Origin of the sequence: Paenibacillus sp. An7, from assembly GCF_009870785.1 — a bacterium.
Lineage (GTDB): Bacteria > Bacillota > Bacilli > Paenibacillales > Paenibacillaceae > Paenibacillus.
Genome location: NZ_WTWX01000022.1, coordinates 1 through 57,671, shown reverse-complemented (window position 1 = coordinate 57,671; position 57,671 = coordinate 1). Strand labels below are relative to the sequence as shown.

General features: G+C 42.3%; 57 protein-coding genes and 1 riboswitch (1 of these 58 running past the window's edge). Of the genes, 55 read left to right on the top strand and 2 right to left on the bottom strand.

Translation table 11 applies throughout. The annotated features are described in order from the left end of the window. The 5 genes from holB to rsmI all read left to right on the top strand — a co-directional run. Window positions 1–482 carry the final stretch of a DNA polymerase III subunit delta' gene (gene holB, locus GQY27_RS18295; protein ID WP_160036693.1) on the top strand. The gene continues 493 nt to the left of window position 1, outside the view, so the window shows 482 of its 975 coding nt (coding positions 494–975); the start codon falls outside the window, past its left edge; it ends in the stop codon at window positions 480–482. Between the two features lie 142 nt (window positions 483–624). Continuing rightward, window positions 625–1,425 (top strand): PSP1 domain-containing protein, encoded by an 801-nt coding sequence (locus GQY27_RS18290; protein ID WP_160036692.1) that lies wholly within the window; start codon window positions 625–627, stop codon window positions 1,423–1,425. A gap of 29 nt (window positions 1,426–1,454) precedes the next feature. Further along, entirely contained in the window at window positions 1,455–1,823 is a 369-nt protein-coding gene (gene yabA / locus GQY27_RS18285; RefSeq protein ID WP_160036691.1) for a DNA replication initiation control protein YabA, read from the top strand. Between the two features lie 77 nt (window positions 1,824–1,900). Next, window positions 1,901–2,671 carry a tRNA1(Val) (adenine(37)-N6)-methyltransferase gene (locus GQY27_RS18280; protein WP_160036690.1) on the top strand — a complete coding sequence of 257 codons (771 nt, stop codon included), beginning with the start codon at window positions 1,901–1,903 and terminating at the stop codon, window positions 2,669–2,671. Beyond that, window positions 2,668–3,555 carry a 16S rRNA (cytidine(1402)-2'-O)-methyltransferase gene (gene rsmI, locus GQY27_RS18275; protein ID WP_160036689.1) on the top strand — a complete coding sequence of 296 codons (888 nt, stop codon included), beginning with the start codon at window positions 2,668–2,670 and terminating at the stop codon, window positions 3,553–3,555. The genes GQY27_RS18280 and rsmI overlap by 4 nt, the downstream gene beginning before the upstream one ends. Window positions 3,556–3,754: 199 nt before the next feature. On the opposite strand, the gene GQY27_RS18270 is transcribed toward rsmI, so the two are convergent. Continuing rightward, on the bottom strand, window positions 3,755–4,009 hold the full coding sequence (locus GQY27_RS18270) for an AbrB/MazE/SpoVT family DNA-binding domain-containing protein (protein ID WP_047914173.1): 255 nt from the start codon (window positions 4,007–4,009) through the stop codon (window positions 3,755–3,757). 349 nt (window positions 4,010–4,358) lie between these two features. Between GQY27_RS18270 and GQY27_RS18265 the strand changes: the two genes are divergently transcribed. The 13 genes from GQY27_RS18265 to GQY27_RS18205 all read left to right on the top strand — a co-directional run bounded on the left by GQY27_RS18265 (window position 4,359) and on the right by GQY27_RS18205 (window position 17,026). After that, on the top strand, window positions 4,359–5,639 hold the full coding sequence (locus GQY27_RS18265; RefSeq protein WP_160036688.1) for an HD domain-containing protein: 1,281 nt from the start codon (window positions 4,359–4,361) through the stop codon (window positions 5,637–5,639). Between the two features lie 61 nt (window positions 5,640–5,700). Continuing rightward, window positions 5,701–6,465 (top strand): TatD family hydrolase, encoded by a 765-nt coding sequence (locus GQY27_RS18260; protein WP_160036687.1) that lies wholly within the window; start codon window positions 5,701–5,703, stop codon window positions 6,463–6,465. Between the two features lie 189 nt (window positions 6,466–6,654). After that, window positions 6,655–6,870: riboswitch (cyclic di-AMP (ydaO/yuaA leader) on the top strand. Between the two features lie 271 nt (window positions 6,871–7,141). Further along, entirely contained in the window at window positions 7,142–8,338 is a 1,197-nt protein-coding gene (locus GQY27_RS18255) for a resuscitation-promoting factor (protein ID WP_160036686.1), read from the top strand. A gap of 166 nt (window positions 8,339–8,504) precedes the next feature. Next, on the top strand, window positions 8,505–9,050 hold the full coding sequence (gene rnmV / locus GQY27_RS18250; protein WP_160036685.1) for a ribonuclease M5: 546 nt from the start codon (window positions 8,505–8,507) through the stop codon (window positions 9,048–9,050). A 13-nt stretch (window positions 9,051–9,063) separates the two neighbouring features. Continuing rightward, window positions 9,064–9,945, top strand: a complete 882-nt coding sequence (gene rsmA / locus GQY27_RS18245) for a 16S rRNA (adenine(1518)-N(6)/adenine(1519)-N(6))-dimethyltransferase RsmA (protein ID WP_201450757.1) — start codon at window positions 9,064–9,066, stop codon at window positions 9,943–9,945. A gap of 101 nt (window positions 9,946–10,046) precedes the next feature. After that, entirely contained in the window at window positions 10,047–10,955 is a 909-nt protein-coding gene (gene yabG, locus GQY27_RS18240; RefSeq protein WP_160036683.1) for a sporulation peptidase YabG, read from the top strand. A 253-nt stretch (window positions 10,956–11,208) separates the two neighbouring features. Continuing rightward, on the top strand, window positions 11,209–11,487 hold the full coding sequence (gene veg, locus GQY27_RS18235) for a biofilm formation stimulator Veg (RefSeq protein ID WP_160036682.1): 279 nt from the start codon (window positions 11,209–11,211) through the stop codon (window positions 11,485–11,487). 254 nt (window positions 11,488–11,741) lie between these two features. Further along, a complete protein-coding gene (locus tag GQY27_RS18230) occupies window positions 11,742–11,918 on the top strand; it encodes a small, acid-soluble spore protein, alpha/beta type (protein ID WP_105406382.1) in 177 nt (58 codons plus the stop codon). 175 nt (window positions 11,919–12,093) lie between these two features. Next, window positions 12,094–12,948: a 4-(cytidine 5'-diphospho)-2-C-methyl-D-erythritol kinase gene (gene ispE, locus GQY27_RS18225; protein WP_160036681.1), complete on the top strand. Its 855-nt coding sequence runs from the start codon at window positions 12,094–12,096 to the stop codon at window positions 12,946–12,948. A gap of 115 nt (window positions 12,949–13,063) precedes the next feature. After that, on the top strand, window positions 13,064–13,897 hold the full coding sequence (gene purR / locus GQY27_RS18220; RefSeq protein ID WP_160036680.1) for a pur operon repressor: 834 nt from the start codon (window positions 13,064–13,066) through the stop codon (window positions 13,895–13,897). A gap of 172 nt (window positions 13,898–14,069) precedes the next feature. Further along, complete coding sequence (gene spoVG, locus GQY27_RS18215) at window positions 14,070–14,354, top strand: septation regulator SpoVG (RefSeq protein WP_047914164.1); 285 nt, start codon at window positions 14,070–14,072, stop codon at window positions 14,352–14,354. A 232-nt stretch (window positions 14,355–14,586) separates the two neighbouring features. Then, window positions 14,587–15,984: a bifunctional UDP-N-acetylglucosamine diphosphorylase/glucosamine-1-phosphate N-acetyltransferase GlmU gene (gene glmU, locus GQY27_RS18210; protein ID WP_160036679.1), complete on the top strand. Its 1,398-nt coding sequence runs from the start codon at window positions 14,587–14,589 to the stop codon at window positions 15,982–15,984. Between the two features lie 88 nt (window positions 15,985–16,072). After that, window positions 16,073–17,026 (top strand): ribose-phosphate diphosphokinase, encoded by a 954-nt coding sequence (locus GQY27_RS18205; RefSeq protein ID WP_160036678.1) that lies wholly within the window; start codon window positions 16,073–16,075, stop codon window positions 17,024–17,026. Window positions 17,027–17,105: 79 nt separating this feature from the next. On the opposite strand, the gene GQY27_RS18200 is transcribed toward GQY27_RS18205, so the two are convergent. Next, window positions 17,106–17,306: a hypothetical protein gene (locus GQY27_RS18200; protein WP_160036677.1), complete on the bottom strand. Its 201-nt coding sequence runs from the start codon at window positions 17,304–17,306 to the stop codon at window positions 17,106–17,108. Between the two features lie 162 nt (window positions 17,307–17,468). Between GQY27_RS18200 and pth the strand changes: the two genes are divergently transcribed. From pth to GQY27_RS18015, 37 genes are all read left to right on the top strand, one after another. Beyond that, window positions 17,469–18,029, top strand: a complete 561-nt coding sequence (gene pth, locus GQY27_RS18195; RefSeq protein WP_160036676.1) for an aminoacyl-tRNA hydrolase — start codon at window positions 17,469–17,471, stop codon at window positions 18,027–18,029. Window positions 18,030–18,114: 85 nt separating this feature from the next. After that, a complete protein-coding gene (locus tag GQY27_RS18190; RefSeq protein ID WP_160036675.1) occupies window positions 18,115–18,345 on the top strand; it encodes an anti-sigma-F factor Fin in 231 nt (76 codons plus the stop codon). 258 nt (window positions 18,346–18,603) lie between these two features. Further along, on the top strand, window positions 18,604–22,128 hold the full coding sequence (mfd, locus tag GQY27_RS18185; RefSeq protein ID WP_160036674.1) for a transcription-repair coupling factor: 3,525 nt from the start codon (window positions 18,604–18,606) through the stop codon (window positions 22,126–22,128). Beyond that, on the top strand, window positions 22,115–23,278 hold the full coding sequence (locus GQY27_RS18180) for a peptidylprolyl isomerase (protein WP_160036673.1): 1,164 nt from the start codon (window positions 22,115–22,117) through the stop codon (window positions 23,276–23,278). The genes mfd and GQY27_RS18180 overlap by 14 nt, the downstream gene beginning before the upstream one ends. A 277-nt stretch (window positions 23,279–23,555) precedes the next feature. Beyond that, window positions 23,556–24,098 (top strand): stage V sporulation protein T, encoded by a 543-nt coding sequence (gene spoVT / locus GQY27_RS18175; protein ID WP_160036672.1) that lies wholly within the window; start codon window positions 23,556–23,558, stop codon window positions 24,096–24,098. A 123-nt stretch (window positions 24,099–24,221) separates the two neighbouring features. Further along, window positions 24,222–25,886, top strand: coding sequence for a putative polysaccharide biosynthesis protein (locus GQY27_RS18170; protein WP_160036671.1), 1,665 nt, complete (start codon window positions 24,222–24,224; stop codon window positions 25,884–25,886). 98 nt (window positions 25,887–25,984) lie between these two features. After that, the gene (yabN, locus tag GQY27_RS18165) at window positions 25,985–27,481 is read left to right on the top strand and encodes a bifunctional methyltransferase/pyrophosphohydrolase YabN (RefSeq protein ID WP_160036670.1); all 1,497 of its coding nucleotides are present in this window, start codon (window positions 25,985–25,987) and stop codon (window positions 27,479–27,481) included. 283 nt (window positions 27,482–27,764) lie between these two features. Further along, entirely contained in the window at window positions 27,765–28,037 is a 273-nt protein-coding gene (gene hbs, locus GQY27_RS18160; RefSeq protein ID WP_160036669.1) for a non-specific DNA-binding protein Hbs, read from the top strand. Next, a complete protein-coding gene (locus GQY27_RS18155) occupies window positions 28,037–28,321 on the top strand; it encodes an RNA-binding S4 domain-containing protein (RefSeq protein ID WP_160036668.1) in 285 nt (94 codons plus the stop codon). Before hbs ends, GQY27_RS18155 begins: the two co-directional genes overlap by 1 nt. Window positions 28,322–28,456: 135 nt before the next feature. Continuing rightward, the gene (gene yabP / locus GQY27_RS18150; protein ID WP_160036667.1) at window positions 28,457–28,741 is read left to right on the top strand and encodes a sporulation protein YabP; all 285 of its coding nucleotides are present in this window, start codon (window positions 28,457–28,459) and stop codon (window positions 28,739–28,741) included. Beyond that, window positions 28,738–29,307 (top strand): spore cortex biosynthesis protein YabQ, encoded by a 570-nt coding sequence (gene yabQ / locus GQY27_RS18145; protein ID WP_160036666.1) that lies wholly within the window; start codon window positions 28,738–28,740, stop codon window positions 29,305–29,307. Before yabP ends, yabQ begins: the two co-directional genes overlap by 4 nt. A 61-nt stretch (window positions 29,308–29,368) precedes the next feature. Next, complete coding sequence (locus GQY27_RS18140) at window positions 29,369–29,713, top strand: FtsB family cell division protein (protein WP_160036665.1); 345 nt, start codon at window positions 29,369–29,371, stop codon at window positions 29,711–29,713. Between the two features lie 180 nt (window positions 29,714–29,893). Further along, on the top strand, window positions 29,894–30,424 hold the full coding sequence (locus tag GQY27_RS18135; protein WP_160036664.1) for a S1 domain-containing RNA-binding protein: 531 nt from the start codon (window positions 29,894–29,896) through the stop codon (window positions 30,422–30,424). 444 nt (window positions 30,425–30,868) lie between these two features. Then, on the top strand, window positions 30,869–33,295 hold the full coding sequence (gene spoIIE / locus GQY27_RS18130; RefSeq protein ID WP_442950920.1) for a stage II sporulation protein E: 2,427 nt from the start codon (window positions 30,869–30,871) through the stop codon (window positions 33,293–33,295). Window positions 33,296–33,391: 96 nt separating this feature from the next. After that, on the top strand, window positions 33,392–34,144 hold the full coding sequence (locus GQY27_RS18125) for a vWA domain-containing protein (RefSeq protein WP_160036662.1): 753 nt from the start codon (window positions 33,392–33,394) through the stop codon (window positions 34,142–34,144). Next, window positions 34,122–35,063, top strand: a complete 942-nt coding sequence (locus tag GQY27_RS18120) for a serine/threonine protein kinase (protein ID WP_201450756.1) — start codon at window positions 34,122–34,124, stop codon at window positions 35,061–35,063. Before GQY27_RS18125 ends, GQY27_RS18120 begins: the two co-directional genes overlap by 23 nt. A gap of 50 nt (window positions 35,064–35,113) precedes the next feature. After that, window positions 35,114–36,526, top strand: a complete 1,413-nt coding sequence (gene tilS, locus GQY27_RS18115; RefSeq protein WP_160036661.1) for a tRNA lysidine(34) synthetase TilS — start codon at window positions 35,114–35,116, stop codon at window positions 36,524–36,526. 75 nt (window positions 36,527–36,601) lie between these two features. Next, window positions 36,602–37,141, top strand: coding sequence for a hypoxanthine phosphoribosyltransferase (gene hpt, locus GQY27_RS18110; protein WP_160036660.1), 540 nt, complete (start codon window positions 36,602–36,604; stop codon window positions 37,139–37,141). 100 nt (window positions 37,142–37,241) lie between these two features. Beyond that, window positions 37,242–39,278 carry an ATP-dependent zinc metalloprotease FtsH gene (ftsH, locus tag GQY27_RS18105; RefSeq protein ID WP_160036659.1) on the top strand — a complete coding sequence of 679 codons (2,037 nt, stop codon included), beginning with the start codon at window positions 37,242–37,244 and terminating at the stop codon, window positions 39,276–39,278. Between the two features lie 238 nt (window positions 39,279–39,516). Next, entirely contained in the window at window positions 39,517–40,455 is a 939-nt protein-coding gene (gene nadA, locus GQY27_RS18100) for a quinolinate synthase NadA (RefSeq protein ID WP_160036658.1), read from the top strand. Between the two features lie 94 nt (window positions 40,456–40,549). Further along, window positions 40,550–42,169, top strand: a complete 1,620-nt coding sequence (gene nadB, locus GQY27_RS18095; RefSeq protein ID WP_160036657.1) for an L-aspartate oxidase — start codon at window positions 40,550–40,552, stop codon at window positions 42,167–42,169. Beyond that, a complete protein-coding gene (gene nadC / locus GQY27_RS18090) occupies window positions 42,159–43,025 on the top strand; it encodes a carboxylating nicotinate-nucleotide diphosphorylase (protein WP_160036656.1) in 867 nt (288 codons plus the stop codon). The genes nadB and nadC overlap by 11 nt, the downstream gene beginning before the upstream one ends. Before the next feature lie 6 nt (window positions 43,026–43,031). Next, window positions 43,032–43,799, top strand: coding sequence for a type III pantothenate kinase (locus GQY27_RS18085; protein WP_160036655.1), 768 nt, complete (start codon window positions 43,032–43,034; stop codon window positions 43,797–43,799). Between the two features lie 184 nt (window positions 43,800–43,983). After that, window positions 43,984–44,868, top strand: a complete 885-nt coding sequence (hslO, locus tag GQY27_RS18080) for an Hsp33 family molecular chaperone HslO (protein ID WP_160036654.1) — start codon at window positions 43,984–43,986, stop codon at window positions 44,866–44,868. A gap of 26 nt (window positions 44,869–44,894) precedes the next feature. Next, window positions 44,895–45,839, top strand: a complete 945-nt coding sequence (locus tag GQY27_RS18075; protein WP_160036653.1) for a peptidyl-prolyl cis-trans isomerase — start codon at window positions 44,895–44,897, stop codon at window positions 45,837–45,839. 293 nt (window positions 45,840–46,132) lie between these two features. Continuing rightward, window positions 46,133–47,071, top strand: coding sequence for a cysteine synthase A (gene cysK, locus GQY27_RS18070; protein ID WP_160036652.1), 939 nt, complete (start codon window positions 46,133–46,135; stop codon window positions 47,069–47,071). Window positions 47,072–47,251: 180 nt separating this feature from the next. After that, window positions 47,252–48,850 (top strand): anthranilate synthase component I family protein, encoded by a 1,599-nt coding sequence (locus GQY27_RS18065; protein WP_160036651.1) that lies wholly within the window; start codon window positions 47,252–47,254, stop codon window positions 48,848–48,850. 14 nt (window positions 48,851–48,864) lie between these two features. Next, entirely contained in the window at window positions 48,865–49,440 is a 576-nt protein-coding gene (gene pabA / locus GQY27_RS18060) for an aminodeoxychorismate/anthranilate synthase component II (RefSeq protein ID WP_160036650.1), read from the top strand. Between the two features lies 1 nt (window position 49,441). Beyond that, entirely contained in the window at window positions 49,442–50,341 is a 900-nt protein-coding gene (locus GQY27_RS18055; RefSeq protein ID WP_160036649.1) for an aminotransferase class IV, read from the top strand. Further along, complete coding sequence (folP, locus tag GQY27_RS18050) at window positions 50,325–51,182, top strand: dihydropteroate synthase (protein WP_442950919.1); 858 nt, start codon at window positions 50,325–50,327, stop codon at window positions 51,180–51,182. Before GQY27_RS18055 ends, folP begins: the two co-directional genes overlap by 17 nt. Window positions 51,183–51,184: 2 nt before the next feature. Then, window positions 51,185–51,553 carry a dihydroneopterin aldolase gene (folB, locus tag GQY27_RS18045; RefSeq protein WP_160036648.1) on the top strand — a complete coding sequence of 123 codons (369 nt, stop codon included), beginning with the start codon at window positions 51,185–51,187 and terminating at the stop codon, window positions 51,551–51,553. Window positions 51,554–51,559: 6 nt separating this feature from the next. Next, complete coding sequence (gene folK / locus GQY27_RS18040; protein ID WP_160036647.1) at window positions 51,560–52,105, top strand: 2-amino-4-hydroxy-6-hydroxymethyldihydropteridine diphosphokinase; 546 nt, start codon at window positions 51,560–51,562, stop codon at window positions 52,103–52,105. Continuing rightward, entirely contained in the window at window positions 52,057–52,254 is a 198-nt protein-coding gene (locus GQY27_RS18035) for a helix-turn-helix domain-containing protein (protein ID WP_160036646.1), read from the top strand. The genes folK and GQY27_RS18035 overlap by 49 nt, the downstream gene beginning before the upstream one ends. Window positions 52,255–52,362: 108 nt before the next feature. Next, window positions 52,363–53,406, top strand: coding sequence for a tRNA dihydrouridine synthase DusB (gene dusB, locus GQY27_RS18030; RefSeq protein ID WP_160036645.1), 1,044 nt, complete (start codon window positions 52,363–52,365; stop codon window positions 53,404–53,406). Window positions 53,407–53,600: 194 nt separating this feature from the next. Further along, window positions 53,601–54,077 carry a transcription elongation factor GreA gene (gene greA, locus GQY27_RS18025; RefSeq protein WP_160036644.1) on the top strand — a complete coding sequence of 159 codons (477 nt, stop codon included), beginning with the start codon at window positions 53,601–53,603 and terminating at the stop codon, window positions 54,075–54,077. A gap of 196 nt (window positions 54,078–54,273) precedes the next feature. Next, window positions 54,274–55,785, top strand: coding sequence for a lysine--tRNA ligase (gene lysS / locus GQY27_RS18020; protein ID WP_160036643.1), 1,512 nt, complete (start codon window positions 54,274–54,276; stop codon window positions 55,783–55,785). Window positions 55,786–55,924: 139 nt separating this feature from the next. Continuing rightward, a complete protein-coding gene (locus GQY27_RS18015; RefSeq protein ID WP_160036642.1) occupies window positions 55,925–57,268 on the top strand; it encodes a TrkH family potassium uptake protein in 1,344 nt (447 codons plus the stop codon). Window positions 57,269–57,671 lie beyond the last annotated feature (403 nt).

Sequence of the window (57,671 nt, the reverse complement as noted above, 5' to 3'; positions counted from 1 at the left end):
CGCTTAGTCCCGAGCGAATCGAAGAGGTCTTTGTGAAAGAAGGATATTCACCTGCACTTGTAAGAACTGCCGCATTTTTAACCTCTGGGTTAGAGTCATGCAAGAGTCTGCTTGACCAGAATTGGTTTGCAGAAATTAGAAATGTAATGTTACAATTAGGAGGAGAGTCACTGACGAGAGGCAGTATGTCGCTAGTTTCTGCACAACAGAAACTTTTTAAGACAGGACTTTCTGAACATCTTGAACTGATGTTTGATATGTTCCATTTGTGGTTCAAGGACATGCTTTATGTAACTTACGGCAAGCAAGAGAACGTTATTTTTATAGATCAACTTAGTTCCATTTCTACGATAGCAAGAAGTCGTTCGACAGAGCAGTGGGTTTCTTATATGGATTTGGCTGCAGAATGTAGGAAAAAATTGCGTTCGAATATGAATGGACAACTATGTGTGGAGCAATTTTTGATTGGACTTGCATCGTAACTCTTTAGGAGGGTCTAGTCAGCAATAAATATATTGTTTTTTTATTCTTTACCCTAGCAACGTCTTAACATATTACGCTTTGATTGCGGTCTTTTTTAAAGGCTTCAATAGAGGTTTTATTGTATACAAGGGGGTTAATTTTTTGTACAGTGTAGTCGGTGTCCGTTTCAAAAAAGCGGGCAAAATTTATTACTTTGATCCCCTCGATCTTCCTATTGAAAAGGATTCTAGCGTTATTGTAGAGACCGCTCGCGGGATTGAGTACGGCAAAGTAGTTATAGGTAAGAAGGAAGTCGGGGAATCTGACGTCGTATTGCCTCTCAAAAAGGTCATTCGTATCGCAGGTGAAGCGGATGCCAAAGTAGTGGAAGAGAATAAGCTCGCAGCAAAGGACGCATTTGGAACCTGTTTAAATAAAATCAGAGACCATGGCCTCAAAATGAAGCTGGTTGATGTCGAATTTACCTTTGATCGCAATAAAATCATATTTTACTTTACGGCAGAAGGTCGTGTAGATTTTAGAGAACTGGTAAAAGATTTGGCAAGTATTTTCCGTACTCGCATTGAACTGCGCCAGATTGGTGTGCGTGATGAGGCGAAAATGCTTGGAGGAATAGGTCCTTGTGGACGAGTACTATGTTGTTCTTCTTGGCTCGGGGATTTTGAACCCGTATCCATCAAAATGGCGAAGGATCAGAGCCTCTCGCTCAATCCAACCAAAATTTCAGGGCTTTGTGGAAGACTTATGTGTTGCTTGAAATTTGAGCATGATAACTATGAGAGTGTTAAAGAAGAGATGCCAGCTGTAGGAAAACTTGTGGTTACCTCACTTGGTGAAGGTAAGGTTGTTGGAATACATGCAGGTAATCGAACCATTCATGTTCAGTTGTTTGAGATAAATAAAGTGAAAGAACTTTCAATGGATGACGTTGTCATCAAGTAAACCATTATGTTTGCTTTCGGGGTGGGATTTTGGAGAAGAAAACAGTTTTTGCACACATTCTTGAAATGGAAACACAAATGGGACAAATGAGCAGTGATCTGGGAGAGCTGAAAATGATCGTAAAGGAATTGCTCGAAGAAAATCAGCGTATCACACTAGAGAACGAGCAACTTCGTAAGGTGTTAAAACGTGGGGCTTCTGCCGAAAAGGCAGCTCCTACACCCAAGACTCCACTACCTCAGACTCATGTCCTTGAGCCAGAAGAAGATGTCGTTGGTGAAGGTCATGACAACTTGGCTCGACTGTATTATGAAGGGTTTCATATTTGTAATGTCTATTATGGTCATTTACGAACGGAAGGCGATTGTCTGTTCTGTCTATCATTTTTGAATAAGTAATGAGCCGTAGGGGTTCCCTACGGTTTTTTTTTAGGGATTAGGAACGATATTAAGGGTAAGGCAGGGAAGAGATAATAATGAAAAGAAACGAAGTTGTTCTACATCCCTCTGAACGATTAGATGATCTACTTACACATGATCTACAGATCATTCAGAGCGATGAAGTTTTTAGTTTTTCTATGGATGCCGTCCTCTTAGCAAGGTTTGCAGGAATTCCGAAGAGAGGAAAAATTTTAGATATATGCACGGGTAACGGAGTGATCCCCATTCTATTAACCACTCGAACAAAAGCTTCTATTGATGCAGTAGAAATTCAGCCCAGATTAGCAGAGATGGCAAGACGAAGTGTGCGATTAAATCAGCTGGATGAGCAGATTCAAATTTACGAGGGGGATGTGCGGAATTTCGCGGATGAGATCGGATATGGAAAGTATGATGCAATCACAGTGAATCCGCCTTATATGCCGCTCAATGGAAGTGACATTAAGCTGAGTATACACCAAGCTACAGCGCGGCATGAACTGAATGGAACACTAGAAGATATCATAAAAGCTTGCATGCACCTTGTGCGCACAGGCGGCAAAGTTTCTATGGTTCATAAACCACAGCGTATCGGTGAAATTATTACGCTTATGCGAAAATACCGTTTGGAGCCCAAACGTATTCGTATGGTTCACCCTAGGATGGATAAAGAGGCGAATATGGTGCTAATCGAAGCTTTACGTGATGGAAAACCGGATGTAAGAATGCTCCCACCTCTAATTGTCTATAACGAAGAGGGACAATACTGTGAGGAGATTATGAACATCTATTATGGTGAGCACAATCTAGAGGAGGAGAATAAATGAAATTTCAGGTACAAAAAAGCTTTGATAGTCAGATACAGACAGGCACACTCTATTTAGTTGCTACACCCATAGGTAATTTAAATGATATGACTTATCGTGCAGTACAGACGTTGAAAGACTGCGACATTATTGCTGCAGAGGACACAAGGATGACAAGAAAATTACTTAGTCATTTTGAGATAAGTCCGGAGCTTTTATTTAGCTATCATGAACATAATAAGGCTGCAAGTGGTCCTGAGCTGATACGTTATATAATAGAAGGTAAAAATTTGGCGCTCGTTAGTGATGCCGGAATGCCGGCTATTTCGGACCCTGGTTCTGATCTCGTTGCGCTGGCGATTGAAGCAGGTATTCCCGTTGTTACTGTACCAGGTGCTAATGCAGCTTTATCCGCTCTTATTGCATCAGGTTTACCTACAGAGAGGTTTACGTTCATTGGTTTCTTACCGCGTGATAAAAAAGATATGCAAAAGGTTCTAGAAACAGTAGGCTACTCCCAAGGGACATTAATCTTCTATGAATCTCCGCACCGCGTACTGAAAACATTAACCATATTACTTGAGAGTTATGGCGATCGAAACGTCGTTCTTGCTAGAGAATTGACTAAGCGACATGAGGAATATGTAAGGGGAAGCATTCAGGAATGTATAGAATGGCTTGAGGAAAATCCACCGATAGGAGAGTACTGTGTCATTGTGGAAGGAATGAGTGCTGAGGAAGAACATACGCTGCAAAATGAATGGTGGCAAAACCTAAGATTAGATCAGCATGTAGAGCATTATGAAAACGAAGGTTTATCTCGGAAGGATGCAATGAAAAAGACAGCATCTGATCGTGGACTATCAAAAAGAGATATCTACAATGCTTTATTAAAAGAAGAATAAATGAACTTTTAGATATCAAAAAATGCCTTCACCGGTTACATAGTGACCGAGGAAGGCATTAAGAATTATAAAAAGGTTAGAGATAACCGTAGTTAAGACTAAAATCAAAAAAAGAAAAGCACTATATATAAAATAGAGATATCTATAATTTAATTTAAAATGATAGCTTTTCTATAGCATCTTTTATAACCAATATTCTTTAATTTGTCACAGGTGCTGGGATTTCAGAAATACATTCGTGACAAACAATTTTTCCTTTGAAGTAAGTTACGTTCTCAGCATTACCACAGAAGATACAAGCAGGCTCATATTTCTTAAGCATGATGCGCTCTCCGTCAACATAGATTTCCAGAGCGTCTTTTTCTCCGATGCCTAGTGTACGACGCAGCTCGATAGGAATAACCACCCGTCCTAGTTCATCAACTTTTCTTACAATACCTGTAGATTTCATCATCAATTTGTTGCTCCTCTCGCCATCACTTATAATTGCATTATTCGACATTATTTTATCTTTTATGCTAATCATCATACCAACCATTCCCAAATCAGTCAACATTAAAAATGACTTATTAGTTTAATATTTAATGAGCATGTATGAAAAGGACTGGTTTATCTATGATTTTCACTGTCGCTTTTACTATTATAACGCTTGTCGATTTGGAAATCAAAACTACAGCCTAATTCGACACAAATTGTCGTAAAATGTCGAAAAAAATAATAAATAGTTGACTATAAGTCGAAATTATTGTAAGTATTGCGCGCAATTGAATTTTAATTCATTATCTTGAGGAGGATTGAGACATATGCAATTAAAACTAACGGAAGAAAAAGTGTTTAAAGATCCAGTTCATAATTATGTGCATGTTAAAGATCCAATTATCTGGCAGCTAATCAACACCCCTGAATTTCAACGTCTTCGTCGAATTAGACAGCTGGGGACTTCCTATCTGACTTTTCATGGAGCTGAACATAGCCGTTTCTCCCATTCGCTAGGTGTTTATGAAATTACGAGGAAAATTATTTCACAATTTGAGCGAAGTGGTTATAAAGATTGGCCTACAGAAGAGAAACTAATCGCACTTTGTGCGGCTTTGCTGCATGATGTGGGTCATGGCCCTTTTTCACATTCGATAGAAGAAGCATTTAATATGAACCATGAAGAGTGGACATGTAAAATTATTATGGGAGATACGGAGATCGGAGCGATCCTAAGAACGGTTGCACCTGATTTTCCAGAGAAGATAGCCTCAGTTATTGAAAAGACCTACGATAAACCAATTGTAGTAAACCTTGTGTCGAGTCCACTTGATGCAGATCGTATGGATTATTTATTACGAGATGCTTATTACACGGGGGTAAACTATGGCACGATTGACCTTGATCGAATCTTAAGAATGTTGCGTCCATACCATGGCAGGGTTGTCGTAAAGGATTCAGGAATGCATGCTGTAGAAGATTATCTTATGGCGCGATATCAAATGTATTGGCAAGTATATTTTCATCCTGTAACCCGCAGTTCAGAAATTATTCTTCGTCAAATTTTTAGAAGAGCAAAAGAGCTGGTTCAAAGCGAGTATTCATTCGGTTTTATGTTACCCTCACTCCTTTCCCTCATTAAAGGGGATATTACGGTACAAGAATATCTTCGTATTGATGAGTCCATTATACAAACCGCATTTAACCAGTGGACTGAAGAGAAGGATGAATTACTACGAGATTTATGTACGCGATTTTTAGATCGGAAACTGTATAAATATGTAGAAGTGGATCTTATGTCAGCTGACGAAATTACGGAAATCACACAGGCTTTTGAAGACGTGGGCCTTAATCCAGGATATGACCTGGAAATTGATTTTCCATCTGATCTGCCTTATGATGTGTTTCGTCCGGATGATGAGGATAGCCAAAAGCAAATTATTATCATAGACAAACAGGAACGGCTGCGCGATATCTCAGAAGTATCGGAAATTGTTCGTTCCATCAGCGGCATTCAGCGTGGCAAGTATCATTTATACTTTCCAGAAGAAAAAGTGAGGAAAGTTCTTGGTCAACTTCCACCTCAGATCGCAAAAATATTTTCCTGAACATGAATGTTTTTTTTAGAATAGATACTTTTTATTATGAGCAAGAGAGGAGCACAAAACGATGTTATTTGACACACATACACATTTAGATGCAGCAGAGTTTGACAATGATCGAGAAGAAGTGATCCAGCGTGCTCTCGATGCAGGAGTAACTCGGATGGTGAATATCGGTTTTAACCGCGAAACGATACCAACAACCATGGAACTTGTCGAAAAGTACGATTTCATCTATGGAGCTGTTGGCTGGCATCCGGTTGATGCCATTACAATGAAGGATGGAGACCTAGAGTGGATCGCTTCTTTGTGTGAGCATGAGAAAGTGGTAGCAATCGGGGAGATTGGACTAGACTACCACTGGGATACATCTCCAAAAGAAGTTCAGCATACGGTTTTACGGCGTCAAATTGGACTTGCTAGAGAAATTAAGATGCCGATTATCATTCACAATCGAGATGCTCATGAGGATATCGTAAAAATTCTGCGAGAAGAAAAAGCCCATGAGATCGGCGGGATTATGCATTCTTTTTCAGGAAGCTGGGAAACGGCACAAATGTGTCTTGATATGGGATTCCATCTTTCATTTGGGGGACCTATCACTTTCAAGAATGCCAAACAGCCGAAAGAGGTACTTGCCAAAGTTCCTATGGATCGATTATTAATTGAGACAGACTCTCCCTACCTGACTCCGCATCCATATCGCGGAAAGCGAAATGAAACGGGACATGTGGCGCTTGTGGCAGAAGCAGCAGCAGCTTTAAAAGGGGTATCTGTAGAGGAAATCGGGGAGATTACGACCCGAAATGCACTGGAACTATTTGGAATATAGTTCATATTTGGAGAAAAACAGATGAAATAGTGAGTAAACAAGAGCGATTCACCTTTTTGGAAGGCTTTTTACGTGTTTATTACAAAGTTTTAACCATTTATTTAGAAAAACGCACTTGAATACCGCTTTACAACATGCATACAAACAGGATATCATCGTTTCAGTGAAATGTTGAAGTATTCACTTCGTGTGTTATTCTCGCTGAATTCTTCAAAACGGAAGAACGGGGGAACCAATAAGATGGTCTTACAAGCGTTTAGCTTTATAATTTAGACCATCCTATTTGATTTCATTTTGAGTCTTGGGGTGAAGGAAAAGGCACTAGCCATGAGCTAATGACCTGATCCAGGGCGACTCTTACGTCCTAATCCGACAGCTAACTCCGTAAGCGTATAAAGAGGTAAACTCGCGTATGATGTTTCCGGTTATTCTTATGATCTTATCCGGGAGCCATGAGAGAGCTCCTCATAAACTCTCTACTGGCTTTTTGTTTTAGGAGAATAAAAGTTACAACCTCGTCATACTGTTGGTTAACAGGAGGAAACATCATGCCGCGAAGAGTGGCACATGGTGCAGAAACAGAAGCAATCTGATTCTGTATACAAATGTTATAGTCGCGTCAAAATACAATCATGCATTACTCTTGACGGCGGGACTACGAAGGAGGACGGAGTAAGTGGGAAATTTCCAACCAGAGGAGACCCATGAGTCACCATCATCCAGCAAGTCTTACGCGTTGCGATGGAAGCATGAGAATCTGCGTCAAATGATATTAGTCGCAATCTTCTCAATCGCACTGTTAGTTATGATCTCTCTTATTGTTTACAGTCAGGGAGGTAAGGAAATTTCACTAGTCGTGGATGGTAAGGTCCAAACGCTGGAAACTCGTGAGGGTATGCTTAATGAAGTGCTGGATGAGCATGCAATAACGGTAGGCCCCCATGATGAGATTTCGATGCCGCTGAATGGAGCAATCCAAGATGGAGATCGAGTTACTATTAAACGAGCTGTTGCCCTGAACGTAACAGCAGATGGAAAAACGGAACAAATTTATACGACAAAGGATACAGTCCAGGAAGCGCTTCAAAATGAGGGCGTGAAGGTATCAGAAGATGATAAAGTATATCCTTCTGTGGACACCGCGGTGAAAACAGATCTTAATATTAAAATTGTCCGGGTAACGAAACAAACGGCAAAACAAGAAGTTGCGATTCCTTATAAAGTAATCAAAACTGCTGACCCTAGCTTGTACAAAGGGGATAATCGCGTAATACAAAATGGCCAAGAAGGTGTGATGGTTCAAACCATCGAGAAAGTGTTCCAGGATGGGGAGCTTGTATCCAAGAAAATGACAGGTAAGACCGTTTCGAAGAATCGTGTCGATAAGGTCATTGCAGTCGGGTCCAAGAAGAAGCCAGAGCCGAAACCTAAGCCTGAGACACTTGTGGCAGCAGCTAGTACAACAAATATGAGTAACAAGTCTTTATCAGATAAAGTGAAGAAGGTATCTTCCTCTTCTTCAAGCAGTGATACAATAACGAAAGACGGCGTTTCTTTCAAAGCGAAAAAAGTACTTAATAATGTTTCTATGACTGCTTATTCTTCAGAAGAAGAAGGCATAGGAACTAAGACAGCATCCGGTACTCGTGTACAAGAAGGCCGCACAATTGCGGTTGATCCCAATGTGATACCACTTGGATGGTGGGTCTATATTGAAGGCGTTGGCTTCCGCCGTGCTGAAGATACGGGCGGTGCTATTAAAGGAAATAAAATAGATGTCTATTATGACAGTCTGGATCAAGCCTTAACTTTTGGCCGTAAAAAGGGAAAAACCGTGTATGTCATCGGTCCTGTGAAGCCGGAACTGAACTAAAATATAATTTACAATGCATCACTAATGCTATAGTATTAACAACATGATTCGGTGATGCTATATAAGGTGAACGGAAGTTTAGACCACAGGTCTATCGTTTGCCTCTTACATGCAGAAGAGGAAATTTTCCTCTTCTCTTTTTGTTTAGAAAGGAAGACAAGCGGTCATGATTAAAGAAATTATTGTCGTTGAAGGCAGAGATGATACTGTAGCAATTAAACGGGCTGTAGATGCAGATACCATTGAAACGGGAGGCTCTGCTATTAATGCTCAAATTTTAAGAAAAATCGAACTTGCCCAGCAGAGAAGGGGTGTAATTGTACTTACAGATCCTGATCATGCTGGAGAACGCATTCGTAAAATAATAGCGAATAAAATCCCCGGGGTAAGTCATGCTTTCATAAAAGAAAAAGATGCAACTCGTAAAGGCGATATTGGCGTTGAGAATGCTTCACCGGAAGCGATTCGTGAGGCATTATCCCGAGCTCATACAGCGTATGAAGCAGCTAAGCCGCTTATTGACTGGCAGGACTTGATCGAAGCAGGGCTTATAGTACATCCAGATGCTGCCGCTCGGCGTATGGAGCTTGGTAACATTTTAGGAATTGGTTATTGTAATGGAAAACAACTATATAAAAGATTGACGATGTTTCAGATAAGTCGTGAAGAGTTTGTAAATGCACTTGAGCAAATTGAACAAAAAGGATTGTGAGAATGTGAAGAGTATGGATGAAATTGCAACACCAAGGCGGACAAAAGAGATTATTGCAAGACACGGATTTTCTTTCAAGAAAAGCTTGGGACAAAATTTTCTTATTGATCAGAACATCCTCCACAAAATTGTAGATGCTGCAAATCTGGATGAAAACAAAGGTGCGCTGGAGATTGGACCAGGTATCGGGGCACTGACTGAAAAACTGGCGCAGGCAGCTAAGAAAGTAACCGCAGTGGAAATTGATCAGCGCCTGATTCCGATTTTGCGAGAAGTACTTGAACCTTATCCTAATATATATTTACATCACGGTGATGTTCTTAAAACAGATTTACCTGCTTTATTTAAAGAAAATTTTAGTGACGTCGATCAAGTCAGCGTCGTGGCTAACCTTCCATATTACGTGACAACTCCTATTCTGATGAAGCTGCTCGAAGAGAAGCTACCCATCGACAATATTGTGGTTATGATTCAGAAAGAGGTAGCAGAGAGAATGGCTGCATCTCCAGGAACAAAAGATTACGGTACTCTGAGTATTGCTGTGCAATATTACAGTGAGCCTGAGCTAGTGTGCATCGTACCGCATACCGTCTTTATACCTCAGCCTAATGTAGAGTCTGCCGTTATTCGATTGAAGGTAAGGGAGAAGCCTCCTGTTGAGGTAATAAGCGAAAAACACTTCTTCGAAGTGGTCCATGCCTCATTTGCTCAGCGGCGGAAGACGATAGCAAACAACTTGAAAAGTCGTTTCTTTACAAAAGAAAACAAAGATGAATTAGAACCGCTTCTGCTTAAGGCAGGTATTGAACCGACTAGACGCGGGGAAACACTCAGTATTGAGGAGTATGCTCGTTTGAGTGCTGTTTTACTGGAAGCAGGCATAGGTACGGAGTAAACTGAAATTTTGGTCCAACAATCTAAGAATCCATATTTTTTATCACCTACGAACCAAAGTAGGGGGATGCCCATACCATAGGGTTAGAGGTGATAATGTTGATGAATTTAGGAGACTTGGTCATTCGGAAGTCGTACGGTGGTGACGTTACTTTCCGGGTAGAGGGCCTCCAGGAGGATAAAGCGGTGATTAAAGGAACCGAGTTTAGGCTTCTTGCCGATTCCCCCCTGGATGATCTGGTGAAAGTGCCATACGAACCAGAGACGAAAAAAACAAGGTTGGCTCATATAAAAGCCAATGAATCGTATTCGCTGCTTCAGCAGCATCGCAAGGAACAGGCGCAGCGTAATCAGGCAGGACTTATTGATGATTGGAACCATACAGCAGTAAAGGCGGAAACTCCCTCTTATTTTGAGATGCCAGGTAAGGTGCTACATTTGGATGGAGACCCTAATTACTTAAAGAAAAGCATGGCGCTTTACGAAAAGCTGCGTGTACCGGCTGAAGGACATTTTGTACAGGAAGCCTCTATGGCAGATACTCTTTACCGCTTACTGCCGCGTTCCCGTCCAGATATTGTTGTTATCACAGGACATGATGGTGTTTTGAAGAGTAGACAGCCGTACGATCTATATAACATCAATCATTATAAAAACTCAGCTAATTTCATTGCTGCTATACAAGTAGCAAGACAATATGAGTGGCATCTTGATGCACTCACTATTGTCGCGGGGGCATGTCAGTCTCATTTTGAGGCGCTGATCCGTGCTGGTGCTAATTTTGCTAGTTCACCTAGCCGAGTGCTAATTCATGCTCTTGATCCGGTGTACGTGGCGGCTAAGGCTGCTTTTACTTCTGTTAAAGATACAATGAATATGAATGACATCGTCCATCATACCATTACAGGAAGTGAAGGAATTGGCGGTCTTGAATCCAAAGGAAGTTACCGAATCGGGCTGCCTCCATTACAAGATTTATCGACTTTAAAGGTTACACCGGCTGCAATCTAAAGATCTGCGAGTGAACCATTTGAAGCTTTCTTGAGAACAGATTCCTTTAAAGGGATCTGTTTTTTTATTTCGTATAACAACATACTAACAAAACGAAAAGTGATGTTTCATAAAAATGATTGGAATAAACTTAGATTCCGCTAAAAAATTCGTTGACAACATATTTTTGATACTGATATAATTATTTATTTGATTTGACATTACATATGAAACGTTGTATAATGGACAAGAGGAAAGAGGTGGTCGTTACACGATGGCTAAAAATACGCTATTGGATATTAAACGAAGTCTCGACGCTCACGTTGGTCAGAAGATCTTGCTTCGTGCGAACGGCGGACGCCGTAAGACAATTGAGCGGACCGGTGTACTCGAAGAAACGTACCCTTCTGTTTTTATTGTCAAGCTAGATCAAGAACAACAAACGTTTAAACGAGTGTCTTACAGTTACGCCGATATCTTAACTGAATCTGTACAAGTTTCTATTTTTGATCCTGAGCAGGTTGCAAGTGAAATATCGTATACCGAAGTGTAGGCATGATTTTTGTAAGGTGGTCTTATCCTGTTTAAGCAGGGTGAGGCCATTTTTTTGTATGAGGAGAGGTTTTACGAGAAGGTCGTGTCTTTATAGCCCGTTATTTTATCTTACTAAGCAGTATAACCCTACTATTGGCTTAGACCTTATTAAGCAGCAGTGAATGGTCATAAGTGTTAATGCATATTGTTTCTGTACTACAGAGATACTAATGGTGCAGGAAATTATCAGTCCCCTTATAAGGAGGAACCTTCATGAGCCGCAGAAGACGCAGTGTAATGTCAGAGGAACTTAAGAATGAGCTTGCAAAAGACTTGGGGTTTTATGATACCGTTCAGCAGGAAGGCTGGGGAGGTATCAAGGCTAAGGACGCAGGGAATATGGTGAAGCGAGCCATTCAGCTTGCTGAACAGGCTGCGAGAAAGTCCTAGAAGGAATAATAGCATTAGACTCCCTGAAACATGGGGGTCTTTTCTATATACTTCATTCCTAACGTTTACTGAGCAGGTAGAAGTTAGTCTAAGATCGACAGAATGACTTGACAGCGTCATTTTGATATAATATGTTAAGTTGTCTTGAGGGAAAAGCTAAGGGTGGGTGAACGCCTTGAAAATTTACGAAAAAGCTCCTGCAAAAATTAATTTAATGCTGGATGTATTACATAAAAGAAACGATGGGTATCATGAAGTTGAGATGATTATGACAATGGTCGATCTTGCTGACCGAATCGAGATGGCGGAAATGCCTCGTGATACCATCATGATTTCAAGCCAGGCGGGATATATCCCTCTTGATGAGAAGAATTTAGCCTTTCAGGCTGCCAGACTAGTAAAAGAGCGATATAACGTCAAGAAAGGCGTCTATATTCATTTAGATAAAAAAATCCCAGTTGCTGCAGGACTAGCAGGGGGAAGCAGTGATGCTGCTGCAACACTGCGAGGACTAAATAAACTTTGGGGTCTCGGCATTTCTGATGAAGAGCTTAGACTTCTAGGCGCAGAGCTTGGGTCTGATGTCCCTTTCTGTATAACAGGAGGAACCGCTCTTGCTACAGGAAGAGGAGAAAAACTCTCGATGATGCCAAATCCTCCTCAGTGCTGGGTTATCCTCGCGAAACCGCCGATCAATGTATCGACGGCTGAGGTCTATGGACGTGTACGAAGCGACCGCATTACACATCATCCTTCGGCCAAAAGAATGGAAGAGGCTATTCGCAATCAGTCCTTTTCAGGGGTTTGCCAGGAACTTGGTAATGTTTTAGAAGATGTTACTTTAAAACTTCATCCTGAAGTAGGTCAATTGAAGGAGGCCATGCTGCGTCTTGGCGCGGATGGTGTATTGATGTCAGGCAGCGGACCGACTGTATTTGGACTAGTCTCCAAAGAATCGAAAGTACCGAGGATTTACAACGGGCTGCGTGGCTTCTGTAAAGAAGTTTATGCAATAAGATTACTAACTTAGAATAATTTTTCCAAATATAGCGCTATTTTTATTTGTTGCATTGTACAAATACGTACAAAATGATATATTTATTAGCAAATATTCGGATTTGGAAGTAGATCGTGAGGAATCGTCTGTGAAGAAATTGAAACGTAGTGCACGTTTGGTTGAAATGACACAATACTTGCTCTCTAGACCGCATACCTTAATTCCGCTTACTACTTTTGCGGAACGATATGGAGCTGCGAAGTCGTCTATAAGCGAAGATTTAGCTATCATTAAGGAAGTATTTGAAGAAGAGGGCATGGGAGATTTGCAGACTCTTGCAGGTGCTGCAGGAGGCGTGAAATTCATGCCGAAAATGTCTCAAGAACGGGCTTTCTCTTTTATTAAGCAGCTTTGCGGTAAGTTAGAACAGCCTGACCGGATTTTACCGGGCGGATATCTATACATGTCCGATTTGCTGGGACAACCGTCTGTGGTCAATGAAATTGGTAAGATTCTTGCCACTGCTTTCTCAGGTCTTGAGATTGATGCAGTTATGACGGTAGAAACAAAGGGAATCCCTTTAGCTTATGCGGTAGGCTCTCAGTTGAATCTTCCTGTTGTTCTTGTTAGACGAGACCATCAGGTGACTGAAGGCTCAGCTGTAAGCATTAACTATGTATCAGGTTCTCATAAAAGCCTTCATACGATGTCTCTTTCGAGAAGAGCACTGCCTGAGAAATCTCGTGTGCTTATTGTAGATGATTTTATGAAAGCAGGAGGAACGGTCCAAGGGATGATTGATCTCCTTGGGGAGTTTAATGCCGAAGTCGCAGGTGTAGGTGTATTGGTTGAATCAGGAACGGTAGATTCGGAGGAACGCCTGCTCCATGATTATATTTCCCTAGCGACGTTAACTGCTGTTGATGCGAAAACAAAGCAGATTACAGTGAAGCCTGGAAATTACTTTAATACTCTTCAATAATTTGCTGTTTTTTGGTGAGTTTACACTATTTTTGTCGAAAATGTACTAAATCGGCTCATCCGCAAAAAAATTCCTAAAATTAGGACATTTTGTAGCAGTAAAAAGAAGGAAATCTTGCATGTTGTGTGGAATTATTACACCAAGTTCCGATGGAAAAAGGTGGTGAACACACATGCAGATCACAGATGTCAGACTCCGCCGCGTTAATTCTGAGGGGAGAATGAAGGCAATAGCTTCGATTACTATTGATAATGAGTTTGTCGTTCATGACATTCGAGTTATTGACGGTAACAATGGAATGTTCGTTGCTATGCCAAGTAAGCGGACTCCAGATGGAGAATTCCGTGACATCGCCCATCCGATTTCTTCAGGGACTCGCGAGAAGATTCAGGCTGCTGTATTGGCTGAATATGAGCGCGCCGCAACTGAAGAAGAGGTTATCGAAGAAGGCGCATAATAACATTATTGGGGTTCGAAAGAAAAGAGAGTCATTCTATGGCTCTCTTTTCTTTTTTTCAATAATGAAGTATATTCTTTAATGAGTAAGATTGAGCGAAGTTGCATCCCTTCCTGAAGATAAGGATTAGGGTATAATTGTTTGCGCCCAATTCACTGTTGAATAGTCCTGAGATCCTTTTTTGGAATTAGAGTGGATAACATTACAATTACAGCGTAGGAGGTCGGGATTGTTGAAAAGAATGGCTATAATTCTTGCTGCAGGGCAAGGAAAACGTATGAAGTCGAAGCTATATAAAGTACTCCATCCTGTATGTGGCAAACCGATGGTTGGTCATGTTTTGGATACAGTAGGAAAAGCTGGGGTAACACGTAATATTGTTGTTGTAGGTCACGGTGCTGAAGCTGTAAAATCATATCTTGGTTCAGCAGCTGACTATGTACTACAGGAACAACAGCTCGGTACAGGACATGCGGTTAAGATGGCTAAGGATATGCTTGGCAAAGAAGAAGGAACCACAATTGTGATCTGTGGAGATACTCCTTTGGTAACAAAAGAAACACTAGAAGGTTTGATGGAGCTCCATGAGTCTCGCGGAGCAGCGGCGACGGTGCTGACAGCACATATGGATCATCCAGCTGGCTACGGCCGTGTGATTCGCAGCAACGAAGGATCTGTAACTAAAATTGTAGAACAAAAAGATTGCAGTCCGGAAGAAGATGCTGTACAAGAAATCAATACAGGTACGTATTGTTTCGATAATGCTAAGCTGTTTGCAGCTTTGGATAAAGTAACAAATAATAATGCACAACAAGAATATTACCTTACTGATGTGATTGGTATTTTCCGTGAAGCGGGAGAAACCATTGAAGCATACATGACACATGATGCTGCAGAATCCATTGGTGTAAATGATCGTGTAGCTCTATCTGAGGCAGAAGGTTTCATGAGACAACGTCTTGTGCGCAAACATATGCTGAATGGAGTAACCATTATTGATCCTTCATCTACGTATATTGGCGCTGATGTTACGATTGGTTCGGATACTGTTCTTTATCCGGGTACCATGCTTAAAGGCAACACAGTAATTGGTGAGGGTTCCATCATTGGTCCAAATACCGATATTGAAGACAGTACAATCGGCGATAACGTCACCGTTAAACATTCTGTACTCAGTAAAGCAGAAGTGGGGAACGGTTCTTCCGTGGGTCCATTCGCATATTTACGCCCAGCATCCAAACTTGGTGAAAATGTTAAGATCGGTGATTTTGTAGAGATCAAAAACGCGACCATTGATAATGGCTCAAAAGTATCACATTTGAGTTATATTGGAGATGCTACCGTCGGCAAGAATGTAAATATCGGCTGCGGAGCAATAACTGTGAACTACGATGGTTATAATAAGTCTGTTACAGAAATTGAAGATGACGCTTTTGTAGGAAGTAATGTGAATTTAATTGCACCTGTTAAAGTAGGCAAAGGCGCTTATGTCGTTGCAGGGTCAACGATTACGCACTCTGTATCAGATAATGACCTTGCTATTGCAAGAGTCCGTCAAGAAAATAAGCCGGGATACGCAGATAAGATACGTGCCCGTGCCAAAGCTAAGAAAAACAACAAAAATTCATAATGAAATGCTGTTCTATACGAACAGCGCCGACTTTTATGAGCAGAACTAAAATCGATTCCAATGAACCAGCACGGAGGTTTTCTATTTTATGACTTATTTTGATTCCAAACTAAAAATATTTACTTGTAACTCAAACCCGAAACTCGCACATCAAATTGCCGACTACATCGGAATTCCAATGGGTGAGTCTCATACAACAAGCTTTAGCGATGGCGAGATTCAAGTAAAACTTTCAGAGAGTGTACGTGGCAGCCATGTGTATATCGTACAATCCACTTGCTTGCCAGTTAACGACAACTTGATGGAAATGCTTGTTATGATTGATGCACTAAAGCGTGCTTCTGCTAAAACAATTAACGTAGTTATTCCGTATTATGGATATGCAAGACAAGACCGTAAAGCACGTTCTAGAGATCCAATTACGGCTAAACTCGTAGCAAACTTGATTGAAAAAGCAGGAGCAACACGTGTTATTGCTATGGACCTGCATGCAATGCAGATTCAAGGATTTTTTGATATCCCTGTAGATCATATGCTTGCAGTTCCAATTATTGCACAATACTTCCGCTCCAAGCAGATTGAGAATCCGGTTGTTGTATCTCCGGACCATGGCGGCGTTGTACGCGCAAGAAAATTGGCTGATTTCCTGAATGCGCCACTTGCTATTATTGACAAGCGCAGACCTGAACCGAATGTAAGTGAAGTGATGAATATCATCGGTAACATTGAAGGTAAAACAGCAATTCTGATTGATGATATTATCGATACAGCAGGTACGATTGTTCTTGGTGCGAATGCATTGATGGAAGGCGGAGCGAAAGAAGTATACGCTTGCTGTACTCATCCCGTTCTTTCCGGACCTGCTATGGAACGACTGGAGAACTCACCGCTTAAGGAAGTTGTAGTGACGGATACCATTCCGATTACTCATCCAAATCCAACGAATAAGCTGAATGTGCTTTCTGTAGCACCGCTACTGGGCGAAGCTATTATCCGGGTTCATGAGGAATTGTCGATTAGTAAATTGTTCGAAATTGAATAGTTCTGCATAGTTAACATGAAAGAGGGGTTACAATGTCTTGGATAAGACATTGTAACCCCTGTCGGCGTATGAACTGATTTTAGTACCCTGGCCTTGAAATAAAGTAGTGGCAGGCACGGTTAAATAAAACACTGCCAACCTCCACAAAATGTTCATCGTAATGAGTGATGTAACCAATATCAATGTGTCTGTCTCGGTCATACACTTGTACCGGTATGGCCTGTTCCATATGATGCTGAAACTGGGACAGCTGCGTTAAACGTTCTATATCGTGGCGCATAACCGGGTCACCCTTTCATCGGTCGCTATTACTCGCTTCCCGCTGTATACAATTGTTTTTATTGTAAAGTGAAAAAGAGCGTAAGTCCACATCAGCGGATCTAGTGATGTCTTTTTTGATATTTTGTTCGTTACTCATCTAAAGAGGAAGGAGGAGCATAATATGAAATGGATTGTAGGACTTGGGAATCCAGGTTCTGAATATGCTAAGACAAGACATAATGTTGGATTTATGGCACTGGATGCCTTAGCAGAACGCCATCATATATCTATTAATCAGAGCAAGTGTAAGGCGCTTATTGGAGAAGGAATGATCCAAGGAGAAAAAGCAGTTCTGATTAAGCCTATGACCTATATGAATCTCTCCGGAGAAACAGTCCGAGCTTATATGGATTATTATAAGGTTGTGCTGGAAGATTTAATTGTGGTCTACGATGACATGGATACAGAGGTTGGAAAAATACGACTTCGGTATCAAGGAAGCGCGGGCGGACATAATGGTATTAAATCCATCATTCAGCATACAGGTACTCAGCAGTTCAACCGAATACGCATGGGTGTGTCAAGACCGGAACCAGGGCATGCAATTGTTGATTACGTCCTTTCCAACTTTCCAAAGAAGGAAAAAGAGGCACTGACTTCAATGATTGAATCTACGTGTGATGCTTTGGAGTATGCAATGAAGGAAACATTTGAGAGAACGATGGCTAAATTCAACGGCTAATTTTTAATTCTATTCTGATCAATGGGCTAAACTGGCAGTCTCCTGGAAAGACTAAAGATATTAATCTTTTTCAGGAGGCATATCTATGCAAATTCATTATGTTTGTCGTCACTGCCGCTCATCTATAGGAAGTATCGAGGCGGATCTTACGACAGAGGTTCGATTAGGCCTTCATTTCTTGACCCCTTCAGAGCGGCAAGATATAATTGCCTATAATTCAAAAGGCGAGCAGATTGTTAGTATTACCTGCAGCTATTGTACGGAAGCAATTATGGACCATCCAGAGCTTAGCCTAATTGCAAGTCCTTTGCAGTAAGCTACGTTTATGAACATAAAATTCATTGAGCTTTATGGGAAGACTCATTCCATTCCCTCTAGCCTTGGCTGTAAGTGCTGAGGCTTTTTTTTCAGTTACAGCGCAGTAAATAAGCCGTATGTTCTGACTTTACCTATGGTAAGGCCAGATAAAAAGGATTATGATGAGATAATTAACAACCAAAAGTTTACATTTAAAATACAGACTATCTTTTACAAATAGCAGATAGATTAGAAAGTGATAAGAGAGGTGCCCCTTTTGCTACAAGCACTTATTGATGCCTATTCCAAAGATTCTGATTTTGAATCGATTGCTTCCGGCGTTACAACGGGAATGAAGGAGCAGTTGATCTCCGGTTTGACTGGGTCGGCTCGTCAAATCATGATAGCTGCCTTACACAAGCAACTAGATCGACCAATGCTCGTTGTAACCCATAATATGTTTGCAGCACAGAAAGTGGCAGATGATTTGCAGGAAGCGCTTTCTGATGATCAAGTCCTTTTATACCCTGCAAACGAGTTAATTGCTGCTGAGGCAGCTATATCAAGTCCAGAAACCCTTGCACAGCGTATTGATGTTCTCCTTAAGTGTGCCAAAGGATTTCGCGGTATTGTCGTTATTCCTTTATCGGGAGCTCGTCGTTATTTACCTTCTCCTGAGATTATTGCAAATGCGGAAATTACATTACAGCAAGGCGGCACGCTTGAGCTGGATTCCTTCCTTCGCGGTATGGTGGAGCTGGGATATGAACGAGTTGAACGCGTAGAAACACAAGGAGAGATGAGCATCCGTGGAGGTATCATTGACTTCTTTCCTGTGACTTCTGGGCTTGCTTATCGTGTGGAGTTATTTGATGATGAGATTGATTCGATTCGTACCTTTGATCCGATAGATCAGCGTTCTATCGATAAGATTAATCAGGTTGTCATTACACCCTGCAAGGAATTAATTTCAAACGAAGCTAAAATGAAGCAAGCCGCTGATCGAGCGGCCATTTTGCTTGAAGAACAATTAGAAAAGACGACCGATCGGCAAGCGAAACTTCGTCTACGCGATGAAATTCATCGTGAGATTGAGCTGCTGCGCGAACATGTGTATTTTCCTGAAATATATAAATATGTAACAGAGTTATACCCTGAGAAACAAACGATCTATGACTTTATGCCCCAGGATACAGTCCTGATTTTTGACGAACCGGCTAGGCTACTGGAAACGGGAAAACAACTTGAGCGGGATGAGTCCGAGTGGAGTATGCATTTGCTCCAAAATGGCAAGACGTTGCCACAGCTTACTCTTTCCCTTGATCATGAAGAAGTTTTATATAAACGTCCATTCCAGACGTTATTTATTTCTGTGTTCCTAAGACAGGTTCCACATACATTACCTCAGAACATTCTGAACATGGTCAGCCGCAGTATGCAGGACTTCCATGGTCAAATGAATGTGCTTAAAGCGGAAATGGAGCGCTGGCAAAAAGCAGGCGTGCAGGTCTTTATGCTGGCAAGCAGCGAAGAACGGCTGGATCGGATGCGCCGCGTATTACAGGATTACGATATACATGAACCGACCATGATGATTGGTGGTTTACAGAGTGGTTTTGAGATGCCTTCGATTCATTTAGCCGTCATTACGGAAGGCGAGATGTTCTCTCAAAAACAACGTAAAGTTCGCAAACCTATTCGTAATGTAGATAATGCAGAACGTATTAAGAGTTACAGTGAACTTAAGGTTGGGGATTATGTTGTCCATCAGAACCACGGTATTGGTAAGTATATGGGGATCGGCACATTAGAAGTAGGTGGAATCCATAAGGATTACATGCATATTCTGTATGCTGGCGGAGATAAGCTGTCTGTTCCTATTGAACAGATTGACCTCATCCAGAAGTATGTAGGATCAGAAGAGAAAGAACCGAAAATCTATAAACTTGGCGGCAATGACTGGACACGTGTTAAAAATAAGGTTCGGAGTTCTGTTCAGGATATAGCGGATGATTTGATCAAACTGTATGCAGCTCGTCAATCTTCACCAGGTTATGCTTTTGAAAAAGATACGGCAGAACAGCAGGAATTTGAAGATTTATTCCCTTATGATGAAACACGGGATCAGGAAAGAGCAATTGAAGAAATTAAGAAAGACATGGAACAAAGTCGCCCTATGGATCGTTTATTATGCGGGGATGTAGGATACGGCAAAACCGAAGTAGCCATCCGAGCTGCATTCAAAGCAGCAATCGAAGGGAAACAGGTCGCAGTGCTTGTTCCTACAACGATTCTTGCACAGCAACATTATGAAACATTCCGTGAGCGCTTTTCTGGATATCCATTTAATGTGAGCGTTCTGAGTCGGTTCCGTACTCGTAAGGAACAGAATGAGACGACGAAGGGAATCAAGGATGGAACTATTGATATTGTAATCGGTACGCATCGTTTATTATCTCAAGATCTTGTCTTTAAAGATCTGGGGCTGCTGATTGTAGATGAGGAACAACGTTTTGGGGTGACTCATAAAGAAAAACTCAAGAAGCTGAAGACAAATGTGGACGTATTAACACTAACTGCAACACCAATTCCTCGAACCCTTCATATGTCTATGCTGGGTGTACGTGATTTATCGGTTATCGAAACGCCTCCAGAGAACCGTTTCCCTGTGCAGACCTATGTTGTTGAGCACAGTCAGACTTTGGTTCGGGAAGCTATAGAGCGGGAACTGGCAAGAGGCGGGCAAGTGTACTACCTATATAACCGTGTTCAAGGAATTCAGGAGATGGCTGCGGAAATTTCAGATCTTGTCCCTGGCGCAAGAGTCGGTGTTGGGCATGGGCAGATGACAGAGTCCGAACTTGAGAAGACGATTCTTGATTTTCTGGATGGGGAGTTTGACGTGCTTGTCAGCACCAGCATTATTGAAACAGGGGTTGATATCCCGAACGTCAATACATTGATCGTACATGATGCTGATAAGATGGGACTTTCTCAGTTGTATCAGCTGCGCGGACGAGTTGGACGTTCCAACCGAATAGCGTATGCCTATTTTACGTATCAAAGGGATAAAGTCCTGACAGAAGTAGCAGAAAAAAGGCTTCAATCCATCAAGGAGTTTACAGAGCTTGGCTCCGGTTTCAAAATTGCTATGCGGGATCTAACGATTCGGGGGGCTGGTAACTTGCTTGGAGCAGAGCAGCACGGGTTTATCGCCTCAGTCGGTTTTGATCTCTACTCACAGATGCTCGCTGAAGAAATTAATAAACGTAAAGTTACAATGCTGGGTGAGGAAGCTCCACAACAATCCAGTTGGACAACAGCCATTGATCTATCGATCGATGCTTACTTACCATCAGATTACATCTATGACAGCATTCAAAAAATTGAAATCTATAAAAAAGTGGCTGTTCTTGCTTCCTTTGATGATACGATGGAATTAGAAGATGAACTGGTGGATCGTTTTGGAGATTTACCAGAGGCAGTTACGAACTTGCTCACTGTGGCGAGACTTAAAATCTATGGTAAAGCCTATGGTATTGAGTCGATTGTACAGCGTGGTGATGACATAACTTTGAAATTCTATGAGGGTCAAGAAAATACTGTAAATGGAGCAAAACTTATTCAGATTGGAAATCAGTTTGAAAGACGTGTACAATTTGAACAAGGACAAAGTATGTCTATTCATGTAAAAGGTAAAGGACTCAGCGATTTGGAGCTTCTTCAATTGCTAGAGAAATTCCTTGCAGCCATGAAGGATGCTTTTAAATCAAAGGGGGAACTTCAAGATGTTGCGAAGTAATAAAAAATCCTGGAAGACGATCGCGGTGACAATGGTCGGCGTATTATCGATATCTCTTCTGGCTGCTTGTGGAAATGGCGATGATCAGAATTCGGCAAGCGACGATAATAGTGCGATCATCGTTAAATATGATGGCGGCGAAATTACAGAGAATGAATTTAACACTGAGATGAAAATCATGAAATTTATGAGTCCTCAGTACGCACAGCTCATGGAAATGGATGAGTTCCGTGAATATCTAGTTGAGCAGCAAGTGACTTATGAGTATTTGAGTAATCAAGCTTCTGACGAATCCAAGAAACAAGGAGAAGAAGAAGCAGACAATCAGCTTGCTCAGATGAAAGAACAAGTTGGAGATGAGCAGTGGAAAGCAATGCTCGAAAATTATGAACTTACAGAAGCAGATATCAAAAATTATATGGCTCGTGTTTTGACCATTGTTAAGGATAAATCACCAAAAGTAACAGAAGAAGAACTCAAAGCACAATACGACGCTAGCCCAGAACAATTTATTACAGCTACCGTCCGTCATGTCCTGATTAGCTTCCAAGATCCTGAAACACAAGAAGAGCGTGCAGAAGGTGAAGCACTGAAAATCGCAAAAGAAGTAAAGGCAAAACTGGATAAAGGTGAGGATTTTGCTGCTGTAGCGAAAGAATACTCCGAGGATCCAGGGTCTGCTGAAAATGGCGGTTTGTACGAAGATACCCCTATTGTATCTTGGGTAGAAGCTTTCAAAGAGGCAGCTAAAACTTTAGAAATTAACAAAATCAGTGATCCTGTTGAAACAGATTATGGATATCACATTATCAAGGTAGAGAAACGTACAGAACCAACCTTCGAAGAATTAACACAAGAACAAAAAGATACCCTTGCGAATACTATCGTAAATACACAAATCCAGACCTTCATGGAAAAAGAGCTTGATGGAATTATGAAAGGTGAAATCAAGCTTCCTGCAAATCCTGCAGCAGAAAAAGAAGGAACGGATACAGAGGGAACAGGTACTGAGGGTACAGAATCGGAAACTCCAGAAGGTTCCGATACAGGAACTGAAGGGACTGACAAAGGTACGGATAAAGGAACAACAGGTACCGAAGGAACCGATGCAGGTAAAGAAAGTACAGATAAAACAACCGACGGCAAATAACCAGATCGGACAAGCAGGACAGCATAGGACGTAATCCATTAGACGCGGGAAACCGCGTCTTTTTGGTATACCGAAACCTTTTAGGAAGGGTAATTCTTTATAATGGAAAATTTTTAAAATCACTTTATCGAACGATATTAAAAGGTCTATGTATAAGGAAATGGGAACAGATGAATACTATGGTTTAGATATCACACTAAACTAACTACCTTAATCCCTCCGTTATAAAAAGGACAGTAGTTGAAAAATCTTCTCGAGAAAGTGAGGCAACATGTAAATGAAAGCTACTGGTATCGTCCGCCGTATTGATGACCTCGGTCGTGTTGTAATTCCCAAAGAAATTCGTCGTACTTTACGCATTCGTGAAGGTGATCCGCTTGAAATTTTTGTGGATCGAGATGGCGAGGTTATTCTGAAAAAGTATTCACCTATTGGTGAATTGGGTGATTTTGCAAAGGAATATGCAGAATCCTTGTTTGAAGGTACAGGCCATGTAACACTCATTACTGACCGTGATACGATTATTACGGTAGCTGGCGGATCTAAAAAAGAATACCTGGAGAAGCAAATCGGAAATTTGGTTGAGCACTCCATGGATAACCGTAAAACTTTGCTTGAGAACAGCAGTGGATCTTATGAAATTGCTAAAGATCATAACGAAAATTTATCATCCTTTGTTGTAGCACCGATTATATCTGGAGGAGATCCTATTGGTGCCGTGATACTGTACAGCAAAGATGAATCAACAAAAATGTCTCAACTTGAAGTGAAAATGTCTGAAACCGCAGCTGCGTTTCTTGGCAAGCAAATGGAGCAGTAAAGAACATTAAACTCCCGCCTGTAAGAGGGCAGGAGTTTTTTGCTTTTACATAAAGAGGTATAATAGGTTTCGTATTGTAAAGGAACATAGCGTCTACCCTAAAGAAGAAGTAGGTAAGCCTATATGAAATCAATAGAAACCAGTACAAAAATGCTTCAAGGAGCATTTATACTCAGCGTTGCTGCACTATTATCAAAACTGATTGGAACACTGCAGAAGATCCCTCTGCAAAATATAGCGGGTGACAGTGTATTTGGTATTTATAATACGGTCTACCCTTTTTACATGATGTTCATTACACTCGCGACAGCTGGTTTCCCTATCGCAGTATCCAAGCTGGTTGCTGAAGCCAACGCTAGGGGAGACCAAGCTGAAGGTGAGCGTGTTCTTAAAGTTACTTCTGTGCTCTTAGCAGTACTTGGAGGTCTGCTCAGCCTGCTCATGTATCAATTCGCTCCGCAGATTAGCCGTTTTATTGATAATGAAGAGATAGTTCTCTCCATTCGTACTGCTTCTTTGGCATTTTTATTTGTTCCTGTCATGACAGGTCTTAGGGGATACTTCCAAGGCTTGCAGGATATGATGCCTACGGCTGTTTCTCAGATCACAGAGCAGACCGTCCGAGTAACCGTCATGCTTGTATTATTATTTATACTGATTGAACGGGGAGCATCAGCAGAAACAATTGCAGCAGGGGCCATGTTAGGCTCTGCCGCGGGTGGAGCCGCCGCACTGCTCTTGATGTGGTTTTTCTGGTTAAGAAGAGGAAAGAGGAGAGCTAACCATTTAGAACAGCTGCGTTCCGATGAAAATGTGCTTTCTAGGGAAAAGGGTCTGAAATCAGATCGAAAGTCAACATCTACTCTTCTGATTAGTGTGCTCCGTTATGCGATCCCCGTTGCACTTGGTTCGGTAGTCGTCCCATTAATGAATATGGTTGATACCTTTACTGTTCCACGTCTGCTTAAGCAGGAAGGGATGGCTGATATAGAAACAATGAGATTTTTTGGAATCTATAATCGGGGGATTCCGCTTGTGCAACTCGTAACTATGCTGGCAACGACATTGTCGGTATTGTTTATCCCTGCTATTGCGGAAGCGAAGGTGCGAAATGATCATAATACAATCCGTAGGCAAAGCGGTCTTGCCCTCAAGTGGTTTTGGCTCATTGGTCTGGCTGCCGCCGCGGGTATGGCGGTGCTGGCTGAGCCCATCAACCAGATGCTTTATATCACGGCCGAAGGAACAAGTACGATGCGTATATTGGCACTCACTGCTGCCGGAAGCGCAGTCAGCGTCATTGCTGCAGCCTTACTTCAAGGGTATGGGGCAGTGAAAGCGCCGGCCTTTATTATGCTGACTGCCGCAGGTGTCAAAACACTGCTAAATGAGCTGTTAGTACCGTATCTAGGTATCAATGGTGCAGCATGGTCCTCGGCAGCAGCTTATGCGCTGGCTGCTTTGTTAAATGTATTACTGCTTGCTCAAATACTGAGGCTGCGGGTATCCTTTACTGCTGGTTTATTCAAACCATTTCTCATTATCGCCGCGATGTCACTAACGGCAGCCGGAGTAGCATGGGGTACAGAGGTTATGATTGGGGCTTTAGGAATTAGTTTAGGCAACCGAATGACTGCCCTTGTGCAAAGTCTGCTCGGTATTACAGCGGGCGTTATCATATTCATGATTGGTACGATCCGTACAAAATGGATAACAGCAGAAGAGATCGCTATGCTTCCTAAGGGAGAGAAGCTGATGAAGCTGTTTCACAAATTACGATTAGTATAAGTAGAAACAAGGATGCTCTATTTTTGGCTTGATGCAAAAGCATGATATAGTTACAGTTAGCAAGGTTTATTTAGAAGCCATTTATTTGGAGGGGTCACATGAGCACAGCAATCACAGTGGTTGGTCTAGGTTCAGGCGGGGAAGATCAACTGACTTTAGGTATTATGAAAAGGTTACAAAAGGCAAGCAGGATCTATGTTCGGACGCTTGACCATCCGGTATGCAAAGATTTAGAAAATCTTCATTTATCTTTGAATTCGTTCGATTATATATATGAAGCAAAGAATTCTTTTCCAGAGGTCTATGATAGTATAGCAAACGAGCTTATTCAGCTTGCGAAGCAAGGCACTGCGGGCGAGATCATATATGCTGTACCCGGACATCCTATGGTAGCAGAGGCAACGGTAGGACTGCTAAAAGAGCGCTGCGCTGATCAAGGAATTCCTCTCTCTATACTCGGGGGAGAAAGCTTCCTGGATGAGGCATTTATAAGACTTGGATTTGATCCTATCGAAGGATTTCAATTACTTGATGCGGGTGTTATTGACCGCGAATTGCTGCAGCCTAAGTTACATACGGTAATTGGACAAGTGTATGATGTATTCACTGCCTCTGACGTTAAGCTAAGTCTGATGGAGGTGTATCCAGATGACACTAAAATCATTGTTGGACATGCACTCGGTATTGAAGGTCAAGAAGTCATTCAGGAAGTTGAGCTATATGAGCTGGATCGTGTAGAAGGATACGGCAATTTATCACTGATTTATGTACCAAAAAGTGACAATGAGCAGCTCACTAGACGTACGTTTGGCCGTCTTCATGAAATTGTAGAAATTCTGCGAAGCCCGGAAGGATGTCCTTGGGACCGCGAACAAACTCATGCTTCCATCCGCAAGAATCTGATTGAGGAAACGTATGAAGTCTTGGAGACAATCGATGATGATGATCCAGATCATATGAAAGAAGAACTTGGCGATTTACTGCTCCAAATCATGCTGCACGCTCAGATGGAAGAAGAGCTGGGTACATTTGATGTCTATGATGTCATTCAAGGTCTGAATGACAAGCTCATTTTTAGACACCCGCATGTATTTGGAGACAACAAGGCAGAAGATGCTGGAGAAGCGCTAGCCAACTGGGAAGCGATGAAAGCAGAAGAGAAGAAGCTTAAAGGACAAGCGAAAGAGAAAATTTCTATACTTGATGGAGTTCCTAGAGATCTTCCAGCCTTAATGAAAGCTTACAAACTTCAAAAGAAAGCATCAAAAGTCGGTTTTGACTGGGATCAAGTAGAAGACGTGTTTGTTAAGGTTGAGGAAGAGCTTGGCGAGCTAAAAGAGGCAATTAAGCTGAACTATGCTGCAGAAGAGCAGATGTTGGAACTTGGTGATGTTTTATTCACTACTGCTAACATCTCGAGGTTTATTGGAGCCGATCCCGAGGAAGCGCTAGCTGCTACGAACCGTAAATTTACTCGTAGATTTAAGTACATTGAATCTCGTCTTGCGGAGCAAGGAAAGACCATAGAAGACAGTACGCTTGAAGAGATGGAAGCCTGCTGGCAAGAAGCTAAACAGGAACTGAAAGATTACTAACGCTCAAAATCGGGATTGAAATTCATAAATATCGGGTATTTGAATTATAGGAGAACCACTGTCATGAATTAAAATGGGCATGGTTTGACAACGATACCTAAAATGTCGTATTCTTTACCAAACTTGAACCCACTGCGTGTGTCACATTAAAAAAAGGCGCATTGCAGCAGGATTTTTAGTGACTTAGCAAGAATAGAAGTGTAGTAACGGCACGTGATACTAAGAAGCGTTTTTACGCAGGAAGTGCACGTCGTATTTTCTTTAATTTGGGAGGCCTTTAATAATGAATAAAACAGATTTGGTAAACAATATTTCAGAAAAAAGTGGACTTACAAAAAAAGACGTAGAAGCAGTTCTTAATGGTTTCCTTGGTGAAATTACAGATGCCCTTGCAAATGGCGACAAAGTACAACTTATTGGCTTTGGCACTTTCGAAACTCGCAGACGATCCGGACGTACAGGACGTAACCCGCAAACAGGAAATACGATTGAAATTCCAGAATCTAATGTTCCTGCATTTAAGGCAGGAAATAAACTTAAAGAAGCTGTAAAATAATGAGAGTAGATAAATTCCTTAAAGTTTCGAGACTGATAAAACGCCGTACGGTGGCTAAGGATGTCTCCGAACAGGGGAGAGTCCTGATCAATGGACGAGAGGCGAAGCCAAGTAGTGCTGTCAAAGTCGGCGATGAAATTACCGTACAGTTCGGACAGAAACTTGTAACCGTTCGAGTAGAGCGTTTGGCAGAAAGCACGCGTAAAGAAGAGGCTTCGAGTCTATTCACCGTGGTGAAAGAAGAGCCTATTGCCAGAGATAACGGGTTGGACTTTTTAAGTTAACCTTTGTTTTACATTAACAAGCGTGCTAATCCCGATTTAGAAGGGAGAAGCACGCTTTTTTAATTTCCTTCTGCTACTGTTCTAATCCTTCTTAACCTCCCATAAGCTAGGTGTAAGAAGGGAGGGGTACATGCCATGATAGACCATGTAAAACCGAAACAGCACAGTTTAAACATGCAGAACCGGAAGCAACTTGATATCACAGGTGTTTTGAATGTGGAGAGCTTTGATAATGAGGAATTCCTACTCAAGACAGAGCTCGGTCACCTAACCATTAGAGGGCAAAATTTACATATTAAAAACCTCAATCTTGAAGAGGGACTCTTATCGATTGAAGGTCATGTAAGTTTTCTTGCCTATTTAGATCCCGGTTCAAGTTCCAAATCCGGAAAAGGAATTCTCGGCAAGTTGTTCAAATGAATCCAGAAATTCAGTGGATCACATTAGGATGGATGCTCTTCTCCGGAGCGGCACTGGGAATGGTCTATGACAGTTACCGGGTCCTGTCTCTCTCGTTCCGGTTTCCGAGATGGAGTATCCATACAATCGATTTGGTATATTGGATCGCAGCAGCCGTGTTTGTATTTAACATGCTGTATGCCAGTAACCATGGAGAGTTACGATTTTATGTCTTTTTGGGACTTTTTTTAGGGGTTTGGGTCTATTTTTTGGTTTTAAGTGTTTTGACTCAAAAAATTGTGGTAATGTTAATTGGAATTATAAAGCAGTTTTGTTATATAATTTACCGTGCGCTTTACATCATCTTAGTCATTCCTATTAAAGGTATACTTCGGCTATTACGGATCTTGTTTGGTTTTGTTATAGCGATTCTCCTTTTTCTGATCAGAATGGTTTATTACATAATAAGACCGTTTCTTAAACTTCTTTATTTGCCGATAAGACCCTTGATCAGTAAATGGCAGACTCCAAGCTGGATGGCACGTATGTTCAGCCGGATTAAAGAATGGTGGAACTACTGGTTCTGATCTATTAACAAAGCGAGCTGGTTAGCTTAAATTCCTACCTAATCATGAAGGAGGTACGCGTATGAAATCATCGTCTGGGCGCAGTGTTCAAAATTCAAAACAAGCTGGACCTCAGAAGAAAAAAGTAACAGGAGCTCGGAGGCGAATCATGCTATGGCTTGCCTTTATGATCTGTTTCACAGGATGGGCAGGATATACATTCTTTAATCAGTCTACTCAAATGGCGGACAAGAGTGCCAAGCTGCAGGAGATCAAGGTGACACAGACAAAAACAGAACAAGCACTTGAAGAGCTTAAGCAGGAAGTGGGCAGGCTACAAGATCCTGAATATATCGGGCAAATTGCACGAAAAAAATATGGAATGTATTTACCTGGAGAGACACCAATCTATCCAGTTGATGAATAATATAGCAACAGAACTTAAATTCCGTTTTCTACTGGAATTATGTTCAAAGTTAACCGAAATTAGGCGCGTTAACAGGCGTTCGTTCAGTTGACCTTGGTTTAATCCATAAGGTATAATTAATTTACCGCAACAGATTTAAAAATCGGGTTGTATATTTTTAAGGGAGGATCATTTTATTCTATGGCAATTGAAGTGGGCACCAAATTAGAGGGCAAAGTGACAGGCATCACGCATTTCGGAGCATTCGTGGATCTGTCTGGAGGTGTCACGGGTCTCGTTCACATCTCAGAAATCGCTGACAATTATGTCAAAGACGTCAACGATCATTTGAAAGTTAATGATACGGTAACTGTTAAGGTTATCAATGTTGACAAGGACGGAAAGATTGGACTTTCAATCAAGCAGGCGGTTGACCGTCCAGCAGGTGAAGTACAACAGCAAGCTCGTCCACCAAGAACACCAAGACCGGAACGTACCGGAGGAGATAGAGAGCGATTTAGCGGCGGCGCTGGTAACAGTGGCGGCGGTAGCTATAACAATCGTGAACGGGGAGGGCGTCCTTACAAACCTTCTGCCGGCAAGCCTTCGTTTGGCAAGCCTTCATTTGAGGATAAAGTGTCACGCTTTCTGAAAGACAGTGAAGAGCGGATTTCGTCGTTGAAGAAGAACACCGAAGGTAAACGCGGAGGTCGCGGCGCAAAACGCGTGTAAGTCACCAACCTGATCTTGCATATATAAGTACGTGAATAGAGAGAACCGCAGACTTTAGAGTCTGCGGTTTTTTTTGTCGCATCTCAAGAATCGTCCGACATGTTTCAAGCTAGTTCCAGTATTATCATTCCATATCGCTACCATTTTATAACTATGGAAAGAATGACTCGGCAAGTGCTGAAATTGTCATAATGCTCTTTAATCCTATATGGGCTGTCCTTTTAATTCGTAACTCTGTTATTTCGCAGACCCCCTATTTTTGTCGGAAATTTCTTTTTGCGACATCTTAGTTTCTGACAAACTTTCACAGAACAAGCTGACTATAATGGGAAACATCAAATCAAACATTGGGGAGCGAAGCGAAACATGGACAAGTGGAATGTAATACCTTTTCCAGGAATCAAAGCTGGTAAACGGGGAAAAGAGCTGCGTGCCGATGTAAGCATGAGGATGAAGACATGGATAGGGTCCTTACGAGCCGTACAGATCATATCTGAGAAGAAATGGATGATTCTGCTGACGGTGATGGGTTTTTTGCTAGGAAAGGCTATGATATTAGACGAGCTCTCACCATTTGCCATAGCCTATTTTGCCGTTATTTTATTCTTGAGAAGGGATTTCTTAATTCCCGTGGGAGCCGCGATTCTTGCTGGAAGTTTTTTTTCGCCTTATCCAACCTTCTTCATCATCGCTGCCGAACTAGGAATCTTTTATCTGCTGTACAAAGGACTCTCCTCTTTTGGGAAAACCGAATTATCTTATGCGCCTGTCATGGTTTTTACCTCGGCTTTTATGGTGAATTTGTTTACCGTCCTGATCGGACCCTCATTCACATGGTACGCGGTCCTAATGATGACCATCGATGCGGTGCTGAGTTTTGTACTCACCATGGTGTTCATACAGGCGATTCCCATCTTTACTTATCGGAAGAAGAGTGTAAACCTCCGCAGCGAGGAGATCCTGTGTCTAATTATTTTACTGGCATCCGTCATGACAGGAGCTGTTGGGTTTACGGTCTACCACTTATCAGCTGAAAATGTACTATCCAGATATTTGTTACTCCTCTTCGCCTTTGTAGGCGGGGCACCGCTTGGTGCGTCAGTAGGTGTACTTACGGGACTGATCTTAAGCCTGGCGAATATGTCAGCCATCTATCAGATGAGTTTGCTTGCTTTTGCAGGGATGTTGGCCGGAATGATGAAGGAAGGAAAAAAACTAGGTGTATCTCTGGGGATGCTGCTTGGATCCTCAATCTTATCCATCTATTTAGGGGGAACAGGAGATGTAATCACATCGACGTATGAGAGCTGTGCAGCCATTCTTCTTTTTTTACTGACACCTAAAAGCATGTTACAAGTTATTTCTAAATATGTACCTGGGACACAGGATCACAGCTATTCACAGCATGAATACGCGAAACGGATCAGGGACCTGACTGCTGAGCGAGTCAATCGTTTTTCACAAGTGTTTAAGCAGCTATCTAAGAGTTTTGATCAGATGTCCGGGGTTAATGAGATGGGACAAGGTCAACAGGATATGGAACATTTTATGAATGCAGTTGCCGAAGGGACCTGTACCTCCTGTTTTAAACAAGAGCAGTGTTGGGACGGCAAGTTCTATCAGACCTATAAGTATATGACAGAAATGATGACTTCAATTGAAGAAAATCCAAATTTTCAGGCAAAGGATATTCCAGCATCTTGGACAAAAAGTTGTGCTAAGACAGGAGCTGTACTTGATGTAATGAAGCGTCAGTACGGGCTATACCAAGATAATATGCAATGGAAACGCCAAATATACGACAGTAGAATGCTTGTAGCAGAACAATTATCCGGCGTGTCTCAGGTAATGGAGGACCTGGCACGGGAAATACAGCGTGAAACAAAGGTAATGCACAAGCAGGAGGAACAGATTAGATCAGCACTTGAGCAGCTAGGTTTGTCCATCCATAGTATCGATATTATTAACCTGGACGCAGGGAAAGTCGAGATTGAGATTGTACATGCCTATACGAAAGGGTTTGATGAATGCCGAAAAATTATTGCTCCGCTTTTATCTGATATTATTGGTGAGCATATTGCGGTTGTAGAAGAAACAATGACTATTCCAAAGCAGGGGCTTGCTACTGTAACTTTCGGATCAGCGAAGACATATGAAGTCACAACAGGCGTAGCTGGAGCAGCCAAGGGTGGAGGCCTTCTTTCGGGCGACAGCTTCAGCACAGTTGAACTTGGCAACGGCACCTTTGTTGTCGCACTCAGCGACGGTATGGGGAATGGAGAACGAGCAAGGCTTGAGAGCAGTACTGCTCTTGGTATCCTGGAACAGCTGCTACAATCGGGGATGGATGCAAAACTTGCCATTAAATCAGTCAATTCTATACTAATGCTAAGGTCTACAGAGGAATTTTTTGCGACTGTGGATATGGCGCTCATTGATCAGTATTCAGCACAGACGACATTTATGAAGATAGGATCTACTCCAAGCTTCATTAAAAGAGGAGAAGAGGTAATTCCGATATCAGCAAGCAATCTTCCTGTTGGCATTATTAAAGATATAGAGGTTGACCTAGTCACTACGCAGCTGCTCCCAGGGGATATCGTCATTATGATGACAGATGGTATATACGATGCACCAGGGTACGCTGTAAATAAAGAAATGTGGATGAAACGAATGATTCAGGAGATGGATAGTGAAGATCCACAAGAAATTGCCGATATCTTATTAGAGCGTGTCATTCGTTATCAGCAAAATAAGATTCATGATGACATGACCGTTGTCGTTGGTAAAGTGGATCATTTTAACCCTGAATGGGCCACACTTCGTATCCCGGGTATTGATCGGATGGAGCGGCCTAGGACAGTCAGCTGACCGATAGATATTTATTATAGAAGGAAAGTCCTCGTTTGAACCTAGCCTGTTATGGAAATAATAGGAATAAGTTTGAAGCTAAAGGGGATGAGAAAGATGAAGCAAATTTTACTCATAACAGACGGATGCTCTAATGTTGGTTCAAATCCAGTACTTGCTGCTGCAAATGCCTTGGAGGAAGGCATTACGGTGAATGTAGTGGGCGTGGTGGATTATGGAACTATTGGTGACCTTGGGGGACAAGAGATTGAAGCGATTGCCAAAGCAGGGGGTGGAATAAGCCGAATTGTAGGTACACCTGTATTAGCAAAAACCATGCAGATGATGACGCGAAAAACAGTGGTTCAGACCATTGAACTAGCGGTTAATAAAGAGCTTAAACAAATTCTGGGCAAAAGTGCGGGCAGTATTGCGGAACTTCCTTTGCATCAGCGCGCAGAGGTGGTTCAAGTACTGGATCATTTGACAGAGACAACACCGCTTCAAGTTGCTTTACTTATCGATGCAAGTGCTAGTATGAAACCGAAACTTGCTGCCGTTGAAGAAGGAATTCGAGATTTGATGCTCAGCCTTCAAGCGCGTGAAGGAAGAAGTCAGATCTCTGTATTTCATTTTCCTGGGAGACAAGGCAGTGAGGATGCAGTACTTGATATTAGCTGGACAAGCGACATGAATGCACTTCGATCGGTTTTTACTAAGCTGGATATGAGAGGTGCTACACCTACCGGGCCTGCAATATTAAAGGTGATTGATTATTATCGTTATGGTACACTAAACGAGAATGACCTGTATGATCGCGATGACGGAGCAAAAGAAGGGATGCATGGTGACTATGCCGCTGGATCCTGATCTTACTCCTGGAACTGTAGTTATCGGCAAATGGAAGAATAATAAATATATTATTCAGAGAGTGCTCGGTAAGGGAGCAAATGGGATCGTGTATTTGGTTCAGCGTGAACCGGGTGGAGGCCGGTATGCGCTCAAGATGGGTTTTAATCCACTTGATTTGCAGTCGGAGATTAATGTTCTTACTTCATTAGCGAAGAAGGATCACCTTGCAGATAGGAAGGGCTTCTCTTCCTATTTAAAAGAAGTCGATAATTACCAAGCTGGCGGAAAAGAGATTTCTTTTTACGTCATGACCTATGTCAGAGGTGAGCCGCTTCATTTATTTATCCATAGAAATGGACCAGAATGGATGATGCTTGTCGGGCTTCGAATTTTAAAAAGGCTTGCTGAGCTGCATCGGTTAGGATATATATTCTGTGACTTGAAGCCGCAAAATGTACTTGTTTCTTCCTATGGTGAGGTGGAGCTCATCGATTATGGAGGAGCGAGTCCTGTAGGACGCAGTGTAAAGCAGTTCACAGAGTGGTATGATAGAGGGTACTGGAATGCAGGCAGCCGTGTCGCAGACCAGAAATATGATGTGTTTTCCTTTGCCATTCTTCTTATTCATCTTCTGGAGGGAGAAGAATTAAGAAGATTCACTGGAAACAGTATTCCTCAACTAAGAGGAATACCCGCACTTTTAACTATCATTCATAAGAGTGAGCGGCTAGCGTCATATAGAAGTTGGCTTCAAAAGGCAATACAGGGTGATTATGACGATGCTGAGGATGCCTTCTTATCGTGGAAAAAGCAAGTCTACAGAGTAAGAAGCGGACCTAAGAATGCTTCATCAGAACCAACCCCAGGATGGTTAATTCCATCTTTTGCGTTATCAGCTCTAATTATGGCTGGGGCAATGATCCTGATGCTTCGCTAAAATTAGAGGGTACATACCTTGAAATATCTGAGTTAGAAAAGAGGTACATCATGAAAGGACCGAAACTTGAACCTACGGTAATGCAAATTGCTGCTACAGCAGAGGAGTATCAATTGTGGAAACCGGGTCACCGGATTGTAGTCGCAGTATCCGGTGGGGCGGATTCTGTGGCTCTTTTACATATTCTTCATCAAGTATCTCTCTACCTTACACCGCTCACATTGATCTGTGCCCATGTACATCATGGGTTTCGTGCAGAGTCGGATGCTGAAGCCGAGCTGGTACAAAAATATGCGGAATCGCTGCACATTCCTTTTGAAATGGTTCATCTAAATATGCCGAAGTATTTAGAGGAGACAGGGCGGAACTCACAGGATGCGGCCCGTGAAAGAAGATATGCTTTTCTTCATCAAGTCGCGGAGAAGTATAAAGCAGACAGCATTGCTCTGGCACATCATGCGGATGATCAGGCCGAGACGGTTATGCTGCATATGCTGCGAGGAAGCGGTGCTTCAGGACTTTCAGGTATGAAAATAAAACGAACTGAAAAAAACGTGGAACTTATTAGGCCATGTTTACGTATTACCAAGACGGACTTGGAAAAGCTCTGTGAAAAAGAAGAGCTTCCCTATCTCATTGATAGTAGTAATATGAATCGTAAATATCTTAGAAATGCAATCCGACTGGATGTGCTTCCTTTTTTGGGGCAATATAATGGGCAGATAAAGGAATCTCTTTATCGAATGGCCGAAGTTATAAGCACAGAAGATGACTATATGGAAGCAGCTGCAGAGCAAACCTTTGCGGATATGGTCATGAAGTCAGGTGACCAACTTACCTTTTCTGTGCCTGCGTTTAAGGAGCTACATGTCGCTTTACAACGAAGGCTCATTAAATTAATATTAAATTATCTGCCTTCAAACGATGATTTTGCTACTTTTTCAAGAATAGAATCCATACGTAAGGGAGTGGTTCAGACCGAACCAACGACTTGGATTCTTGATATAGGTCAGGGTATCGTTTGTATGCGGGAATATAACAGTATTATTTTTACTGCCCGGAATTCTGTATCTGAGCATTACAGTTATCAGTTAGATTCTCCAGATGGAGAATCATTTCTCTATCTGAATGAGATTGAAAGAACCATTCATTTGGTTCTTTCAAAGGGGATGCGCAGGCCGATATCTGCTAATGAAGCACAGTTTGATTTGAGCAAACTTCATTGGCCGCTTACCGTAAGAGCACGATTGCCTGGAGATACCATGAAAGTAATGGGATTAAACGGAAGTAAAAAGGTGAAAGATATTTTTATCGACGCCAAAATTCCGCCGTCCCTGCGTTCTCGTATCCCCCTCGTGTGTGATGTTGAAGGAAACATCATCTGGATTCCGGGCGTAAGACGCTCCATCCATGCTCCCGTTACCGATCAATCTGCACAGATCATTCAAATGTGGATCGAGTAGCTATTACGCGCAGGCAGTTGGCAGTAATGGTGCAGATAAGACTTTCATAGTATAACTTTAGGGGGTTCACTAACGTTGCAGAACGATATTCAAGAAATTTTAATTAGTGAAGAAGAAATTCAAGGTAAAATCAAGGAATTAGGCGAAGTATTAAGCAAGGAATTCGCTGATCGTAATCCTTTAGTGATTTGTGTACTTAAAGGTGCGTTTATATTTATGGCTGATTTGGTTAAAAACATAACAGTGCCTCTTGAAATGGACTTTATGGCTGTATCAAGTTATGGCGCTTCTACCAAGTCTTCCGGTGTAGTCAAGATCATCAAGGATTTAGATCAATCCGTTGAGGGTCGCGATGTTCTTATTGTAGAGGATATTATCGATAGCGGGCTCACACTCAGCCATCTGATTGAACTTCTACGGAACAGAGGCGCTAAATCAACAACGGTGGTTACCTTGTTTGATAAGCCGTCTGGCCGTTCTGTTGATCTTGAAGCGGATTATACGGGCTTTGTTTTGCCAGATGCATTTGTAGTTGGCTACGGTTTGGATTATGCTGAACATTACCGGAACCTGCCTTATATCGGGATTCTGAAACCGGAGATTTACAGTAACTAAAATCCCGGCAGAATAATGATAGAATCGCGTTTGCCCATTTGTTGAGAAGGGCAGAATGGCTATGGTAAAATAACTAAGGTGTCTCGAGAGGAGGTAGGGGATGAATCGGTTCATCCGGAATTCTGGTTTTTATCTAATTTTATTTTTAGTTGTAGTCGGCATCTACCAGGTTATTAATGGTGGAAGTGAAGCGGCTGATACCCCTAAATACAACGAGTTTCGTCAGGAATTATCTGCAAATAACGTAGAGAATTTGAGTATTCAGTTTGATGGATATGCCTACCAGGTGACGGGACAGTATGTAACCCCGCCTGATGAAAAAGCCAAAAACTTTATTACGTACATTCCTGCTACAGATGCTGCAGTCCAAGAAATTGCGGATGCGAGTGAAGCGAACGGAATAGCAATGGAAGCGAAACCGATGAAGGGTGACAGTATTTGGCTGACACTACTAACGTCGTTTATACCTCTTATTTTGATGTTTGTCCTCTTCTTCTTCCTGTTTAATCAGGCGCAAGGCGGCGGCGGCAAAGTGATGAACTTTGGTAAGAGCCGTGCACGTTTATATAACGAAGAGAAGAAAAAGATTACTTTCGAAGATGTTGCAGGAGCAGATGAGGAGAAGCAAGAGCTTATCGAAGTTGTTGAGTTCCTGAAAGATCCTCGTAAATTCGCTGCAGTGGGTGCTAGAATTCCAAAAGGGGTTCTACTGAATGGTCCTCCAGGAACAGGTAAAACACTCCTTGCACGAGCTGTCGCTGGGGAAGCGGGCGTACCGTTCTTCAGTATCTCGGGTTCTGACTTCGTCGAAATGTTTGTCGGTGTCGGTGCATCCCGTGTGCGTGACTTGTTCGAAAATGCGAAGAAAAATGCTCCATGTATCATCTTTATTGATGAGATTGATGCGGTTGGTCGTCAGCGTGGTGCTGGACTCGGCGGTGGACATGATGAGCGTGAGCAGACGCTAAACCAATTGCTCGTAGAGATGGATGGTTTTGGAGCAAATGAAGGTATTATTATCATTGCAGCAACAAACCGTCAGGATATTCTTGACCCTGCACTTCTTCGTCCAGGTCGTTTTGACCGTCAAATTACAGTTGACCGTCCTGATGTAAAAGGCCGTGAAGCTGTTCTTAAAGTACATGCTCGTAACAAACCTCTTACAAAAGACGTGAAGATGGATGTAATCGCGAAGCGTACAACTGGATTTACAGGTGCAGATCTTGAGAACCTGCTTAATGAAGCAGCCCTTCTTGCTGCCAGACGTAATCGTAAAGATATCTCCATGCGTGAGATGGATGAAGCGATTGACCGTGTAATTGTTGGTACGGAGAAGAAGAGCCGCGTAGTAAGTGATCGTGAAAAACGGATCGTTGCTTTCCATGAAGCTGGCCATACGATTGTAGGTTACTTCTTGGAGCATGCTGATATGGTTCACAAAGTTACGATTGTACCTCGTGGTCGTGCAGGCGGATATGTAATTATGATGCCAAAAGAAGATCGCATGCTCGCAACGAAACAAGAATTGCTTGATAAAGTAACTGGGTTACTAGGTGGTCGTGTATCTGAGGAACTGTTTATCGGTGAAATTGGTACTGGTGCCTATAGTGACTTCCAACAAGCAACAAGTATCGTTCGTAGCATGGTGATGGAATATGGTATGAGTGAAAAACTCGGACCATTGCAGTTTGGTAATGCGCAAGGGCAAGTCTTCTTGGGTCGTGACTTCGGACATGAGCCGAACTACAGTGATTCCATTGCATATGAGATTGATAAAGAAATGCACCGTATGGTTACAGAATGCTATGAGAAAGCGAAAGATTTGCTTACCAAGTATTCTAAAGAGGTTCACCTTATTGCGGAAACTCTGCTTGAAAGAGAGACTCTTGATCTTGAAGATATCAAGCAGTTGATCGAAAATGGAGCAATTACCGAAAAAGAAGAAGGAAATACGGGAGGATCCTCAGAAGGCGGAGAACCTATTATCGACAATGTCGGTGATGTTAAAGTTCGCATTCAAGGAAAAGATAACACCGGTGGAACACCGGCGGAAGAAATTCCAAACCATGTTCCAAATCAGCCGGAATCAGAATCTACACCTCCAACGGATCCAGACAATAACAAACCTACTTCATAAGGTCGCTATACACGAAAAACCGGAGAACAGCTCATGTTCTCCGGTTTTTTGTGTTATTACATTCGTTTCGTTCTAAATTGCGTCTATTTTGTGAATTGACAGGTCAGGGTGTCCCGTGTAAATTAGTTGTAAACAAAAGGAATTTCTGTATTCGACTTTGTGAATCGATTAACAAGCGGGGGCATACACTGCAAAGTGAACGTAGTATTTGCTATTTCATAAAAGGAGAGGGTCAACAGTGGAGGTTCAGGCAATAGAACGTAAGGCCGAGATGAATCGTGAGTTGAAAGAGCGACTTAAAGTACTAAAGAAGGAACGGAATGCAATTATACTTGCTCATTATTATCAACGAGATGAAATTCAGGAAGTAGCAGACTTTCGTGGAGACTCCTTCCTTCTAGCTCAGAAGGCCGCAGAGACCGATGCCGAAGTTATCGTTTTTTGTGGTGTCCACTTTATGGGGGAAAGTGCTAAAATTTTGGCTCCAAATAAAAAAGTGATTATTCCTGATGAACGTGCTGGCTGTCCCATGGCTGATATGGTCAACGTAGAAGGACTTCGCAAATTAAAAGAGCAGCATCCAAATGCGAAGGTCGTTACATACATTAACTCCTCTGCCGAGATTAAAGCGGAGACCGATATATGCTGTACTTCTGCTAACGCGGTAAAAGTGATTCAATCGCTCGATGCGGAAGAGATTATATGGGTTCCTGATAAGAATCTCGGACATTATGTTCAACAACATACCGATAAGAAGATGATTATATGGGAAGGGTACTGCAATACACATGACATGCTGACGATAAAAGATGTGGTTGAAATGCGTGCTAAATATCCCGATGCAGAATTTGTGGTTCATCCGGAATGCCGCCCAGAGGTGGTTGAGATGGGTGATTTTGTAGGAAGCACGACAGCAATTCTCGAGTATTGTAAAAAATCCGACCGCAAGCAATTCATTGTCGGTACGGAAGACGGTACAGGATATCAACTTCGAGTAGACAGTCCGGACAAAACCTTCCACTTTGCGACCAAATTTCTTGTTTGCCCGAATATGAAAGTAAATAACCTTAAGAAACTGGTAAAAGCGCTGGAGACAATGAAGCCAGAAATTTATGTACCTCCTGCTGTTGCTGATCGTGCACGTTTATCCCTAGAGCGCATGTTACAAGTAAAATAGGTTGAAGGGAGAGCTTTCAGATGAAGGTACACCCCCTTTTCTATATATGCATGATTACGTGAGCTACTTTATAGGAGACAGGTGAGGATGCCCCATGATTCCATCTTACTTAATTGATTTGGATATAGCGGCTTTACCTCAAGTGGAGACAGATCTGCTTGTTATCGGTACAGGTATAGCAGGATTATTTACAGCAATCGAGGCAAGCAGGGATCGGCAGGTTCTTATGATTACGAAAAGAACATTGTTAGAGAGTAATACGAGATATGCGCAAGGTGGAATTGCAGCAGTTACTGCAGAGGATGATTCACCTGCCTATCACATGCAGGATACGCTTACTGCGGGTGCGGGTCTGTGCCGAGAAGAGGCTGTGAAGGTGCTTGTTAGCGAGGGGCCGGAAAGAGTCAGAGAATTAATTAGTCTTGGGACCGCTTTTGATATAGAGAATGGGGAACTGGCATTAACACAGGAAGGAGCTCACAGTCATCGCCGGATTCTACATGCTAATGGAGATGCGACGGGATACGAGATTGTAAGAGCATTAGCGAAGCAAGTTGCTTCTCATGCATCGATTAAAGTATGGGATGAACATTTTGTTGTTGATCTTGTAACGCGGTCCGGTGAGTGCAGGGGGGCTATTGTACAGGAAGCTGATGGCGGACGAATCTATGTAAAAGCAGATGCTGTTGTACTCTGTTCTGGGGGAGCAGGCCAATTATATCGATATACTACAAACCCAGAAGTGGCTACTGCAGATGGTATAGCTATGGCTTACCGGGCAGGGGCCGAGATACGAGACATGGAATTCATTCAATTTCATCCAACGTCTCTTTGTTATCCAGGGGCTCCTCGCTTTCTTATATCTGAGGCCGTACGCGGTGAAGGAGCAGTGCTTCGTAATATTCGGGGGGAACGGTTTATGCATAAATACCATCCACAGCTCGAGCTTGCTCCGCGTGATATCGTGGCAAGAGCCATCGTTAGTGAGATGGAGCATACAAAGGCAACCCAGGTATATCTTGATATCACCCATGAGACCCTTGACCGGATCAAGCTTCGCTTTCCGACAATCTATGAGACCTGTATGAACTATGGGCTGGATATGGCTTCGGACTGGATTCCTGTAGCACCTGCTGCTCACTATATGATGGGCGGAGTGAAAACAAATCTACATGGAGAAAGCAGTATTCAGCGGCTTTTTGCCTGTGGAGAGGTGTCATCTACCGGAGTCCATGGAGCAAATCGGCTGGCTAGCAATTCTTTATCGGAAGCCATCGTTTTTGGGAAAAGAATTGTAAATCGCATACGTAAACTTAATCCTCTAAAGGAATCTGTTCCTTTCGTTTCTTCCCTGAACAGAAAGGAAGTTTTCGTCGAAGTGAGTTCAATTCATGCTAGAAGACTTGCCCTGCAGAAGACAATGGTACGGGGAGTAGGACTTCGGCGCTCAGAACAAGGTTTATTACAGGCCAAGTCGCTACTCGAGAAAGAGCTAGCTATATTTAACACCAGCCTTACTACCCAAGAAGAATATGAGTTTGCCAATCTACTTACGTGCGCCATACTTGTTACCGAGGGGGCACTTCACCGCAAAGAGAGCCGAGGAGCTCATTATCGGGAGGATTATCCTGATTGTAACGATCTTTTGTGGCAGAAGCATACGGTGCAGCAGCGTGAACGTAAAATTGTGGAGGAAGTTAGCCATGCTACTTAATGGATATAATGAAGTATTAACCCAATCAATTAAAAGTTGGCTCGATGAAGATGTTGGATCAGGGGATGTCACAACCTTGGCTACCATTCCCGAAGGACATCAGTCCAAAGCTGTGATTCATGCAAAAGAAGCCGGGATTATTGCAGGACTCTCTATTGCAGAACTTGTTTTTCATATCGTTGACCCTTCACTTGAATTTCGTGCAGAATTGAAGGATGGAGATTTAGCAAAAAAGGGGACAATACTTTGTGTGGTAGAGGGAAGTACGCACAGTCTGCTAACAGGCGAGAGGCTGGCTTTAAATTTATTGCAGCGGCTTTCAGGTATTGCGACCAAAACTCGCACTTATGTAGATGCTATAGCAGATCTACCGCTGCGGTTAGTTGATACACGAAAGACAACACCAGGTCACCGACAGCTTGAAAAATATGCAGTACGGGTCGGTGGAGGTTATAATCATCGGTTTGGACTGTATGATGCAGTTATGATTAAAGATAATCACATCAAGGGTTCTGGAGGGATAACACAAGCTGTTGAACGGGCAAGAGTGAATATCCCGCACACCATGACAATTGAGGTGGAAACAGAGAATCTAATTCAAGTAAAAGAGGCAATAGAGGCGGGAGCAGATATCATTATGCTCGATAATATGAGCGAAGAGAATATGTGTGAGGCAGTTAGGCATATCCGTGAGGCAGCCCCGCATGTTAAAATAGAAGCTTCTGGCAACGTTTCTCTTGCCACCATTCGTGGTATAGCGGAGACTGGAGTAGATATAATCTCCGTAGGAAGACTGACTTACTCCTTTGACAGCCTAGATATCAGTCTTGATTTAAACGAAAAGAAAGGAGGATAATCCTCTTTGATCCTTGTAGTAGATGTAGGTAATAGTAATATTGTGCTTGGTATATACAAGCATCGTGAGCTTCTTCATCATTTTCGTATCAGCACCTCCAGACAGTCAACTGTAGATGAGTATGGTATTCTCACTCATAACTTTTTTCAGATGTCGGGTATATCAACTTCAGATATCGAAGGTGTTATCATCTCTTCTGTTGTACCTCCACTCGTAAATGTGCTGGAGGAAATGTGTATTAAATATGTCGGGAAGAAACCGCTAATAGTCGGTCCAGGCATCAAGACAGGGTTAAATCTTCGTTATGAGAATCCTCGTGAGGTAGGCGCAGATCGGATCGTGAATGCGGTAGCAGCTATTGATCAGTTTAACTGCCCGTTAGTAGTTGTTGATTTCGGTACGGCAACGACTTTTGATTGTATAGATGGAGAGGGTAACTATCTGGGCGGTGCCATTGTGCCAGGCATCGGGATTTCTACCGAGGCATTGTATCAACGAGCTTCTAAATTGCCGCGTATTGAACTCGAGAAACCGAAGAAAGTGATCGGGCGAAATACTATCCACGCCATGCAGGCCGGCATTGTTTTTGGTTATGCTGGACAGGTTGATGGGATCGTGGAGCGAATTAAGGAAGAGATGCAGGCGACACCAAAAGTAATCGCCACAGGCGGTTTGGCAGAACTCATTGCAAGCGAGACAAAAACCATAGAGGTTGTAAGTCCGATGCTCACACTTGAGGGTCTGCGGATTATATATGAACGCAATAAGGGATAACCTTACGAAATAAAAGATAATGGAAAAAGGGATAGGCAGTCACCTTTCTTCCGTTATCTTTTTCGATTACAATAAAGAAAGTGCTGACTTAGACGAAATATGAATTTGCACAATCTTCATAAGGGAGCAGCCTCGCTTGCCTTGTGAAATTATAAATAGGACGACACAGAAGGAGCATAACAGAATGGAAAAGATAAATGACCGATTGGTGCGTGGTACAGCTTTAGGTGGGCGTGTTCGTGCGTTTTCAATCCGTACAACGAACTTGGTGGAAGAATTGAGAAGAAGACATGATACATTCCCTACAGCAACAGCTGCGATGGGGCGGACCGTTACGGCTACTGCCATCATGGGCGCTATGCTGAAAGGGGAAGAAAAACTGACCATTCAAGTAAACGGGAATGGGCCTATTGGTCAAATCGTAGCAGATGCGAATGCCAAAGGTGAAGTGAGAGGATACGTTAAGAATCCACATGTCCACTTACCAAGCAATAGTAAAGGAAAACTTGATGTAGCTGGAGCTGTAGGTACTTCCGGATTTATTCATATTACCAAGGATCTTGGACTCAAAGAACCTTACCGTGGAAGTACTCCTATTATTTCAGGCGAACTAGGCGAAGACTTTACGTATTATTTTGCTAAATCAGAACAAACACCTTCTGCAGTAGGTCTTGGTGTCTTAGTTGATACCGATAACTCTGTTATTGTGTCTGGAGGATTTATTATTCAGCTCTTACCTGGACTGAGTGATGAGGAAATTTCAGCAATTGAGGATGCAATCAGTAACATGCCGCCAGTGACCACTCTCTTGGACCAAGGGCTTGATGTGGAAGAAATGCTCCGCAAGATTTTACCAGATGTTGTAATCCATGATAGCATGGATATCGTCTTCCAGTGTCAATGTAGCCGTAAACGTGTGGAGCAAACACTGATTTCGCTTGGAGAATCGGAGCTTACTGATTTAATTGAAGAAGAAGGCCGAGCTGAAGTTGTGTGTCAGTTCTGTAATGAAGCATATGAATTTACGAAAAGTGACCTGGAAACCATTCTTGAGCAAGCGAGAAGCTAAAACCGTTATGGGGTAGATGAGATGGGATGACGAAACAAGAAAAAGGACTTTGGGTGACTGTCGTTGTGCTGAGCGTAGGTGTTATTTTTATGGGAACGTTTATTTTTCGTGGAATGAACGATTTGAGCACAAATACAGACCTTAGTGCTTCAGATTTGAAAGAGCCAGTTGCAAGTATTGCAGGGCAAATGATTTCGGAGAAGCAATGGGTAGATGCACTTAAGACACGTTACGGTAACAAAGTTTTAATGGAAATGCTTAATCGTCAGGCCGTTCTCGCAGAAGCTAAATTACAAGGGCTGACTGTAACCGAGTCTCAAGTTGACAAAGAACTGCAATCTTCGATGGAGGGCTATTCCTCAGAACAAGCTTTTTATGATGAGATGTGGAATCAGTTTGGAATGAGCTTAGAGGAACTAAGGGCAGAGGCAACCTATCAAGTTTTGCTTGAAGAAATTGCAACAAGAGACATTGCAGTCAGTGAAGCAACAGTACAAGAGTATTATGAGGAACATGAAGCAGATTATAAATCCATCCGTCTGTTTGATATTTCTATAATTCAAGTGGATGATCTTGACTCAGCGAATCAGGTTCTTGAACGGATCGAAGCGGGTGAATCTTTTGGAAAAGTGGCAGAGAGTGAGTCGACGGATGAATACAGCCGTGAATCCCAAGGGAGACTTGGGCTTATCGAAGAGAATGACCCTTTTCAACCGGAGGAAATGATGAGGCTTGCGGAAGAAATCCAAATTGGTGATGTCGCCGGTCCTGTTCAAGTGGATGAACACTATATTATTGTTCGTTTAAATGATGTCGAAGAGAAACAAGGTATGACATATGAAGAGGCAATGGAAGATATTCGAATGATGCTTGCTTTAAATGATTCCATTCCGTTGTCAGAATTAGAAGAGCAGCTTCGCAGTAAATATGGAGCTGATATAAGAGTAAAGCTAGAGAGACCTGCTTCCTAAGGAATGGGGTCTCTTTTTTTGTGCTATTTTTTTCTAACATTATTGACATTATGAAGCAAGGTTGATAATATTAAATTTATAAAAGCCTACCTATTTAGTCGGAAATATAGTTGTGGGCAAAGGAATGGAAAGAGACTGGGCAGTGTAGTAAAGTAAGCAGATTGTCCTGTCTAAGAGCATGGTCCAGCTCATACAATACAACTAGAATATACATTGGCATATGAAATATGAAATATGAAATAGAAGAAGCAATCATTCGTTCAACTTCATTTAATCCAAGGAGGGCAATTATCATGGCTAAGGTTGTCAATAATGTTACGGAACTGATCGGTGGAACTCCGCTTGTTCGCTTGAATCGCGTTGTACCTGAAGGTAGTGCGGAAGTATATGTGAAACTTGAATACCAAAACCCTGGTTCTAGTGTGAAAGATCGGATCGCGATCAGTATCATAGAGGATGCAGAGCAGTCTGGCCGAATTAAACCAGGCGACACGATCGTAGAAGCAACGAGTGGTAATACAGGAATTGGGCTGGCCATGGTAGCAGCGGCTAAAGGATATCGTTCGATTATTGTTATGCCTGAGACGATGAGCTTAGAGCGTCGTAATTTGCTTCGTGCATATGGTGCAGAGCTTGTGCTTACTCCTGGATCAGAAGGAATGAATGGTGCGGTTAAGAAAGCAGAAGCAATCGTAGAAGAAAATTCCGGTTATTTCATGGCAGAACAATTTAAGAACCAATCTAATGTTAAAATCCACCGTGAAACTACGGGACCTGAGATTGTGGAAGCAATTCAGTCCGTGGGCGGATCTTTGGATGCATTTGTAGCTGGAATTGGTACAGGAGGTACGATTACAGGTGCAGGTGAAGTACTCAAAGAGTCTTTCCCAGACATTAAAATTTATGCAGTGGAACCAGCAGCTTCACCAATTCTAGCAGGTGGAGCCCCAGGTCCTCATAAAATTCAAGGCATCGGTGCAAACTTTATTCCTGAGATTCTAAATCAGAATGTTTATGATGAAATTATTCATATTGAGAATGAGGATGCATTTGAAACCGCCCGCCAAGTAGCTAAAGAAGAGGGAATCCTAGCAGGTATCTCTTCTGGAGCAGCCATTCGTGCTGCGCTCAAAGTAGCAAAAGAGCTGGGTGAAGGTAAACGCGTCGTTGCGATTGTTCCAAGCAATGGGGAACGTTACCTCAGCACACCACTTTATAATTTTGAAGGCTAAGACTGACGAGTAGAATCGTCAATTGGACCTTTTACTTCTATATTAATAACAAATTATATAACCCTGTGTCGGCAACTCATTTGCAGGCACAGGGTTTTTTATCATCTTCTTTTAAAATGAAGAATGCTTTAGTATACTAACAGACAATAGACAAGGTCAGCCTGGAGGAAAGAAGCATACATGAATAAGGTAACTACAACCTACGAGGATTGGAAAGTATGGAGCAAAGAGGACTGGACGGTGCTTCCCTATGTAACAAAAACGGAACTTAAGAAGTCACCCGCTCTTCGTTCCTGGAAGCCTGCATGGGAACAGGCTTCTCCCTATGCTTTTGTACTGGAAAGCGGAAAGGATGGGAAATATACCTATCTTGGTTTATGCCCGGTAGCCATTGTGACGGGGAAGGGTAAACAAGCAGAGGTGAAAATTCTGGGTGTTGCAGATGGAGCCAACCGAGAGTATCGTTTTCATTCACAAGGGACGATGACAGGAGATCCCTTGCAAATAATCGAAGAGTGGATCCACCCCTACCGTGCTCCTCGGATTCAAGGGACGCCGCCGTTTCCCGGCGGGGTTGTAGGTTACTTAAGTTATGATGTGGCCCGTTCCCTTGAGAAGCTGCCTGAACTTGCGAAAGACGATCCAAGTCTTCCTGATTACATGTGGATGCGATTTGAAGAAGTGTGGACCATTGATCATGAAGAGAATACACTCTACTCTTCAGTTCACACAGTTCTAAACAAAGATGAGCCGTTAGAGAAGCAGTTCAAGCAAGCAGCTTTCAGAGCGGAGGCTATGCTTCGCAGCTGGGAACATATGACGGAAACAGCAGAAACCTCTTATTATATTCGCGAGCAAGCACAGCGGATTCAGCGGCTGGAGCAGGCTAGCGCCGAAGGCGATGCACATATGGATGTGGCTCAAGGCTGGAAATCTCCTTTTGACAAGGAAGCCTTTGAACTAGCTGTGAAGAAAGTACAGGATTATATCGGGCAGGGAGATGTCTTTCAGGTTAATCTTTCATTAAGGCAGGATAAGAAGCTTCATACTTCACCTGATGATGTGTATGAGTGGCTTCGTGTAATTAACCCTTCTCCTTATATGGGATACGTTCAGACACCGGATTTCCAACTGGTAAGCGGCTCTCCAGAGCTGCTAATTAAACTCACACAGGGTAAGGTCATCGCAAGACCCATCGCAGGAACAAGGCGCAGGGGAGCGACCTCAGAAGAGGACAAGCTTATGGCGGAAGAACTGCTTCATACGGAAAAAGAGCGGGCTGAGCATATTATGCTCGTGGATCTGGAGCGCAATGATATCGGTAGAGTAGCTAGATATGGATCAGTGCGTGTTCCCGAACTTATGACCATCGAATACTATTCGCATGTAATGCATCTAGTTTCACAAGTAGAAGGTATCTTGGCTGAAGATAAAAATGCCTTTGATGTGATTGCTGCTGCCTTCCCAGGAGGGACCATTACAGGTGCTCCTAAGGTAAGGACTATGGAGATTATTGAGGAACTGGAGCCTGTGAGACGCGGCCCTTACACAGGATCAATTGGCTGGATTTCCTACCAAGGGGACATGGAACTGAATATCATTATTCGTACCCTCGCTGTGAAGGATAACATCGGTTATATTCAGGCAGGAGCAGGAATTGTAGTTGATTCAGATCCTTACCGCGAATATAGGGAATCAAAGAACAAAGCAAGGGCAGTTATGAAGGCTGTACAGTATAGTGAAGAAGCTGCTATGCAGCGAAGCAGAGACGAGAACTAGAGGAGGTTTTTTATATGATTTTGGTTATTGATAACTATGATTCTTTTACGTATAACCTCGTGCAGTATCTAGGTGAGCTAGGTGAGGAAGTAGAGGTGCGCCGGAATGATGAAATCGATATTGCTGGGATTGAAGCACTTGCCCCAGATCATATCTTGATTTCGCCAGGCCCATGTACACCAAATGAAGCAGGGATCAGTCTTGAGATACTGCATCATTTCAAAGGTAAAATTCCAATGTTCGGTGTCTGTCTTGGACACCAGGCAATTGGTCAGGCTTTTGGAGGAAACGTCGTTAGGGCAGAACGTTTGATGCATGGGAAAACATCGCCTATTTATCATGGGGGAGCGTCTGTATTTGAAGGAATTCCTTCTCCATTTACAGCTACGAGATACCATTCTCTACTCGTGGAGAGAGAGAGTCTTCCTGACTGCCTGGAGATTACGGCAGAGACGGAAGAAGGAGAGATTATGGGACTCAGACATAAAGAATATGCGATTGAAGGCGTACAATTTCATCCGGAATCGATCGTTACCGATTATGGTCATCATATGCTCCGCAACTTCCTACGTCAGAAAGCAATTGTATAAGATGAAATACGTCATGATGAATGGCAGATTAATCGAGACAATGAAAGCCGCGATTCCTGTGATGGATCACGGCTTCTTGTACGGAATGGGTTTATTTGAGACTTTTCGAACCTATGGAGGCAAACCTTCTTTACTGTCTCGTCATCTTCAAAGGCTTTCTGAGGGCTGTGAGGATTTAGGGATTCCTTTTCGGGCGGAAGAACATAAACTGGAGATGCTTATTCGTGAGCTGCTGGAAGCTAACGGGCTTAGTGACGGTTATATAAGGTACACGGTTTCGGCAGGCGAAGAGATTCTAGGGTTGCCTTCGGCAGATTACCGTGAACCGAGTCACCTTATTTTTGCTAAAGAATTGCCTGTCCTAAATGAAGCTTGGTATATCAAAGGCAAACCTCTTCAATTGCTGAAGACGATTAGGAATACACCTGAGGGCTTAGTTCGATATAAATCTTTGCACTACATGAATAACATTCTTGCGAAGAGAGAGCTTATGCAGTATAAGCAGGCAGTAGAGTCTCAAGCGGAAGGTTTAATGTTGACCAAAGAGGGGCATCTTGCTGAAGGGATTGTCAGTAATCTTTTTTTTATAACCAAGGGAGCTCTTTATACCCCTGAATTAAGCACAGGTATCTTGCCTGGCATTACAAGAGAGGTTGTTCTTGAAGCTGCGAGTGACCTAGGTATTCCTGTAGTAAAAGGATTATTCACAACTCAGCACCTATCTCAGGCGGATGAGATTTTTATGACTAGTTCCATACAAGAACTAATTCCAATAACAGCACTGCTTGGTTTTCCGGAAGGGGAAGTGATTCAGGTTCAGGACGGAATAATGGGACCGAATACACGCAGACTGCTGGATTTATACCGAAAGAAAGCAGGTAGAGATGATGTTGAAACCTAAACTATATAAACGTACATATCAGCGCGGCGAAATGTCGCTTAAGCTGGGTGACAGAACACTGATTATGGGGATTGTTAACGTAACTCCGGATTCGTTCTCCGATGGGGGACAATACAATTCTGTAGATCGTGCAGTTGCTCATGCTATAGAACTCTACGAACAAGGAGCAGATATCATTGATATCGGGGGTGAATCTACTCGCCCAGGACACACTGTAATTTCGAGTAAAGAAGAGATTGCTCGAGTAGTCCCTGTGATTGAATCTCTACATAAAGCAGCACCGCATATCCCAATCTCTATTGATACTTATAAAGCAGATGTAGCGAGAGCGGCAATCGATGCAGGAGCTCATATCATTAATGATATTTGGGGTCTCAAAGCAGATCAGGATATGGCATCGCTTGCGCGCGAGAAGAATTGTCCTGTTATCCTAATGCATAATCGTGAGAACACAGATTACGATGATTTTATTACCGACGCAGTTGCGGATATAAAAGAAAGCATTGAAATTGCTTTGCAGGCGGGTATTTCTAGAGACAATATTATTCTTGATCCAGGTATCGGATTTGCAAAAAGCTATGAGCAAAACTTACAGATGATGATATCATTAGGTGCATTGCTGGAGCTTGGCTACCCCGTTCTGCTCGCTACCTCTCGCAAGCGGTTTATTCGGAATACACTGCAATTGCCGGTAGATGATCTAGTTGAAGGAACGGCAGCGACTGTAGCTTTTGGGATTGCCCAAGGAGCGCAAATGGTACGAGTTCATGATGTAGCTCAAATCAAGCGGACAGTAGACATGTGTGATGCTATGCTGTACCAAGGAAGAGAGGAATTATAATAATGGATAAAATGAAACTTCACCGTATGGAGTACTATGGATATCACGGGGTCTTTGAGGAAGAACGTAAACTTGGACAGCGATTCTATATTGATCTAGAACTTGATATGGACTTACAAGAAGCAGGTATGCATGATGATCTCACCAAAACGATAAATTACGCCGAAATTCATGAACATGTGAAAAATATCGTTGAAAATAAGTCATTCCAATTAATTGAAGCTTTAGGTGAATATATTGCATCTTCCCTACTTGAGACTTATACTAGTGTGGATGCGCTTGTAGTCAAGGTAACGAAACCGCATCCTCCTTTCGATATTCATTTTGAAGGAGTTACAGTAGAACTTCATCGTACTAGGAAAGTAGGATAACGACTCATGAATGCACAGTCAACCTCTGATACGTCAGAGGCTTATATTGCTTTAGGGGCTAATTTAGGCGATCGGGAGCAGACGCTTATGTCTGCAATAAGGATGCTGGACAAGCAAGATGATATTGAGGTTATTGCTTGCTCTGATTTATACGAAACAGACCCAGTAGGTTATACTGATCAGCCTGCATTTATTAATATGGCCATTTCCGTCAATACAACACTATCTCCTGAGGAGCTGCTGGGCCGTATGCTTGAGATCGAGAACCGGCTAGGGCGTGTTCGTCATATCAGATGGGGTCCAAGAACTGTGGATCTCGACTTGCTATGGTATGAAGGAGTAGAAATGAATACAGAGGAGCTTATTCTTCCGCATCCAAGAATGCAGGAGAGAGCTTTCGTGTTAGTTCCATTATCCGATGTTGTCCGTGAAAAATCAGACAACATTTCTTGTTTTGTACAAACAGCTTTAGAGAGCCTGGACGAAAGGGATGGAATACGGCGGTGGAAAACATGCAACTGGCCAGACGAATCCGCGCTTTCCGGAAATTGAAAGGTGTAACTCAGCAGTCTCTAGCAGAGCAAACAGGCATATCTCTCGCTATGCTCGGTATGATTGAACGGGGAACTCGTGTCCCAACAGAAGAGCAGCTTGTTAGAATCGCAGATGTTCTTGCTATTTCCCTGTCGGAGTTTATATAGGAGACGCAGTGGTTTATATACTGAAAAAATAATTTGAACGTTTAAATGTGATAGATATAAATGATGTAAAGATTAATAAAGATTTTAAAAGGAGTGATACGAAACCCTATGCTTAAGATCGCTGATATTGAAATGAAGAATCAGGTCGTTGTTGCTCCGATGGCGGGAGTAAGTAATCCGGCTTTTCGCCTCATTGCTAAAGAATTTGGCGCTGGGTTAGTCTGCGCTGAAATGGTCAGCGATAAAGGAATTATAAATGGTAATAAACGAACGAGAGAAATGTTATTTGTAGATGAACGGGAAAAGCCGCTTAGTCTGCAAATCGTTGGCGGCAACAGAGAAACATTGGTTGCTGCTGCAAAGGTTGTTGACCAAGAAACGAATGCAGATATTATTGATATTAACATGGGTTGTCCTGCTCCTAAAATTAATAAAAGTGATGCGGGAGCACGTTGGCTTTTAGATCCAAATAAAATTTATGAGATGGTATCCGCTGTAGTGGATGCTGTGTCTAAACCAGTGACAGTAAAGATGCGTATCGGCTGGGATCATGATCATATCTATGCTGTCGAAAACGCACGCGCAGTGGAAAGTGCTGGAGGAAAAGCGATTGCTCTGCACGGCAGAACAAGAGAGCAATTGTATACTGGCCGGGCAGACTGGGATATTATAAAGGAAGTTAAGGATTCGGTTTCCATTCCGATTATTGGGAACGGCGATATTTCATCACCAGAAGAAGCAAAACGAAGACTCGAAGAATCCGGAGTAGACGGAGTTATGATCGGCCGTGCTGCCCTCGGTAATCCATGGATGCTATATAGAACCATTGAATACCTTGAGAAGGGTGTGTTGCCGCCCGACCCGACGCCGGAAGAAAAAATGCGAATTGCCATACTGCACATGGATCGATTAATTGATCTAAAAGGGGAAAGTGTAGCAGTACGTGAAATGCGTAAACATCTATCATGGTATCTGAAAGGACTCAAAGGTTCTGCACGAATTAAAGATGCCATTATGGAAGGAACCAAGCGTGACGAGATGGTTGAGATACTGACGAATTATTTGGAAAACTTGCCTCGAAATGAGTCGAATACAGAAACAGATAGCCAAGAAATTGATCAAGAGTCAATAAATACGGACTGTGCTTGCTAAGGCTATAGGAGAGAACATTGACTTTTCAATATCGTTAACCTATAATTTTTTGGTATAAATTCGGCAAGATGGTTTTATGTTCAAGGACACCTGAGAGAACGAATTGTTCTGTTTTTTTAAGATTAGCATATCGTTTTTTAAATGAATTTTTGAATTAGTTCCATATTATTCCCATGACAGGAGAATCGGTTAACATGAGCGATAAAGAAGTCATTCTTACCCAAGAGGGGCTCAAGAAGCTTGAGGATGAACTCGAGAACTTGAAGTCTGTAAAACGCCGTGAAGTTGCAGAACGGATTAAGGTAGCCATTGGTTATGGTGATATTAGTGAGAACTCGGAGTATGAAGATGCGAAGAATGAGCAAGCTTTTATTGAAGGGCGCGTACTCACTCTCGAGAAAATGCTTCGCAACGCACGTATTATCAACAGCGACGAAGTTGGCACGGACATCGTAGGAATTGGTGCAACCGTTACAGTTGAAGATATGGAGTTCGGCGATGTGGTTGAATACACGATCGTTGGATCTGCAGAATCCAATCCGCTTCAAAATAAAATTTCAAATGAAAGCCCTGTTGGTAAAGCTATTATTGGCAAAGCCAAAGGAACTATTGTTGATGTAAATGTTCCTGCAGGTGTTATCCAGTACAAAATTGTAGATATCAAGAAGTAATCATACAAAAGGATCGGGATATGAAGAGAGCTTCCCTAGGGGGAGCTTTTTTTCAATCATCTTATTTCTTGAAGGCATCGCACTTTAGTTCGTACGAACGTCTTATTATGAGATGCCTTGTATCTTCTAAGATGCAGCACTGTATACGATATCTGCATTTGAAGATACATAATAATTAAGGAGTTGAAGAAGGCAAATGACGGATGAAGTAGTAGGTACAGAACAAGAGCTTAGTGAGCTTTTACAGATCAGACGGGCAAAATTAGACGAGCTTCGGGCTCTTGGTATTGATCCTTTCGGTAAAAAGTACGAACGTACGGATGAAGCCGGTAATATCTTGAAACAGTATAATGACCTGACCAAAGAAGAAATCGAAGAAAAGAACGTTGAAGTAAGCATTGCTGGGCGTATTATGGCGAAACGCGGTATGGGTAAAGCAAGTTTTGCTCATATTCAGGACCTGAGCGGACGTATTCAAATTTATGTTCGTAAAGATACCGTTGCTGAAGCGCAGTACGATGCATTTACTTTGCTTGATCTTGGAGATATCATCGGTGTGAAGGGTACGGTTTTCAAAACCAAAACAGGAGAAACTTCAATTAAAGTTACTGAGCTTGAAGTTCTTTCGAAATCGTTATACCCACTGCCTGATAAATATCAAGGTCTAAAAGACGTAGAATTACGTTACCGTCAGCGGTATGTGGATCTGATTATGAGCTCTGAAGTACAACAAACATTTATTTCTCGCTCTAAAATTATTCAGTCCATGCGTCGTTATCTTGATGGCTTAGGCTATTTGGAAGTAGAGACACCAACACTGCACTCTATTGCAGGCGGTGCGGCAGCACGTCCATTTATTACGCATCATAATGCGCTGGATATGGAACTATATATGCGTATCGCAATTGAATTGCACTTGAAACGTCTGATTGTAGGCGGCCTGGAGAAAGTGTACGAAATTGGACGCGTATATCGTAATGAAGGGATCTCAACTCGTCATAACCCTGAGTTCACCATGATTGAATTGTATGAAGCATACGCAGACTATAAAGATATTATGGAACTTACAGAGAATATGGTAGCTCATATTGCGCAAGAAGTTCTTGGAACAACGAAGATTGATTATCAAGGTCACGAAGTCGATCTTACACCATCTTGGCGCCGTGTATCCATGGTGGATGCAGTTAAAGAAGTGAAGGGTGTAGATTTTGGCGTCGAAATGACAAATGAAGAAGCGCACCGTTTGGCTAAGGAACATAATGTACCTGTTGAAAAACACATGACATTTGGACATATCCTTAATGCATTCTTTGAAGAGTTTGTTGAGGAAACCTTGATTCAGCCAACTTTCGTGTATGGTCATCCTGTTGAAATTTCTCCGCTTGCGAAAAAGAATGAAGAAGATCCAAGATTTACGGATCGCTTTGAACTTTTCATCGTAGGACGCGAACATGCCAATGCATTTAGTGAGCTGAATGATCCGATCGATCAGCGTCAGCGTTTCGAAGCACAGTTACTAGAAAAAGAACACGGTAACGATGAAGCGCATGAGATGGATGATGACTTCATTCGTGCCCTTGAATACGGTATGCCGCCTACAGGTGGTCTTGGAATTGGTGTAGACCGTCTTGTAATGTTGCTTACGAATTCTCCTTCGATTCGTGACGTGCTTCTTTTCCCACATATGCGTCACCGTGCGTTGGACTAAAGAAGGACAAGTATTTTGCATAAACAAGTTTACAATAAAATCTAGACATACAGAGGAACAGCTGAGCAGATGATGCTTGAGGTTGTTCCTCTTTTAAAATGTACTGATTGGCAAGGGGTATGAAGAAAGGCGAGATGTAATGAAGAGACGTGTAATTTTCACCAACAAAAAACTGGCCACTCCGCCATTTATATTAGTTGCAGGTATCTTGCTGATCATCGCAGTAGGTACAGTGTTGTTAATGCTGCCTGTCTCCAACCAGAGCGGTCACTCTCTTCGTTTCATGGATGCGTTATTTACGGCGACTTCCGCGGCTTGCGTTACAGGACTGATTGTGGTGGATGTAGAAACTACGTTTACCCTTTTTGGTGAAATTGTGATTATGATCCTCATGCAGCTAGGCGGTCTTGGTTTTATGACGATTGCAACCTTGATTGCGTTATTGTTCGGAAGGAAACTTTCCTTGAAAGACCGGCTTATCTTAAAAGAAGCGATTAATTCCGATACGATGGAAGGAGTCGTTCGGATCATTCGGAAGGTTCTAATCTTTTCTTTCACCATTGAAGGAATTGCGGCTATTATTTTCACAGCTAGATGGTCAATAGATATGCCTTTCCTCAATGCGCTGTATTATGGAATTTTCCATTCCGTGTCTTTGTTCAATAACGGGGGTTTTGACCTATTTGGCAACAGCTTTCAAAATTACACGGGGGATTGGTTGTTCAATACGATCTCAAGCATACTGGTTATATCGGGGGGACTCGGGTTTGTTGTGCTCAACGATTTATTCGAATTTTCTAAAAAGCGTAGATTATCTCTTCATTCAAAAATGGTTCTGTCCGTATCCGGCGTATTAATTGCTCTTGGTGCCATTGTACTGTTTGTTTTTGAATTTACGAATATGAAAACATTAGGCTCGCTTGATTTATCGCATAAGCTCTATGCGTCCTTCTTCCAGTCTGTATCTACTCGTTCATCGGGAACAAGCACGATAGATATAACAGAACTGCGTTCTGCGACACAATTCTTTTTCATCTTGCTTATGTTTATCGGGGCTTCTCCTGGTTCAACAGGCGGGGGTATCAAAACAACGACATTTCTCATTATGATAGGCGCTTTGTTCGCGATGATCAGGGGACAAAAAGATATCGTGTTCTTTCGGCACCGTGTACCTCAAGGGCTGCTCATGCGAGCGATGACGATTATCATAATTACGCTGGGCATATTTATGGTTATTAATATGCTGTTGCTTACCACAGAGGATGCTCCTTTTCTAACAGTCATGTTTGAGACAGCGTCAGCTGTAGGCACAGTTGGGCTTTCGGTGGGACTAACACCAAACCTGACCGAGTGGGGGAAACTGATCATTACGATCACGATGTTTATCGGTCGTATTGGTCCGCTTACCATAGCTTATGCGATTAGACCAAGACAAACGAAGAATCTATATCGCCATCCAGAGGGACGTATCATCATTGGATAATGGGCAGTATAGAAGAGAGTAAATGAGAGGAGGGGTTCTGACTTAATTATCGGAGCCTCTTCTGTTATTATTAATTGTGCTCTTGAACTTTTTTTAAAAAATACTTGCATAATTTTTATCAGCATGGTATATTATAAATCCGGCCAAGAAGTTAGACGGTAAGCAACACACTGAATAACCAAGCAATTTAACGGAGTTAAAAACTTCAAAAAAAAGCTTGACACTCTGAACCGGACATGATATGATATAAGAGTTGCTGACGATGAGAGTTGTTGGCGAGATTGATCTTTGAAAACTGAACAACGAGGAGTTTTACGTAAGTAAAACTCGTGAGTGAATTGATACAAATTTCATTTGTTGGTCATAACAAATGAAATAGAGAACATTAAGTTCTCGTCAGCAT

What these genes read in the sequence shown, in the direction of transcription:
- pabA (WP_160036650.1), top strand. Translation starts at nt 48,865, where the DNA reads ATGATTTTGGTTATTGATAACTATGATTCTTTTACGTATAACCTCGTG.
- yabQ (WP_160036666.1), top strand. Translation starts at nt 28,738, where the DNA reads ATGAATCCAGAAATTCAGTGGATCACATTAGGATGGATGCTCTTCTCC.
- rsmA (WP_201450757.1), top strand. Translation starts at nt 9,064, where the DNA reads ATGGATGAAATTGCAACACCAAGGCGGACAAAAGAGATTATTGCAAGA.
- greA (WP_160036644.1), top strand. Translation starts at nt 53,601, where the DNA reads ATGAGCGATAAAGAAGTCATTCTTACCCAAGAGGGGCTCAAGAAGCTT.
- yabG (WP_160036683.1), top strand. Translation starts at nt 10,047, where the DNA reads ATGAATTTAGGAGACTTGGTCATTCGGAAGTCGTACGGTGGTGACGTT.
- GQY27_RS18280 (WP_160036690.1), top strand. Translation starts at nt 1,901, where the DNA reads ATGAAAAGAAACGAAGTTGTTCTACATCCCTCTGAACGATTAGATGAT.
- nadB (WP_160036657.1), top strand. Translation starts at nt 40,550, where the DNA reads ATGATTCCATCTTACTTAATTGATTTGGATATAGCGGCTTTACCTCAA.
- dusB (WP_160036645.1), top strand. Translation starts at nt 52,363, where the DNA reads ATGCTTAAGATCGCTGATATTGAAATGAAGAATCAGGTCGTTGTTGCT.
- yabN (WP_160036670.1), top strand. Translation starts at nt 25,985, where the DNA reads ATGAGCACAGCAATCACAGTGGTTGGTCTAGGTTCAGGCGGGGAAGAT.
- GQY27_RS18055 (WP_160036649.1), top strand. Translation starts at nt 49,442, where the DNA reads ATGAAATACGTCATGATGAATGGCAGATTAATCGAGACAATGAAAGCC.
- GQY27_RS18265 (WP_160036688.1), top strand. Translation starts at nt 4,359, where the DNA reads ATGCAATTAAAACTAACGGAAGAAAAAGTGTTTAAAGATCCAGTTCAT.
- hslO (WP_160036654.1), top strand. Translation starts at nt 43,984, where the DNA reads ATGGAAAAGATAAATGACCGATTGGTGCGTGGTACAGCTTTAGGTGGG.
- GQY27_RS18140 (WP_160036665.1), top strand. Translation starts at nt 29,369, where the DNA reads ATGAAATCATCGTCTGGGCGCAGTGTTCAAAATTCAAAACAAGCTGGA.
- lysS (WP_160036643.1), top strand. Translation starts at nt 54,274, where the DNA reads ATGACGGATGAAGTAGTAGGTACAGAACAAGAGCTTAGTGAGCTTTTA.
- veg (WP_160036682.1), top strand. Translation starts at nt 11,209, where the DNA reads ATGGCTAAAAATACGCTATTGGATATTAAACGAAGTCTCGACGCTCAC.
- GQY27_RS18170 (WP_160036671.1), top strand. Translation starts at nt 24,222, where the DNA reads ATGAAATCAATAGAAACCAGTACAAAAATGCTTCAAGGAGCATTTATA.
- folK (WP_160036647.1), top strand. Translation starts at nt 51,560, where the DNA reads ATGAATGCACAGTCAACCTCTGATACGTCAGAGGCTTATATTGCTTTA.
- spoVT (WP_160036672.1), top strand. Translation starts at nt 23,556, where the DNA reads ATGAAAGCTACTGGTATCGTCCGCCGTATTGATGACCTCGGTCGTGTT.
- GQY27_RS18200 (WP_160036677.1), bottom strand. Translation starts at nt 17,306, where the DNA reads ATGCGCCACGATATAGAACGTTTAACGCAGCTGTCCCAGTTTCAGCAT.
- GQY27_RS18230 (WP_105406382.1), top strand. Translation starts at nt 11,742, where the DNA reads ATGAGCCGCAGAAGACGCAGTGTAATGTCAGAGGAACTTAAGAATGAG.
- GQY27_RS18135 (WP_160036664.1), top strand. Translation starts at nt 29,894, where the DNA reads ATGGCAATTGAAGTGGGCACCAAATTAGAGGGCAAAGTGACAGGCATC.
- spoIIE (WP_442950920.1), top strand. Translation starts at nt 30,869, where the DNA reads ATGAGGATGAAGACATGGATAGGGTCCTTACGAGCCGTACAGATCATA.
- rsmI (WP_160036689.1), top strand. Translation starts at nt 2,668, where the DNA reads ATGAAATTTCAGGTACAAAAAAGCTTTGATAGTCAGATACAGACAGGC.
- GQY27_RS18075 (WP_160036653.1), top strand. Translation starts at nt 44,895, where the DNA reads ATGACGAAACAAGAAAAAGGACTTTGGGTGACTGTCGTTGTGCTGAGC.
- GQY27_RS18190 (WP_160036675.1), top strand. Translation starts at nt 18,115, where the DNA reads ATGCAAATTCATTATGTTTGTCGTCACTGCCGCTCATCTATAGGAAGT.
- GQY27_RS18270 (WP_047914173.1), bottom strand. Translation starts at nt 4,009, where the DNA reads ATGATGAAATCTACAGGTATTGTAAGAAAAGTTGATGAACTAGGACGG.
- GQY27_RS18015 (WP_160036642.1), top strand. Translation starts at nt 55,925, where the DNA reads ATGAAGAGACGTGTAATTTTCACCAACAAAAAACTGGCCACTCCGCCA.
- folB (WP_160036648.1), top strand. Translation starts at nt 51,185, where the DNA reads ATGGATAAAATGAAACTTCACCGTATGGAGTACTATGGATATCACGGG.
- pth (WP_160036676.1), top strand. Translation starts at nt 17,469, where the DNA reads ATGAAATGGATTGTAGGACTTGGGAATCCAGGTTCTGAATATGCTAAG.
- rnmV (WP_160036685.1), top strand. Translation starts at nt 8,505, where the DNA reads ATGATTAAAGAAATTATTGTCGTTGAAGGCAGAGATGATACTGTAGCA.
- GQY27_RS18180 (WP_160036673.1), top strand. Translation starts at nt 22,115, where the DNA reads ATGTTGCGAAGTAATAAAAAATCCTGGAAGACGATCGCGGTGACAATG.
- GQY27_RS18205 (WP_160036678.1), top strand. Translation starts at nt 16,073, where the DNA reads ATGACTTATTTTGATTCCAAACTAAAAATATTTACTTGTAACTCAAAC.
- GQY27_RS18065 (WP_160036651.1), top strand. Translation starts at nt 47,252, where the DNA reads ATGAATAAGGTAACTACAACCTACGAGGATTGGAAAGTATGGAGCAAA.
- nadC (WP_160036656.1), top strand. Translation starts at nt 42,159, where the DNA reads ATGCTACTTAATGGATATAATGAAGTATTAACCCAATCAATTAAAAGT.
- hbs (WP_160036669.1), top strand. Translation starts at nt 27,765, where the DNA reads ATGAATAAAACAGATTTGGTAAACAATATTTCAGAAAAAAGTGGACTT.
- cysK (WP_160036652.1), top strand. Translation starts at nt 46,133, where the DNA reads ATGGCTAAGGTTGTCAATAATGTTACGGAACTGATCGGTGGAACTCCG.
- tilS (WP_160036661.1), top strand. Translation starts at nt 35,114, where the DNA reads ATGAAAGGACCGAAACTTGAACCTACGGTAATGCAAATTGCTGCTACA.
- GQY27_RS18260 (WP_160036687.1), top strand. Translation starts at nt 5,701, where the DNA reads ATGTTATTTGACACACATACACATTTAGATGCAGCAGAGTTTGACAAT.
- ftsH (WP_160036659.1), top strand. Translation starts at nt 37,242, where the DNA reads ATGAATCGGTTCATCCGGAATTCTGGTTTTTATCTAATTTTATTTTTA.
- spoVG (WP_047914164.1), top strand. Translation starts at nt 14,070, where the DNA reads ATGCAGATCACAGATGTCAGACTCCGCCGCGTTAATTCTGAGGGGAGA.
- folP (WP_442950919.1), top strand. Translation starts at nt 50,325, where the DNA reads ATGATGTTGAAACCTAAACTATATAAACGTACATATCAGCGCGGCGAA.
- GQY27_RS18125 (WP_160036662.1), top strand. Translation starts at nt 33,392, where the DNA reads ATGAAGCAAATTTTACTCATAACAGACGGATGCTCTAATGTTGGTTCA.
- GQY27_RS18155 (WP_160036668.1), top strand. Translation starts at nt 28,037, where the DNA reads ATGAGAGTAGATAAATTCCTTAAAGTTTCGAGACTGATAAAACGCCGT.
- yabP (WP_160036667.1), top strand. Translation starts at nt 28,457, where the DNA reads ATGATAGACCATGTAAAACCGAAACAGCACAGTTTAAACATGCAGAAC.